The sequence below is a fragment of the Gemmatimonadota bacterium genome (genome assembly GCA_022560615.1).
Taxonomy (GTDB): domain Bacteria; phylum Gemmatimonadota; class Gemmatimonadetes; order Longimicrobiales; family Gaopeijiaceae; genus UBA1138.
This window is the reverse complement of record JADFSR010000024.1, coordinates 1-57,671: the sequence shown is the minus strand read 5'-3', so window position 1 is coordinate 57,671 and position 57,671 is coordinate 1. Positions and strand designations below refer to the sequence as shown.

46 protein-coding genes and 1 pseudogene (1 of these 47 running past the window's edge) are annotated in these 57,671 nt (G+C 65.0%); 34 read left to right on the top strand and 13 right to left on the bottom strand.

Annotated elements, in window-relative coordinates; genetic code table 11:
* Nucleotides 1-48, bottom strand: partial view of an ISAzo13 family transposase gene (locus IIB36_13740; protein MCH7532802.1) — the start only. 720 nt of this gene lie to the left of the window's left edge; only the first 48 of its 768 coding nucleotides appear in the window; its start codon is at nt 46-48; its stop codon lies off the left edge, out of view.
* Nucleotides 49-144: 96 nt separating this feature from the next.
* Between IIB36_13740 and IIB36_13735 the strand changes: the two genes are divergently transcribed.
* Both IIB36_13735 and IIB36_13730 read left to right on the top strand, forming a co-directional pair.
* Complete coding sequence (locus IIB36_13735; protein ID MCH7532801.1) at nt 145-552, top strand: hypothetical protein; 408 nt, start codon at nt 145-147, stop codon at nt 550-552.
* A gap of 100 nt (nt 553-652) precedes the next feature.
* Nucleotides 653-3,235 carry a hypothetical protein gene (locus IIB36_13730; GenBank protein ID MCH7532800.1) on the top strand — a complete coding sequence of 861 codons (2,583 nt, stop codon included), beginning with the start codon at nt 653-655 and terminating at the stop codon, nt 3,233-3,235.
* Here IIB36_13730 and ppk1 read toward each other — a convergent pair.
* Nucleotides 3,232-5,472 (bottom strand): polyphosphate kinase 1, encoded by a 2,241-nt coding sequence (gene ppk1 / locus IIB36_13725; protein ID MCH7532799.1) that lies wholly within the window; start codon nt 5,470-5,472, stop codon nt 3,232-3,234. The genes IIB36_13730 and ppk1 overlap by 4 nt on opposite strands.
* A gap of 109 nt (nt 5,473-5,581) precedes the next feature.
* Between ppk1 and IIB36_13720 the strand changes: the two genes are divergently transcribed.
* The 20 genes from IIB36_13720 to IIB36_13625 all read left to right on the top strand — a co-directional run bounded on the left by IIB36_13720 (nt 5,582) and on the right by IIB36_13625 (nt 30,745).
* Complete coding sequence (locus tag IIB36_13720; GenBank protein ID MCH7532798.1) at nt 5,582-7,330, top strand: tetratricopeptide repeat protein; 1,749 nt, start codon at nt 5,582-5,584, stop codon at nt 7,328-7,330.
* Between the two features lie 201 nt (nt 7,331-7,531).
* Nucleotides 7,532-8,164: a (2Fe-2S)-binding protein gene (locus IIB36_13715; GenBank protein ID MCH7532797.1), complete on the top strand. Its 633-nt coding sequence runs from the start codon at nt 7,532-7,534 to the stop codon at nt 8,162-8,164.
* Between the two features lie 9 nt (nt 8,165-8,173).
* Nucleotides 8,174-10,600 carry a xanthine dehydrogenase family protein gene (locus tag IIB36_13710; GenBank protein MCH7532796.1) on the top strand — a complete coding sequence of 809 codons (2,427 nt, stop codon included), beginning with the start codon at nt 8,174-8,176 and terminating at the stop codon, nt 10,598-10,600.
* Nucleotides 10,601-10,611: 11 nt separating this feature from the next.
* Complete coding sequence (locus tag IIB36_13705; GenBank protein ID MCH7532795.1) at nt 10,612-11,610, top strand: xanthine dehydrogenase family protein subunit M; 999 nt, start codon at nt 10,612-10,614, stop codon at nt 11,608-11,610.
* Nucleotides 11,610-12,497, top strand: coding sequence for a cytochrome b/b6 domain-containing protein (locus IIB36_13700; protein MCH7532794.1), 888 nt, complete (start codon nt 11,610-11,612; stop codon nt 12,495-12,497). Before IIB36_13705 ends, IIB36_13700 begins: the two co-directional genes overlap by 1 nt.
* 59 nt (nt 12,498-12,556) lie before the next feature.
* Entirely contained in the window at nt 12,557-12,955 is a 399-nt protein-coding gene (locus IIB36_13695; protein MCH7532793.1) for a hypothetical protein, read from the top strand.
* A 103-nt stretch (nt 12,956-13,058) separates the two neighbouring features.
* On the top strand, nt 13,059-13,547 hold the full coding sequence (locus IIB36_13690; GenBank protein ID MCH7532792.1) for a hypothetical protein: 489 nt from the start codon (nt 13,059-13,061) through the stop codon (nt 13,545-13,547).
* A gap of 308 nt (nt 13,548-13,855) precedes the next feature.
* On the top strand, nt 13,856-15,067 hold the full coding sequence (locus tag IIB36_13685; protein MCH7532791.1) for a hypothetical protein: 1,212 nt from the start codon (nt 13,856-13,858) through the stop codon (nt 15,065-15,067).
* Between the two features lie 89 nt (nt 15,068-15,156).
* Nucleotides 15,157-16,698: a polysulfide reductase NrfD gene (nrfD, locus tag IIB36_13680; protein MCH7532790.1), complete on the top strand. Its 1,542-nt coding sequence runs from the start codon at nt 15,157-15,159 to the stop codon at nt 16,696-16,698.
* Nucleotides 16,680-19,622 carry a molybdopterin-dependent oxidoreductase gene (locus tag IIB36_13675; GenBank protein MCH7532789.1) on the top strand — a complete coding sequence of 981 codons (2,943 nt, stop codon included), beginning with the start codon at nt 16,680-16,682 and terminating at the stop codon, nt 19,620-19,622. Before nrfD ends, IIB36_13675 begins: the two co-directional genes overlap by 19 nt.
* An 8-nt stretch (nt 19,623-19,630) precedes the next feature.
* Complete coding sequence (locus tag IIB36_13670; GenBank protein ID MCH7532788.1) at nt 19,631-20,554, top strand: molecular chaperone TorD family protein; 924 nt, start codon at nt 19,631-19,633, stop codon at nt 20,552-20,554.
* Nucleotides 20,551-22,086: a SulP family inorganic anion transporter gene (locus IIB36_13665; protein ID MCH7532787.1), complete on the top strand. Its 1,536-nt coding sequence runs from the start codon at nt 20,551-20,553 to the stop codon at nt 22,084-22,086. Before IIB36_13670 ends, IIB36_13665 begins: the two co-directional genes overlap by 4 nt.
* A gap of 33 nt (nt 22,087-22,119) precedes the next feature.
* On the top strand, nt 22,120-22,404 hold the full coding sequence (locus tag IIB36_13660; GenBank protein MCH7532786.1) for a hypothetical protein: 285 nt from the start codon (nt 22,120-22,122) through the stop codon (nt 22,402-22,404).
* A 30-nt stretch (nt 22,405-22,434) separates the two neighbouring features.
* Complete coding sequence (locus IIB36_13655) at nt 22,435-23,529, top strand: TonB-dependent receptor (protein MCH7532785.1); 1,095 nt, start codon at nt 22,435-22,437, stop codon at nt 23,527-23,529.
* Nucleotides 23,526-24,866, top strand: coding sequence for an amino acid permease (locus IIB36_13650; GenBank protein MCH7532784.1), 1,341 nt, complete (start codon nt 23,526-23,528; stop codon nt 24,864-24,866). The genes IIB36_13655 and IIB36_13650 overlap by 4 nt, the downstream gene beginning before the upstream one ends.
* A gap of 14 nt (nt 24,867-24,880) precedes the next feature.
* On the top strand, nt 24,881-25,867 hold the full coding sequence (locus IIB36_13645) for an amidohydrolase (protein MCH7532783.1): 987 nt from the start codon (nt 24,881-24,883) through the stop codon (nt 25,865-25,867).
* Complete coding sequence (locus tag IIB36_13640; GenBank protein ID MCH7532782.1) at nt 25,864-27,258, top strand: Gfo/Idh/MocA family oxidoreductase; 1,395 nt, start codon at nt 25,864-25,866, stop codon at nt 27,256-27,258. The genes IIB36_13645 and IIB36_13640 overlap by 4 nt, the downstream gene beginning before the upstream one ends.
* Nucleotides 27,255-28,475 (top strand): galactokinase, encoded by a 1,221-nt coding sequence (gene galK, locus IIB36_13635; protein ID MCH7532781.1) that lies wholly within the window; start codon nt 27,255-27,257, stop codon nt 28,473-28,475. Before IIB36_13640 ends, galK begins: the two co-directional genes overlap by 4 nt.
* Nucleotides 28,476-28,583: 108 nt before the next feature.
* On the top strand, nt 28,584-29,324 hold the full coding sequence (locus IIB36_13630) for a cytochrome c (GenBank protein MCH7532780.1): 741 nt from the start codon (nt 28,584-28,586) through the stop codon (nt 29,322-29,324).
* Entirely contained in the window at nt 29,321-30,745 is a 1,425-nt protein-coding gene (locus tag IIB36_13625; protein ID MCH7532779.1) for a cbb3-type cytochrome c oxidase subunit I, read from the top strand. Before IIB36_13630 ends, IIB36_13625 begins: the two co-directional genes overlap by 4 nt.
* Nucleotides 30,746-30,751: 6 nt before the next feature.
* Here the strand turns inward: IIB36_13625 and IIB36_13620 are convergent, their stop codons facing one another.
* From IIB36_13620 to IIB36_13605, 4 genes and pseudogenes are all read right to left on the bottom strand, one after another.
* Nucleotides 30,752-32,521, bottom strand: a complete 1,770-nt coding sequence (locus IIB36_13620) for a Na+:solute symporter (GenBank protein ID MCH7532778.1) — start codon at nt 32,519-32,521, stop codon at nt 30,752-30,754.
* 19 nt (nt 32,522-32,540) lie between these two features.
* Nucleotides 32,541-33,464, bottom strand: coding sequence for an NTP transferase domain-containing protein (locus IIB36_13615; protein MCH7532777.1), 924 nt, complete (start codon nt 33,462-33,464; stop codon nt 32,541-32,543).
* Complete coding sequence (locus IIB36_13610; GenBank protein ID MCH7532776.1) at nt 33,461-34,282, bottom strand: dienelactone hydrolase family protein; 822 nt, start codon at nt 34,280-34,282, stop codon at nt 33,461-33,463. Before IIB36_13610 ends, IIB36_13615 begins: the two co-directional genes overlap by 4 nt.
* 26 nt (nt 34,283-34,308) lie before the next feature.
* Nucleotides 34,309-35,941 (bottom strand): annotated as a pseudogene (locus IIB36_13605) (alpha-hydroxy-acid oxidizing protein).
* Between the two features lie 200 nt (nt 35,942-36,141).
* Between IIB36_13605 and IIB36_13600 the strand changes: the two are divergent.
* The 3 genes from IIB36_13600 to IIB36_13590 are packed head-to-tail and all read left to right on the top strand — an operon-like array spanning nt 36,142 to nt 38,498.
* Entirely contained in the window at nt 36,142-36,663 is a 522-nt protein-coding gene (locus IIB36_13600; protein MCH7532775.1) for a hypothetical protein, read from the top strand.
* A 3-nt stretch (nt 36,664-36,666) separates the two neighbouring features.
* A complete protein-coding gene (locus IIB36_13595; protein MCH7532774.1) occupies nt 36,667-37,746 on the top strand; it encodes a phosphatidylserine/phosphatidylglycerophosphate/cardiolipin synthase family protein in 1,080 nt (359 codons plus the stop codon).
* Complete coding sequence (locus IIB36_13590) at nt 37,743-38,498, top strand: hypothetical protein (protein MCH7532773.1); 756 nt, start codon at nt 37,743-37,745, stop codon at nt 38,496-38,498. The genes IIB36_13595 and IIB36_13590 overlap by 4 nt, the downstream gene beginning before the upstream one ends.
* Before the next feature lie 50 nt (nt 38,499-38,548).
* Here IIB36_13590 and IIB36_13585 read toward each other — a convergent pair whose 3' ends face one another.
* Nucleotides 38,549-38,770 carry a hypothetical protein gene (locus IIB36_13585; GenBank protein MCH7532772.1) on the bottom strand — a complete coding sequence of 74 codons (222 nt, stop codon included), beginning with the start codon at nt 38,768-38,770 and terminating at the stop codon, nt 38,549-38,551.
* Between the two features lie 310 nt (nt 38,771-39,080).
* Here IIB36_13585 and IIB36_13580 point away from each other — a divergent pair, with 310 nt between their 5' ends.
* Nucleotides 39,081-39,311, top strand: a complete 231-nt coding sequence (locus IIB36_13580) for a hypothetical protein (protein MCH7532771.1) — start codon at nt 39,081-39,083, stop codon at nt 39,309-39,311.
* Nucleotides 39,312-39,435: 124 nt separating this feature from the next.
* The gene (locus IIB36_13575; GenBank protein MCH7532770.1) at nt 39,436-40,374 is read left to right on the top strand and encodes a DUF3810 family protein; all 939 of its coding nucleotides are present in this window, start codon (nt 39,436-39,438) and stop codon (nt 40,372-40,374) included.
* Here the strand turns inward: IIB36_13575 and IIB36_13570 are convergent.
* Both IIB36_13570 and IIB36_13565 read right to left on the bottom strand, forming a co-directional pair.
* The gene (locus tag IIB36_13570; GenBank protein ID MCH7532769.1) at nt 40,371-41,453 is read right to left on the bottom strand and encodes a PA0069 family radical SAM protein; all 1,083 of its coding nucleotides are present in this window, start codon (nt 41,451-41,453) and stop codon (nt 40,371-40,373) included. The two genes, IIB36_13575 and IIB36_13570, sit on opposite strands and share 4 nt — an antisense overlap.
* A 149-nt stretch (nt 41,454-41,602) precedes the next feature.
* The gene (locus IIB36_13565) at nt 41,603-42,034 is read right to left on the bottom strand and encodes a hypothetical protein (protein ID MCH7532768.1); all 432 of its coding nucleotides are present in this window, start codon (nt 42,032-42,034) and stop codon (nt 41,603-41,605) included.
* 311 nt (nt 42,035-42,345) lie between these two features.
* Here IIB36_13565 and IIB36_13560 point away from each other — a divergent pair, with 311 nt between their 5' ends.
* Entirely contained in the window at nt 42,346-42,789 is a 444-nt protein-coding gene (locus IIB36_13560; GenBank protein MCH7532767.1) for a MarR family transcriptional regulator, read from the top strand.
* Between the two features lie 42 nt (nt 42,790-42,831).
* On the opposite strand, the gene IIB36_13555 is transcribed toward IIB36_13560, so the two are convergent.
* The 4 genes from IIB36_13555 to IIB36_13540 form a co-directional block, all read right to left on the bottom strand.
* Nucleotides 42,832-44,313 carry a hypothetical protein gene (locus tag IIB36_13555; protein ID MCH7532766.1) on the bottom strand — a complete coding sequence of 494 codons (1,482 nt, stop codon included), beginning with the start codon at nt 44,311-44,313 and terminating at the stop codon, nt 42,832-42,834.
* Between the two features lie 75 nt (nt 44,314-44,388).
* Nucleotides 44,389-46,671: a TonB-dependent receptor gene (locus IIB36_13550; GenBank protein ID MCH7532765.1), complete on the bottom strand. Its 2,283-nt coding sequence runs from the start codon at nt 46,669-46,671 to the stop codon at nt 44,389-44,391.
* Between the two features lie 2 nt (nt 46,672-46,673).
* Nucleotides 46,674-47,417, bottom strand: coding sequence for a hypothetical protein (locus tag IIB36_13545; protein MCH7532764.1), 744 nt, complete (start codon nt 47,415-47,417; stop codon nt 46,674-46,676).
* The gene (locus IIB36_13540; GenBank protein ID MCH7532763.1) at nt 47,414-47,983 is read right to left on the bottom strand and encodes a sigma-70 family RNA polymerase sigma factor; all 570 of its coding nucleotides are present in this window, start codon (nt 47,981-47,983) and stop codon (nt 47,414-47,416) included. Before IIB36_13540 ends, IIB36_13545 begins: the two co-directional genes overlap by 4 nt.
* A 192-nt stretch (nt 47,984-48,175) precedes the next feature.
* On the opposite strand from IIB36_13540, the gene IIB36_13535 reads away from it, so the two are divergent.
* The 6 genes from IIB36_13535 (at nt 48,176) to IIB36_13510 (ending at nt 57,501) form a co-directional block, all read left to right on the top strand.
* Nucleotides 48,176-49,486, top strand: a complete 1,311-nt coding sequence (locus IIB36_13535) for an aminopeptidase P family protein (protein MCH7532762.1) — start codon at nt 48,176-48,178, stop codon at nt 49,484-49,486.
* Nucleotides 49,483-50,226, top strand: coding sequence for a haloacid dehalogenase type II (locus IIB36_13530; GenBank protein ID MCH7532761.1), 744 nt, complete (start codon nt 49,483-49,485; stop codon nt 50,224-50,226). Before IIB36_13535 ends, IIB36_13530 begins: the two co-directional genes overlap by 4 nt.
* Before the next feature lie 192 nt (nt 50,227-50,418).
* Nucleotides 50,419-53,229 carry an amidohydrolase family protein gene (locus IIB36_13525; GenBank protein ID MCH7532760.1) on the top strand — a complete coding sequence of 937 codons (2,811 nt, stop codon included), beginning with the start codon at nt 50,419-50,421 and terminating at the stop codon, nt 53,227-53,229.
* Nucleotides 53,226-54,533: an amidohydrolase family protein gene (locus tag IIB36_13520; GenBank protein ID MCH7532759.1), complete on the top strand. Its 1,308-nt coding sequence runs from the start codon at nt 53,226-53,228 to the stop codon at nt 54,531-54,533. Before IIB36_13525 ends, IIB36_13520 begins: the two co-directional genes overlap by 4 nt.
* Nucleotides 54,534-54,565: 32 nt before the next feature.
* Complete coding sequence (locus tag IIB36_13515; GenBank protein ID MCH7532758.1) at nt 54,566-56,035, top strand: hypothetical protein; 1,470 nt, start codon at nt 54,566-54,568, stop codon at nt 56,033-56,035.
* Nucleotides 56,036-56,145: 110 nt separating this feature from the next.
* Complete coding sequence (locus IIB36_13510) at nt 56,146-57,501, top strand: hypothetical protein (GenBank protein ID MCH7532757.1); 1,356 nt, start codon at nt 56,146-56,148, stop codon at nt 57,499-57,501.
* Nucleotides 57,502-57,671: the final 170 nt, after the last annotated feature.

Sequence of the window (57,671 nt, the reverse complement as noted above, 5' to 3'; positions counted from 1 at the left end):
GCGGTCTGGATGATGCGACCCGTCGCGCCCCTTGCGGTTGGACTGCATACCCTCCCTTACCGTAGGGACTGAGACGCGACCCCCACCGCCTCGGCGGTACGAGGCGCTTTGGTAGGTCGGTGGTCCTTGGGAAGGGAGGCAGGGGTGGAAGGCTCGGATTCTATCGTGCCGGCCGGCGGTTGCGGCTTCCGAAGGGCCTTCTGGGCGGGACTCGCGCTTCTCGGGCTCGCTCTGGTCTACGTCGCCAGCCACCAGCCGAGCTGGCCGTGGTTCTCTCTCTGGCTGATCGCGCTACTGGGCGGGCTGGGAATCTTGTCGCTGCCCAAGGTGCGCCAAGCCCTCAATCTCTCGTGGTTCGCGGTCACCCTGTTGGTGCTCACGGGCACGTCACTGTTCGATCTGTACCTGTTCTTTAGGGTAGAGACGCACCGCCAGCGGAGTGAACTTTTTCCAGGTCAAAGGCCTCGCGGCGAAGCTGGTGGTATCGGCCCAGCAGGTAGCGCAGCAGCCTCCATCATCAGACCGCTCTGCTTCGATTCGACGCGTGCCTAGATAGATAGATACGTTGTTGGATTCGGTAGACCGCCCCATAATGGTCGGCACGTTGAAGGCGCGCTGCAGGAATCCTGAGCGTACAGCTTCGGGGGGAGAAATGACGCACCCGACCATGAGCGCGATGGCCCTGCGGGTAGCGCTCGCGCTAGCGACTGGGATCGCGCTCACCGCCCTCAGAGTCACGGAGCCGGTTGGGGCCCAGGTCGTGCCCCCCCCACCGCCCGGCACCGATTCGGTGACCGTCATCCCTGGCGCCTACGGCGCGAGCGCTCTCTACGCCCGGCTCATGGGAAGTGGGTACCGCTCGCTCTGGACCACGCCGATCCGGGTACCGGTCGCCAATCTGGACGACCTTGGCGGTGGCCTCACCCCGATGCGGCTCGGTGGTGGCATGACGACGCGCACACTGCACATGCGGGGAGCCGACGGCAGACGGTATGTCTTCCGGTCGGTCGACAAGACACCTACTGACCTCTTGGAGGAATTCGAGGGCACACCGCTCCATGCGATCCTCCAGGACCAAATCAGTTCCTTCCACCCGTCCGGCGCACCGGTAGTCGCGCGGCTGCTCGATGCGGTGGGGGTGCTGCACCCCGATCCCCAGTACATGGTCGTCCCAGACGACCCACGCCTGGGAGAGTTCCGCGACGAGTTCGCGGGCATGCTCGTGCTCTTCGAGGAGCGTCCGGACGACGGTCCCGGCGGCACGATCGGCTTCGCGGATTCGCGCGAGATCGTACAGCTGGGGGAGCTCTTCGACATTCTCGAGACAGAACCCGAAAGCCGTGTAGACGTCGTAGAGCTCCTTCGAGCGCGCATGGTCGACCTACTCGTTGGCGACCGAGACCGAAGCCACAACAACCACCTCTGGGCCCGTATCGAGGAAGGTGGAGTGTCTCGCTGGCGTGTCATTCCTCGGGACCGCGACCAGGCGTTCGTGCGCTTCGACGGGTTGTTGAAGACGCTGGCACGCACGTACGAGCCGCGCCTCGTCACGTTCTCCGACGTCTACCCGAACATCGACGCGGTCACGCGCAACGCGTGGGACATGGACCGCAACCTGCTCGTCTCCATCGACCGGGCGACCTGGCTCTCCGTGGTCGAAGAGGTGGGGGTGTTGCTGACCGATGACGTGATCGCGGACGCGGCCCGCCAGATGCCCTCTGAGCACTACGCCGTCTTCGGCGAGGAGCTGACTCGCTCGCTCCGACTCAGGCGTGACCACCTACCGGAAGCGGCGCAGCACCTCTATCAGATCGTTTTCGGTTACGCGGACATCCACGCGACTGACCGTGCCGAGCAGTTCCGGATCGAGCGCCAGCCGAGTGGGGCCGTGAGGGTGACCTTCGGGCTGAGCGCCGGCTCGGCGACCAGCTTTGCCAGGACGTTCGATCCTGCGGAGACGAGCGAGATCCGCCTTTATATGCACGGTGGGGACGACCGCGCGGTGTCGAGCGGCCCGGCGAGCCCGATTCTGGTACGCTTGATCGGCGGCGGAGGCGCTGACCGGTTCGATGGTGAGGCTCGGGGCAGCATCATCTACGACGATGTGTCGAACTCTGAGTACGGGGACGGCCTCGGTGCCCGAGTTGAGGACCGTCGGGCGCCCAGGCCTTACTCTTGGTTCGAGGGGGAGCGAACGCTCGATTGGGGTTCGCGTTGGATCCCCGAGCCACGAGTCAGTTACGATGCGGATCGTGGGCTTTTGCTTCTATCTGGGGCGAAGATCGATCGGTACGGATTCCTCAAGGATCCCTACAGCTCTCGGACTCGGTTCCGTGCGGGTCTTTCCTTGGGACTCACCGAACCGTTCTTCGATCTCTCACACCTGCGGCGCTCGGCGATCGGCTCGGCCGATCTGCGGCTGAGCGGCCGCTGGAGCGGGATCGAGATCATCGACTACTACGGTCCCGGAAACGAACGGAGAACTGCGCGGCCAGTGAGCTATCACCGCGTGCCGCACAAGCAGGTCACGCTCACCCCGGCGGTGAGCTTCGGAGACGGTGAGGGAAAGTACATCGAGGTCGGTCCGATCTTCCGTTACACCTCGACGGACACGTCCACCGTCGACGTGAGCTTCATCGCGGACACCGATCCGTACGGATCAGGCAAGTTCGCGCAGGCGGGTCTCCAAGCGTCGTTCCAGATCGATACGCGCGACATGTTGGGCACGCCGGGAGGTGGGTACTTCGTCGAGGGTGGGGGTAGTCTGTATCCGACCCTCTTGGACGTCGATCAGGGCACGTTCGGTGAGCTCCACGGAGAAGCGGCCGCGTACTTCTCCCCAGAAGGAGGCAACCCTACGCTCGCGGTCCGGGCTGGGGGGAAGAAAGTGTGGGGCGTCTTCCCGTTCGCGGAGTCGGCGTTCGTAGGTGGTTCACGCAACGTGCGCGGGCTGAGAGAGCAGAGGTACGCCGGCAACGCCTCGCTCTACGGTAGCGCGGAGTTCCGAGTCTTTCTCGTGCGCACCTTCGTGCTCGCGCCGGCCGACGTGGGCCTGTTCGCCCTGGCCGACATCGGACGCGTGTATGCGGACGGAGAGAGCTCGTCGACGTGGCACAACGGGGTTGGCGGCGGCATCTGGCTCGCGCCCCTCAGGCGCTCGAGCACCGTGCAGATCTCGCTCGCGCGCAGTGAAGGACGGACGGGTTTCTACCTAGGCCTCGGCTTCGCGTTCTAGGGGCCCGGAGCCAGCTCGGCCAGGAAGTCCCGGAACGCCTCCTGCGATCGAACGCGTGGCTTACCATCGGCTTGCACGTACACGTTGGCGCCGCTTGCGTCGATCCAGCGTGCCTTCGTGTTGTCCGCCAGTTCGAGGTCCAGGAGTCGACGTAACTGCCGCTTGATCTCGGGGTCGTACACCGGCAACGCGACCTCCACACGCCGGGAAAGGTTCCGCTTCATCCAATCTGCGGAAGCCAGGTAGATGATCTCGTCGCCTCCGTTGTGGAAGGCATAGATGCGAGCGTGCTCGAGGTGCCGATCGAGGATACTGCGGACTCTGATCGTGTCGCTCTGGCCGGGTACACCCGGCACCAGTCGGCAGATGCCGCGAACGATGATTTCGATCGGAACACCGGCCACGGAGGCATCGTACAGTCGCTTGATGATCTTCTTGTCTTCCAGCGCGTTCATCTTGAGCGTCATGCCGCTCGGTTTGCCCTCCCGGGCTGCCTGGGCCTCCCGTTCGATGAGCTCGTAGAAGCCCTTTCGGAGCGTTAGTGGAGCGGTCAGGAGGTGCTCTGTCGTAGGCTCTTCGATCTCCCCGGCCAGGAATCGGAAGACCTGTTCGACGTCCTTCGTGATGCGCTCGTCGCACGTATACACACCGTGGTCGGCGTAAACGCCTGCGGTTTTTTCGTTGAAATTGCCCGTGCCGACGTAGGCGTAGAGACTGCGTTCGTCTCCGTCCCTCGTCGCGACGAGCGCGATCTTGGCGTGCACTTTCAGCCCCTGCATGGAATACAAAGTGCGCACGCCGGCGGCCTCGAGCTGATCGGCCCAGTGGAGGTTGGACTCCTCGTCGAAGCGGGCCTGTACCTCCATGAAGACCGTCACGTTCTTGCCGGCGTGAGCGGCCCTGATCAGCGCGGTGAGCACGTCCGAGTCGCGGGCCACGCGATAGACAGTGAGCCACAGCTCTTCGACGTCGGGGTCCTCTGCGGCCTCGTCGAGGAAGCGCACGAAGTGGTCGAACGACTGGTACGGTGTGTGGACGACCTGATCCCGGTCGCGGACGGCGGCCATCACTGAGTCGACGCCGTCGAAAACGGGGTGGGGCAGCGTCGGCCAATCGGGGTACGACAGGTCCTTCCGTCCGAAGCGAGGGAAGCCGAGGTAATCCTTCAGGTTGTGGTAGCGCGCCCCGAGCACGAGGTCTTCCTCTTGCAGGCCGAGACCGTGCTGCAGCCGGTGGATTAGCACGTACGGAGTGCGCATGTCGTACAGGAAACGGCTCGGGACTCCCCTGTCGCGATTCTTGAGGCTCTTGCGAATCGCCTCGACCAAATCACCTTCGAACTCGTCCTCGACGTGCAGCTCCGCGTCGCGTGTCAACTTGACCGCGTACGATCGGCCGACCTCATACTTCGGGAAGATCTGGTCGAGGTTGTACCGGATGAGATCGTCGAGGAACATGACCTCGTGTGTGTCGCCTCGTGCCGGCAGAGTTATGAAACGGGGCAGCGAATCACTCGGCACCTTGAGGAGCGCATACTCGGGGGTCCAGGACTCGAGTACTTCCCGGCCCTTTTCGAACAGCTCGATCACGAGGTACACCTGATTGTTGTCGAGGAACGGGGGGCCGTCCTCGCCTTGCAACATGAAGGGTTCGACCAGTGGACGTACCTGCTCCGCGAAGAGCTCGGCAAGAAAGTCGTGATGCGCCGCGGCGACGGAGCCTTCGTCGACGCGTGCGAAGCCCGCCGTTTTCAGCTCGGCGAAGATATCCCCGATGATCGAGCCGTACTGTTCTTGCTGTTGGAGAACGATCTGGTGGATGTCGTGAAGCAGACGGTGCGGGCTGATGCCCAGCCTCGCGACGTCGGTCTTGCCGAGCCGCAACAGGCTGCGCAGCGAGGCCACACGCACACGAAAATACTCGTCGAGGTTGGACGAGAAGATACCGCAGAAGAAGAGCCGCTCGAGCAGTGGAACCGAGGGGTCTGAGGCCTCCTGCAAGACCCGGTGCCCGAACTGGAGCCAACTGGTCTCGCGATCCACGTAGATGTACTTCGACTTTCCGCTTTCGTCGGACATCTCCACGCCCCCCCACGGAATGCCTCGCAAAACGGCTGACTGCTGCGACGCAAGGTAGGGGCGCATGTCGGTGCGAGCACGGGCTTCGATCTCCGGGACCGCCGCCACCGGATCGCTCACGCGTAGGAGTAGCTCTGCGAGCTCGGCCCGGTCGAGCACACGTCGTCTCGAGCGGCGCGGCGAGGGCCAGGCCGGCGTGTAACCTTCGGGGCGGAACGATGTATGACAGTGCACGGGGATGGTGACTCCCGGAGGAGGCTGGTAGGCTATGACCCCGTCGCGTTTTCAGATCGTGTGCATGGCGGCTCTTCTCGTCGTGATGCCCGCGTGGGCTGCCGCCCAGGACGGCACACCACAGCAGTTGGCCAGGTTCAGAGTCCTGATCCCCGACCTCGAACCACTCGAGGATGCGGATCGGGGCTTCGGGAGGGATGTCGCGAAGGCCTTGCGCGAGCTGATCGGCTCGATGGCCACACATCAAGCGATCGAGAGAGACGACATCAGGGACTCCCTCGATGACGTCGACCTGCGAATCGAGGATCTCGACTGCGTCTTCACGCGCCAACTGGCGGTCCGGCTGGACGCCCAAGTCGCGCTGTGCGCTTCCTACTCGGAGCCCTCACGAGATCGGTTCACGGTCGAGGCGGTCTTCTTTGATGTCGGTTCGGGTGAGTCCTTCGCCGTGACCCCCGCGGCGGGCACCAAGCGCGAGGACGAAACGGTTGCCAGGCACATCTTTCAGCAGTTCGATCGGTACACTGCTCATCTGCGGGCCATGGCCAACTGCGAAGCGTTCGCTGCGAGCCAGCAGTGGGATCGCGCCCTGGAGAACTGCGACAATGCGCTGAGCCTGAATGCGGATGCGCTGGGTGCGCGATATCGGCGTGCTCGCATTCTCATCGAGTTGGATCGCAGTGCCGAGGCTCTCGTCGAGCTCGAGCGCGTCCTGCGACTCGACCCGGCCCACGAGGAGGGCTTGCAGCTCGCCGGGTACGTTGCGGGTAGCCTCGGTCGCCGCGCGGACGCGCTGCAATACTATTCGCGCTACCTCGGGTTTAGCCCGGGCAACGCGTCGGTTCGCATGCGGGTCGCGTACGACCTCGCCGACGCCGGGGACCCAGAAGGGGCGTTGTCACTGATTCGGGAGGGGCTCGACCGGGATCCAGATAACCTGAACCTGTGGGAACAGCTCGGTGGGTACTCGTTCACGATCGGCGAAACGATCAACCGCGACTATGCGGCCAATACCGGCGATGGTGGGGGTGTCGCCCCGGACGCCGTGGTGAACTTCCGAGACGCGATCGATGCGTATGAGCGCGTCCGCGCCGGACGTGGCACTGAGACCGCCGTACGCCATCTCATCAGCATCGCCGTAGCGTATGTCCGCCTGGAGGAACTCTCGAACGCGGTACTCGCGGCGAGCGATGCGCTCCAGATTTACCCTGAAGAGGCTCGCCTTTGGTCTATCTACGCCGATGCGCTGCGCGGCAGCGACCGCCTCAGCCTCGCGCTCGACGCGCTGTCGCGGGTCCACGAGATCGACCCGGAGTACCCCAACATCGGACTGCGACGGGGGAGTTGGCTACTCGAGGCACAGCGGCCTCGGGAAGCGGTCGACGTCCTGAAGGACGTGGCGAGCGCGCGGCCCGAGCAGGCGGACGGAGCCGCACGCATCATCGTCGCGGACGCATTCGCCCGTGGCGTGCAACGTGAGAACTTCGACTACGCGATCACCTGGTTCACGGCCGCCAAGGAGCTCGATGGCCTTTCGCAGGACACCGTGCACCAGCTCAACTTCTGGCACGGTTATTCGGTTTTTAGGGCAGCGATCATCGAGCAGGAACCACGCACGCTCGAGGTCGCCCGCGCGACGCTCCCGAAGTTCCGGCAAGCATTGGAGCTGTTGAACGACGTCGGAGAATACCCCAGCACCGTCAACGTGGACATCCGCCAGCAGCGGGAAGCGGTGGAGAAGTACGTCGAGATCCAGGAGGCGGTCATACGCAGAGGTGGCTGAGCAGCGCCTGAAAGCCGCGCGTTGAGCGGGGGCGCGCCACCGCGGCGGCGCGCCCCCTCTTGCGCTTGCGACCCGTCCAGAGAAACAGCTTGCCCGGAAGCGCTCGCGAGACGGCGAAGACCGCCGTATAATGCCGTGATGGTAGGAGGTTGCCGGGTCTCTCCCGCATCCTCCGCATGCCCTCCTGCCAGGAGTAGTTCGATGGGCGACGCTGCATCCGTGGGCCTGCTGGAGAAGAAATACTCCAGGCGGTCCTTCATTAAGGGCGTGATCGCTGTCGGCGCGACCGCCTCTTCCACCGGATATTTGCTGGGTGGTCCGCTCGCTCTGGGCGCACAGTCGATGCCTGGAGCGACCGAGCGACTCATCACGCTCAACATCAACGGTCAGGACCGCCGGGTGGACGTTCTGCACAACGAGACGTTGGCGATGACGCTCCGGTACCGGCTCAACATGACGGGCACGAAATTCGGGTGTGACCGAGCCGAATGCGGCGCCTGTACGGTTCTGATCGACGGGGTGAACCACTACGGCTGCTCGATGCTCACGCATCAGGTGCGCGGGCGGGCGGTCACGACCATCGAGGGCCTCGAGAACCCGGACACGGGCGAGCTGAGCATCGTGCAGCAAGCGGTGCTCGAAGAGGGTGGATTCCAATGTGCCTTCTGCGCTCCGGGCTTCATCATGAGCATGGAAGCGATGATCCGGGTGAATCCGAACCCGACCCGCGAAGAGGCAGCGCACGCACTCTCCGGCAACCTCTGCAGGTGCGCCGACTACGACAAGATCCTCACCTGCGCGATGCGAGCCGCCGAGCTCGCACGCAGCGTTTAGGAGAGCGACATGGCTGAGAAACTGATCGGAACCGATATCGCGCCGCCGGACCTGGTCGCGAAGATCACGGGTCGCGCCCGCTACGCCGAAGACTTCCGCCCGGACGGGATGGTATTCGCCAAGATGCTGCTGAGCCCGATGCCGCACGGTCGCGTGCGCGGGGTCGACGTGAGCCGCGCGGAGGCGATGGACGGAGTCATCGGCATCCTCCGCGCCGACGAGGTGCCGCAACGTGAGGGCCCGCGGGAGGCGTGTCTGACTGACGAGCCGCACTATGAGGGTGAGCCGGTGCTCGCGGTGGCGGCTGTCACCGAAGAGATCGCTGCGGCGGCGATCGAAGCGATCGACGTCGACTTCGAGCCGTTGCCCTTCGTGCTCGATCCACTCGACAGTCTGCGACCCGGGGGTCCCACCGCGTACAACGATGGGAACTACTTTGCGCGCCTGCCGGACGCGGAGGCGGGCGACCTCGCGGTCTTCCAGGACTTCAAGTGGACCGAGGCGGACTTTGTCGAGATCGACGCCGGCCGCATGCCGAACGCCGCGGCGACAAGGGAGTGGGAAAAGGGCGACTGGGAGGCGGCGTTCGCCGGCGCGGACCTGATCGTCGAGGACGCGATCGTCCACCAGTCGGTGACGCACCATCCGATGGAGCCGCGCACCAACATGGCGTACTGGGAGAACGGCAAGCTGTTCGCCCATGTGTCGACACAGTCCGCGCAGCGCACGAAGGCTGCGATCGCTGGTGCCGTCGGCATCGATCCGGAAGACGTGGTCCTGATCGCCGAGTACTGCGGCGGTGGCTTCGGGTCGAAGATCGCCGGCACGACGGTCATGCAGATTCCGGCGATCTTCTCTCGCAAGATCAGCCGGCCGGTCATGTTGCGCATCACGCGCTACGAGGAGAACTACGTAGGCCGTGCCCGCCCTGGCTTCCAGAGCTGGGTCAAGATGGCCTTCCGGAATGACGGGAAGTGCGTCGGCATCGATCTCTTCATCGTCGAGGAGGGCGGCGCGTACGGCTCGGGGGACAATGGCACGGCAGGCGCGATCGCCGACCTGATCTACACGCCTCAGAACATGCGCTTTCGCTCCGTGTCGATGCTGACGAACACTCCGCCCAAGTCCGCGCAGCGGGGTCCGGGTGGGGCGCAGATCGTCTCCATGCTCGAACCGATCCTGGCCAAGGCGGGTCGGGAGCTCGGGATCGATCGGCTCGAGATGCGCATGATCAATGCGCCGGGTCCGGACGTGGCGTTCGGTCCGGGCGGTACGGCTCTCACGAGCGTGCACGCCAAGGAAGCGCTCGAGAGGGGCGCCGAGCTCTTCGACTGGGCCGGCAAGCAGGAGCTCTCGGGCCGGCGCGTAGGCACCAAGGTCACCGGCATCGGAGTCGCGCTATCGCCGTACACGGCGGGCTCGATCGGATTCGATGGCCTCATGGTGATCCGCCCGGACGGCAAGCTGTACGTCCACCAGGGCATCGGTAACCTCGGCACCCATTCGATTTCGGATACCGCATGGCCGGCCGCGGAGATTCTCGGTCTCAACTGGGATCAGGTCGAAATCGTGTGGGGTGACTCGAGCCGTGGCATGCCGCGCAGCTCGGTGCAGGCGGGCAGTCAGACGTTGCACGCCCACACCCGCGCGAACCATGCGGCGGCTACGGACGCGGCACGCAAGATCCGCCAGATCGCGGCGCAAAGCCTCGGCGGTTCGCCGAACGACTACGTGCTCGACAACGGCCGAGTTTTCCGGCGCGGCGGCGGCGCGGGGTTGTCGTTCGCGCAGGTCGCGGAACGCGCCATCCAAATGGGTGGCGAGTACGACGGCCACGAGCTGCCAGAGGACATTCACCGGGAAACGGTGCCCGCGGCCGAGATGCTTGCCGGAGAAGGCCTCATGGGCGTCGCGAAGGACAACTATGGCCGCACTCCCAGGACAAGCACCTACACGTTCGTCGCCGGCTTCGCGCTCGTGGAGCTCGACGTCGAGACCGGCGTCGTGGTCATCAAGGAGTTTGTCGGTGTGACCGACTGCGGAACGGTAATACACCCTCGCAGTCTTGCGGCTCAGCTCTTCGGGGGCTGCATCCAGGGCATGGGAATGGCGATGACCCAGAAGTGGGTCTTCGACCCGCAGTACGGCGTGCCGTTCGCGAACCGACTCTACACCGCGCGACCTCCGGGCTTTCTCGACATCCCGCTGGATATGAAGTGGGACGCGGTCGGTATCGCCGACCCACAGACGCCCGTGGGCGCCAAGGGCATCGGTGAACCACCTGTCGGTGCGGGCGCCGCGGCGCTCACGACGGCCATCTCGGACGCGATGGGCGGGACGTGCCTATGCCGCACGCCACTGACGCCAGACATCATCCTCGCGGAGCTCGAAGGACGCGACCCCGCGTTCGGCCGCCTCGACCAACACGTTGGCTAGGGAGAAGAACCATGGCGATCATCAAGGACATGATTCCGGCCTTCGAGCTCTTCCAGCCGACAACGGTGGACGGTGCGTTGGCTTTGCTGGACGAGCACCGCGGTGAGGCATGGGTCCTCGCGGGCGGGCTCGACTCGTACGACTGGTTCAAGGACCGCATCAAGCGCCCGAAAGTGGTGGTCGACCTCGGTGGAATCGAGGAACTGACGGGCATCAGGGACGCCGAGGGCGGTCTCGAGATCGGTGCGATGACGACGCTCACCGAGATCGTGAACCACCAGCGGATTCGTTCCGAGTACTCGTTGCTCGCGACCGCAGCCGAGCACGTCGCGACGCCGCAGATCCGGAACCAGGGGACGCTGGGTGGCAACATCACTCAGGATACCCGTTGCTGGTACTACCGGAGCGGGTGGCCGTGCTACCGCGCGGGTGGCAACATCTGCTATGCGGCGGCTCCGAAGGCGATGAACCGCGAACACGCCATCATGGGGACGAGCCGCTGTGTAGCGGTGACCCCTTCAGACACTGCGCCTGCACTGATTGCGCTCGACGCGAAGATGACCGTGCGCAGCGGCGGGTCGCCGCGGGTCCACGACGCGGAAGACTTCTTCATTGGCCCGTCGATCGACATCACGCGCATGACGGTCGTGAAGCCCGGTGATTTACTCACCGCCATCCACATCCCGGCCGTATGGGCGAACGCTCAGTTCTACTATGAGAAGGTGCGAGACCGCGGCTCATGGGACTTCCAACTCGTGAGCGTCGCAGCGGCGTTCCAGCTTTCCGGCGGCGTGATCAGCGACGCGCGCATCTCGGTAGGCGGTGTCGCTCCGTACCCTGTGCGGCTCGAGAGCGTCGAGCGGCTCGTCGCCGGCACTTCCGGCGGTGAGAGCGTCGCGAACGAGGCCGGTGAGCTATCCGTCCAGGGTGCGCGCGCACTGCGTCACAACGACTACAAGATCCCGATGATGAGGAACTTGGTCCGTCGGGCCGTCAGGAGCGTCGCGTAATGGACCTCTGGCGCACAGCCGCGAACCCGTGGGGCCAGGACGTGCTCATTGGAGTGTCGTGGAACCTGATGTGGGCGGCGATCATCGTCGCAGCAGCCTTCCTCATTGGTCATGCGGTTTGGATCAAGATCCGCCCGAGCGAAGAGCTCACCGTGACCGAGCACGTCCCGGCGGGCCTACCGGAGCGTATCCAACGCCACTCGTTGGCCGCACGCGTGTTCCACTGGACGATGTCGGCGGCGATGCTCGTGCTGCTCGTCACCGCATTCGTGCCGGTGCTCGGGCTCCAGTTCCCGTGGGTTGAGATTCACTGGATCGCCGGCGTGGTGCTGACCGCGACGATCGTCTACCACATCATCCACTCGATCGGGTGGGCGGACTTCTGGGCGATGTTCCAGATCGGCTTCCGCGAGGGCATCGAGCACTTCAAGCACATCATGTCGCCGAAGTCACCGGAGCCGAAGGCCGGCAAGTATCCGTTCGACCACCGCCTGTACCACCACGCGCTCGTGGTCGTAGGGCTCGGAGTGATCGCGACCGGACTGCTCATGATGGTCCGGATCGATACGCCGTTATGGACTCCCAACCCGTATATGCTGGCCGACAGCACCTGGGGAATGGTATATGTGATCCACGGCCTTTGCGGCGTAACGCTCATCTTCCTCACCGCGACGCACATCTACTTCGCGCTCCGGCCGGAGAAGTTGTGGATCACGTGGTCCATGATCCGGGGCTGGGTCGATCGTGAGCACTACCTGGCGCACCACGACCCGGCGAAGTGGGTCGTGACCAATGGGGCTCCTCCTACCGTCACCGAGGGGACTGCTCCCGCCGACACTGCCGCCGTAGCAGACGCCTCCGTCAGCCCGCCTGGCGAAGCAGAATAACGAGGTGCGGGGTGGGCTGATGGCCCGCCCCGCACGTCCTTCCTTCCTCAGGAGTAGCCGTGTCCTCGCTTCGCGACGACGTGAAGTCCCGTATCGACGCTATCGAAGAGAGCTACGAATTCTTTCTGGCCTTCGCGGCGCAGGGGCTGACCAGCGACCAGGGCTCGAAGACCGGCGGTCAGTTGCGGAGTTTTCTCGGAAAGTGCGAGGGGGCCGTGGATGGACTCGCAGAGGCGCTCCGTGGACTCGTGGCGGAGGAATCCCTCGAGCCCGCCTCAACATGGGGTGAAGTGCTCGACATTGTAGAGCGTGACGCGTCCGACACGCTGTCGGTCGTCCGGCTGGTGGCGGCCCAGGCGTCCATAAGCTCGCAGCTCATCGATAACCTCAATGCCAACATCCACTTCCGCGCGCTGCTCACGGATCTCTTCTTGGTGGATGAGCTGATCGGGGCCTGATGCGACCCAGGGGCCGGAGGGGGTTAGGCTCTTCGAGTATGTGAAGTATCTTTCCCCGCATACGTGCGAGGACGAACCACTTCTACTCCCCTGAACCCCCGTAATGAGCCTTCTTCAATCCCTCGGAAACATCGGAGAGTTCGTGGGCGCCATCGGCGTCGTCGTCTCCTTGGTATACCTGACGCAGCAGATGGCCCAGAACACCAATTCGGTGCGTGCGGCCTCCTTCAACTCGATGGTGCAGAACAGCATTCGGCTGCTGGAACCCACCTTTCGTGACCCCGAGTTCGCGGCGTTTCTTGCGCGGGCGGAGCGAGATGCCGATTCGCTGTCACCGGAGGAGAGAGTTCGCTGGAATGCGTACATGACGGCGGTGTACCGGCACTTCGGCAACCTCGTCTACCAGCACAGGGTCGGCGCCCTCGATCACCTCATGTGGGACGCATACCAGGCGGCACTCAAGGAGCACCTGCGCAACCCTTCGTGGGTTAGCTGGTATCGAGAAAACGCGCACGTGTTCAGCGTGGCGCTGACGCGACAGGTCGAGGGGGCGTGCCGAGAGTTGGAAGCGGAAAGCGGCTCGGTCGCTTAGGCCACACACAGCTTTCGAAGGGTTCTGCAACTTTTTTCGGAACGTGCCACTTGCTCGACCGACTCCCTGCCTCCTAGCTTTCACGTAGGAAGGGCCGGCCGCTCCGGTCCCTCCCGGAGGGTACGCGGCGGCCCGACCGGCTTACGAGCTGGGGCAGCGTAGGGAAGAGGCTCTTCCTGGCCGGCGTCCAACCTGAGCGGACTTCCAACACACAACGAACTGGCGGCTTGCCCTCCTTCGCTTCGGCAGGGTCGTCGCCGTGGCTTTGGGTCGCGCGGGGTAGTGTGTCGGAAGGAGGAGCGCAGACCATGGGTGCGCGTTTCCGGATTCGGAAGCATGACGGTGCAGAGCTGACCCCAGGCAGCCTCGAAGCCTTCACGAGGCTCGTGAGCTCGGGAGAAATCGAGGAGCTCGATCTCATCTACGATGCGCTCACAGGTGAGTGGGCGCCCGCGAGGGCACATCCCGTGTACCGAACGGTCGTGGAGGGCCTGCAGGTCGAGGAGGACCTCGGTCTGTCGGTCGTGCCACCGGAGCCGGAACCGAGCCCCGAGGATGCGGCCCGAGCGTTCATCGCCGAGATGGAGGAGGAACGTCGCGCCGACCCTGATCGTCCTGCGCAGCCGCTTGACTTTCCGTTGGTCGATCCTGGGGCAGGCGACTTGAGCCGAAACGAACGACCAACACCCCCGATGCTCGCTCCCAAGACAGCCGAGCCCAAACGCCCGTATCTCCGGCCGAAGCCGGGGCTTCACGCTGGCCCGATGCTGTTGATGGTCTTTGGATCTTTGCTCTTGGTGGCGACGCTGATCGCGTCCCTTCGGACAGGGCCTTCCTCGCTCGAGGCGCGGGCTCCCGGGGTGGGGATGAGCGTGAACGCGGGCCGGGCGCTGCCGGCGCTCGAACGGGCAACGCGGCGGCGTGCGGTCGAGACGATGCAGGCGGGGGCTCGAGCGTTGATGAGGGAGGTCCAGGCCGGTGTGATTCCCGCAGGCTGGCTCGACGGGAGATACCTCTCGAGTGCCGCCGAGTACGAGGACGTTCGGGACGCCTGGTATGGGTACGATGCATTCGTTCGGGAGCTGCGGACGAGGGAGAGTCGTCTGCATGCGGTCGCGTACCTGGGGGCACTCGACGCCGAGGGAGTAGGCGGCGCTTTACGATCTCTCCGTCTCGCACGCGCGCGTTCCGACTTCGCGGCGGGCAGGGCTCACCGGGAAGAGGTGTACGGTCAGATCGAGGAACTCTCTTTGGCTGCGCTCTCGCTGCACGAGCTGCTGGTGCAGCACACCGGGTCGATCCGATACGAGCCGGCCAGGGGACCTCGCCTATCCGCCGACCCGGTCCTGGAAGCCGCGGGTACCGATCCGGAGAGCCAGCTCCTGCTCGAGCGTGCGCTCGACCGCGTCCTCAGGGCGCTGACCCTGGACGGACGAGGCGCGATCCAGACGGAGAGGATTCCGGACTGGGTGATGGGATCGATCGACCGGGTCCTTGAAGTGACCGCCGGCACGCGGTAGGGAGCGGAATCTCACGTCCCGCAGTGGAACTTCGCTCGCCGGTAAGGTAGCTTGGCGGCGTCTCCCGACCATCCTCCGACCCAGCGCGGATGCCCACGACACAGGCAGTCTCTACGACCACCACGACCACCGAGCCTCTTTGGGCGAAGGTCATAGACCACACCCTATGCATCGGGTGTCACGCGTGCACGACTGCTTGCAAGTCGGAGAACGAGGTCCCGCTGTCCGTAACACGAACGTACGTGAAGTACGTGGATACGGGCCATTATCCGCAGGCACACCGCTCGTTCCAGGTGACCCGCTGCAACCAATGCGAGGACGCGCCGTGCGTGACCGCGTGCCCGACCGCTGCCATGTACCGACGTCCCGACGGCATCGTCGACTTCGACAAGTCGATCTGCATCGGGTGTAAGGCGTGCATCGCGGCGTGCCCCTACGACGCGATCTTCATCAACCCCGAAGACAAATCGGCGGAGAAGTGCAACTTCTGCGCTCATCGGCTCGATGTGGGTCTGGAGCCCGCGTGCGTCGTGGTCTGTCCGACGCAGGCGATTCTCGTCGGGGACATGCATGATCCGCTCTCCGCGGTGAGCCAGATCATTCATCGGGACGCGGTGACGGTGCGTCGTCCCGAAAAGGAGACCCGACCGAAGCTGTACTACAAGGGCGCAGACCAGGTCACGCTGGACCCGCTCGCCGCTCGCCGCCCGGACGGAGGGCTCTTCATGTGGAGCGAGCAAGGCGATGTCGACCATCAAGTGCCGTCAGGACACCCGGGGCCTTGGAACAGCTCCGCCGCGGCCGTGCTCAGCTACGACATCCCGCACAGCGCCCCGTGGGACTACCGCGTCAGCCTCTACACCTTCACGAAGTCGATCGCGGCGGGTGCGTATCTCGTTCCGCTCTTGCTCGGTGCGCTCGGCTTGCTGCCGTTCACGTCGGCGCTGTGGGGCACCCAAGCGGTGATCATAGCGATGATCGGCCTGATGGTCACCGGCGCGCTGCTGGTCTGGGACCTCGAGCACCCAGAGCGCTTCTGGATGGTATTGCTCAAGCCCCAGTGGCGCAGCTGGCTCGTGCGCGGCGGCTTCGTGATCACGGGTTACGGCGGGTTGCTCGCGGCACATCTGGGTGCGAGCTGGCTGGGGCGAGCTGATCTTACCCCCATGCTCGGGTGGGTCGGCGGTCCGCTCGCCGCGATGACCGCCGTCTACACTGCGTATCTCTTCGCGCAGGCTAGGGCTCGTGATCTCTGGCAGAGCCCACTACTGCCTGTGCATCTGCTCGTACAGGCGTTGGTCGCGGGTGCGGGAGTGCTCATGCTCATCGTGAGCGATCCGTCGCTTGCCCATCCGATCACCAACCTGTTCCGACTGTCCTTGGCCGGGCACCTGCTCATGGTCCTCGGCGAGGCGACGGTGCCCCACCCGACCGCGCACGCGACGCTCGCCGCGAAGAACATGACCGTCGGTGCCTACGCCCACTTCTATTGGGTCGGCCTCGCGCTCGTCGTGCTTGCGCTCGTTTTCGCGTTCTCGGCCCCAGTCATCGCCGCTCTGTCCGGGCTGGCAGCCATCCTTCTCTACGAGCACGCCTTTATTCAGGCGGGCCAATCGGTACCGTTGGCTTGACCGATCTCAACGAACTCAACCTCCGTGTCTCGGCGGCCAGGGCCGAAGTAGAGAGCCGCGGGGAGACATTCTATCCGGGTGCGAGCCGCATCCACCTCGCTTCGTATCCACCCAAGGAGCGTTGGAACGATTGGGTCGAGCTGGACTCGAAGTCGTGGCCGAAGCGAGTCGAGAAGCGGTACATGCTCGTTCCGACGACGTGCTTCAACTGCGAGTCCGCTTGTGGACTGCTTGCGTACGTCGATCGGGACACCCTCCAGGTCCGCAAGTTCGAGGGGAATCCGGAGCACCCTGGTTCGAGGGGCCGCAACTGCGCCAAGGGACCGGCGACGATCAACCAGATCACCGACCCGGACCGCATCCTCTATCCGCTCAAGCGGGCGGGCGCGCGCGGGGAGGGGAAGTGGGAGCGGGTCTCGTGGGACGACGCGCTCGACGACATCGCGGCGCGCATCCGTGCCGCGATGGTGGAGGAGCGGCACGAACAGGTGATGTACCACGTCGGGCGCTCCGGTGAGGACGGCTACACCGAGCGCATGCTGTCGGCGTGGGCTGTGGATGGCCATAACTCGCATACGAATGTGTGTTCGAGTGGCGCGCGCGCGGGGTACCACTGGTGGATGGGCATGGACCGGCCGAGTCCGGACCACGCCAACGCCAAAGTCATCGTGCTCGTCAGCAGCCACCTCGAGACGGGCCACTACTTCAACCCGCACGCGCAGCGCATCATGGAGGGCAAGAAGAACGGCGCGAAGCTCATCGTTTTCGATACGCGGCTCTCGAACACGGCGACGCACGCGGATCATTGGCTCAGCCCGTACCCGGGGTCGGAGGCCGCGATCTTCCTCTCCATCGCCAACTGGATGATCCAGGAGGGCAAGTACGACCGCGACTTCGTGCGGCGATGGTGGAACTGGCAAGAGTACATGGAAGCGGTGAAGGGAGAAGAGGGCGTGACCTTCGAGCGCTTCGAGCAGGTCCTGCGCGAGACCTATTCCGAGTACACCTTCGATTTCGCCGCCGGAGAGTCCGGCCTGGACGCGGATGCTCTGCGCGAGGTTGCCGAGCTCGTGTCCACCGCGGGCACGCGGCTCGCGACGCACAGCTGGCGCAGTGCCGCCGCGGGTAACCTGGGGGGCTGGCAGGTCGCGCGGACGCTGATGTTGCTCAACGCGCTGCTCGGTGCGCTCGCGACCGAAGGCGGCACCTTCCCCAATTCGTGGAACAAGTTCACGCCCAAGCCGCCCCGCCTGCCGCACCAACACCCGCGTCGCTGGAACGAGGTGCTCTGGCCACGCGAGTATCCGCTCGCGCTCATGGAGATGTCGTTCCTGATGCCGCACCTCATGCGCGACCAGAACGCCTACGTGGACGTGTACTTCACCCGCGTCTACAACCCGGTTTGGACCAACCCCGACGGCTTCTCGTGGATCGAGATGCTCACCGACGAGAGCAAGATCGGCCTGCACATCGCGCTGACGCCGACCTGGAACGAGACCGCGTACTTTGCCGACTACGTGCTACCGATGGGGCACTCCTCGGAGCGGCACGACCTGACATCGTACGAGCAGTACGACGGGCAGTGGATCGGCTTCCGCCAGCCTGTACTGCGCGCCGCGCGCGAGCGGCTCGGTGAGGAGATCACCGATACCCGGCAGGTCAACCCGGGAGAGGTCTGGGAGGAGAACGAGTTCTGGATCGAGCTGACCTGGCGAATCGATCCCGATGGTTCACTGGGCATCCGGGAGTTCTTCGAGTCCAGGAAGAACCCCGGTGAGAAGATGACGGTCGACGAGTACTACGCTTGGATCTTCGAAAATTCGGTGCCCGGCCTGCCCGAGGCGGCGGCTACCGAGGGCATCACGCCTCTGGAGTACATGCGCCGCTACGGGGCCTTCGAGGTCGCGAGCAAGATAGGGAAAGTGTACGAGCAGCCGATCCCGGACTCGGAGCTCGACGACGTTCGCGTCGACGAGATGGGTCGTGTGTATACGCGTGCACCGACGCCGCCGAGCCCAAAGGCTCCGGGCGGGACCAAGATCGATCCGGACGCAGACGGGCGTCGCCGAGTCGGCGTTCGTGTCGACGGTGAGATCCTGCGTGGGTGGCCCACGCCGAGCGGCAAGCTGGAATTCTGGTCTCGCACGTTGGCCGAGTGGGGATGGCCCGAGCTCGCGATCCCGACGTACATCAAGAGCCACATCCATCGGCAGAATCTGGACACCGACCAGATGCCGCTGATCAGCACGTTCCGCGTGCCCGTGCAGATCCACACCCGCAGCACCAACGCGAAGTGGCTCGCCGAGATCGCGCACACGAACCCGCTCTGGATCCACCCGACGGACGCTTCTCGGCTGCGTGTGGAGAGGACCGGCGACCTGGTGCGTGTCGAGACCGAGATCGGCTATTTCGTGCTCAAGGCATGGATCACCGAGGGAATTCGACCGGGGGTCGTGGCGTGCAGCCACCACATGGGCCGCTGGAAACCCGAAGGCCATGAGGGTCCTCGCCTCGGCACGACGACGGTCGCATTGGATCAGCAGGGTACCGAGTGGGAGCTCAAACCCAAGAAAACGGGGGGCGCCTTCTCGTCCGCCGACCCGGACACGCTGCGCGTCTGGTGGACCGACGTGGGGGTCCATCAGAACCTCACCCACGCGGTGCACCCAGACCCGATCTCCGGCCAGCACTGCTGGCACCAGGCGGTGCGGGTCCTCCCCGCGCAGTCTGGGGATGCCCAGGGTGACGTTTCCGTCGACACGGCCAAGTCGCGTGCCGCGTATGAGAAGTGGCTCGAGCTGACTCGGTCCGCGGACCAGCACTCTCCGGACGGCACGCGTCGACCGTGGTGGATGCTGCGCCCGGTGCGACCGGAGCGCGCTGCGTACGAGCTGCCCAAGGAAACCGAACCCACGGCGGTCTGAAGCCCGGCGTGAACGAGATTCCGTCTTCGACGCCCGTCGAGCTCTTGAGGGCGCTCACCGTGCTCGCGGAGTCTCCGGGCCCCACGCACGCCACGGTGGCGAACGCGCTGGGCATTGCGGAGGCGCCCACGGTCTCGGAGTACGGCGACGTGTTCCTGTTTCAGCTCTACCCCTACGCCTCGGTGCATGTCGGGGCCGAGGGAATGATGGGGGGTGACGCGCGCCAGCGGGTGGCTGGATTCTGGAGCGCGCTGGGTCGCACGCCGCCCGCGGAGCCCGATCACCTGTGCGCGTTGTTGGCTCTCTACGCTTCTCTCTCCGAGGAGGAGGGACTTGAAGGCGCGCAAGATGCTCTGCTGGAGCAGAGCAGGGCAGCGCTGCTGCACGAGCACATCGGTCCCTGGCTTCCCCATTACCTCGCGCGGGTTCAGGAGCTGGCGTCCGGCTTCTACTCGTCGTGGGCCGAGCTGCTGTCGCAGCTCTTCGCGGCCGAAGCCGGACGCGCGGGACACCCCGAGTACCTCCCGCTCCATCTGCGCGAGGCTCCGGGGCTGCCCGACCCCCGAGAGGAGGGGGGTGACGCGTTCTTGGGCGGGCTACTCGCGACGGTGCGAACCGGGACGATACTCACGCGCGCCGACCTGGCGTCGATCGCGGGGGTGCTCGATCTCGGGCTTCGCGCGGGGGAACGACGGTACGCTCTGGCGAGCCTTCTCAGCCAGGAGCCGGCGGGTGTTCTGCTGGCGCTCGCGGCTGAGGCACGACGTCAGGGCCAAATGCATGCGGGCCGCACCGATCTTTGGGGCGCTACGAGTGACTTCCTGGCGAAGCGCGCTCGGCGAACTTCGGAGCTCCTGCAGCAATTGGCGGCCGAGGGCTTCGATCCGCTCGACTGCGAACGGGTCGAAACGACCGCCGACGTCGGATCATGAAGACGCAACTCCGTTCGGAACCCGGGCATCGCTTTTCCTCGAGGGACGTGTTCGCCGGGCTGGGGGTTGCCCTGGTGCTCATCCCGCAGTCGATAGCATACGCTGAACTCGCAGGAATGCCGAGCCATCGCGGCTTGTACGCAGCCGCGTTGGCGCCGATCGCGGCAGCGTTCTTCGCGTCGTCTCCGTACCTGCAGACGGGTCCCGTCGCTCTCACCGCGCTGCTCACGCTCGGGGCTCTTCTCCCACTCGCTGAAGCGGGCAGCGCCGAGTTCGTGGGACTCGCCGCGCTGCTCGCCTTGGTGGTGGGGGTCGTCCGCATTCTGGTCGGCCTCTTGAAGGCGGGTTGGCTCAGCTACCTGATGTCCCGACCGATGCTGAGCGGCTTCACGTCGGCCGCGGCGATTCTGATCGTTTCGGCGCAGCTACCGGGAGCGCTCGGGTCGGCCGCTCCGGAAGGAAGCGTCCTGGGTCGGGCGGTTTGGGCGCTCGGGCATCCTGGGTCCTGGGAGGCGGCGTCGATCGGTCTCACCGCGGTCACGGTAGTACTGGTGCTCGGGGCTCGAGTGGTTCAACCCCGCGTTCCCGGTGGTCTGCTCGCGGTCACAGGCGGGTTCGTCTTCTCGATCGTTGCCGGATACGCAGGCTCGACGGTCGGCGACATCTCCGCCGGCATGCCCATGTTCACGCTGGAGCTACCGTGGAGTCGGCTCCCCGTGCTGCTGGTACCCGGGGCTGTCATCGCGCTGGTGGGCTTCGCCGAGGCGGCCTCCATCTCACGGCTCTTTGCGAGCGAGGATCGGGAGCGTTGGGACGCGAACCGGGAGTTCCTCAGTCAGGGCGCCGCGAACCTGGCCGCCGGACTCGCCGGCGGCTTTCCGGTCGGTGGTTCCTTCTCGCGTAGCAGCCTGAACCGACTGTCTGGCGCGCGTAGCCGCTGGAGTGGTCTTGTCACCGGCATCGGTGTGCTCGTCTTTCTGCCCTTCGCCGGTGTACTCGCTCCCCTCCCAACTGCGGTGCTCGCCGGCATCGTCATCGCAGCGGTCTCGACTCTCTTCCGCCCACGCGAGCTACTCCGTGTCTGGATATTTTCGCGGCCTCAGGCGTTCGTCGCGTGGGGCACGTTCGCTTTCACGCTGCTTCTGGCGCCGCACATCGAACAGGCAGTCCTGCTCGGAGTGGTCATGGCCACCGCCGTACACATGTTGCGGGAGCTGCGGCCCGGATTGGCTGCGAGGCGCGACGGAGACACGTTGCACCTCGAGCCGAAGGGCGTGCTCTGGTTCGGGTCCGCCCCCGCCCTGGAGGACGCTCTATTCGCGCGACTGGCCGACGAACCCGATGTTACGCGCGTCGTTCTCAACTGCTCGGGACTCGGCCGCATCGATCTGACCGGGGCGTACAGTCTCGCGGAGATGCTCGAGCAAGTGCGCCGGGCGGGCCTGGAAATGGAGATCGAAGGCGTGCCCGAGCAGAGCCGTCGCATTCTCGCAGCCGTGGGGGTGGGAACACCGACGCCCCCTGCTTCGTAGTGGAAGAGACAACTCATCCCTCGGGGGGACACTATGTTCTTTGCACTCTTAGCTGCCGGAATCGCTGGTGCCACCGGCGTATACGGGCATATCAAGTCGCGGAAATTCGTCGGCCAGCGGCTCCGCTACACTAGCCTGGTCGAGAAGCCGGCGATTGGGCTGTTCGCGGGCGTGGGCGCGATGATCGTGGCGGCACCGATCGTAGCGATTCTCCCAATCGTGGGTGCCGGGACCGCGATCGCGATCGGCGCCGGTATCGGCACCGGAGTAGCGCTTGGCGTGAAGGACTCCAAGAACCCCCCTCTGCTCGAGGATTGATGGGATGGGTGGTCGACGCGCTGCACCTCCATGACGCGCTTCCACCTTCGATGCTGTGCGAGGACTCTGTGCGCGGCGCTTCTCGTGGGCGTCAGCGCCTTTCCCGCCGCCGCGCAGTCGGAGGGAGAGGTAGGCCTGGCCATCGCGCAGGTGTGCGGGGAGGTCGACGAGCGCAGCGAAGGAGTGCTCGCCGGTACGGTGCGAGACGCGTCGACCGGTGTGGTGCTCGACAAGGCGACGGTAGTGATCATGTGGCAGGTCCCAGGCAGCGAGTATCCGGGGACCGCCGCTGAGCTCACCAACGCAGAGGGGTTCTTCCTTTTCTGTCACGCTCCCGGGGGGGTGGCCGTCGACCTTTACGCCGAGGTCCTCGACCGCGGGTCCGAGCCGCGCACGGTCGGCATCGAGTCCGGGACCTTGCTCATCGAACACCTCCTCATCGAAGTGTCCGACCCATCACAGCCGGGGTTCATCACCGGACGCGTCGTCGACCGCACAACCGGTCGAGGGATCGCAAACGCCGAGCTGACGATCCGTGACGAGGGCATCAGCACGCTGACCAACGACCGTGGGATGTTCACGCTCGACGAGGTTCCCTACGGCGTGTATGTGATCGACGTTCGGCACCTCGCTTATTCCGATCGGGAACTGCCGCTGCATGTCGCCGGTGGCCTTACCCAGAACGTCGCGATCGAGCTGTCCGAGCAGGCAATGGAGTTGGAGGGCCTCACCGTCACCGTCGAGCCTCGGAAGTTCTACAACGATATGGAAGGGCTCGTCCGGCGCATGAACATGGGTTTCGGGACGTTCCTGCTGCGCACGGACATCGAGCGGAGCGGGGCGACTCGGCTACCGCAGTTGCTCGAGGGGCTTGCGGGCGTGCGGCTGACGGACGCCGGCCGCAGCCTGGTCATCAGGGGTCGTCCCTGCACGCCAATGGTCTTCATGGACGGCAGACTCTATAGACTCGACCCCGATCTCGGCCTGAACGATATCATTACGTTCGACATCGAAGCGGTCGAATTCTACAAGGGGACGGCATCCATCCCGGCGGAGTTCAACTACAGCAACAACCTCCAGACTGGATGTGGAGCGATCGTGGTCTGGACTCGCAGGGGGCGTTGAGCCGGACCTCGGAGGACGGCGTCGGAGGTCTCCGCCGCGCGATAGGACTCAGCCAAGCGACCGCGATGGTGGTCGGCACCATCATCGGCGCGTCGATCTTCGTTCAGCCATCTGAAGTAACCGGGCAGGTCCCCACGACGCTCGGCATCTTCGCGGTGTGGCTCGTCGCAGGCGTGCTCACAATGTTCGGAGCCCTGGTATGTGCGGAGCTCGCGAGCAGCTACCCCGAGGCGGGTGGCGTATACGTGTACTTGCGGGAGGCTTTCTCCCCGGCGCTCGGATTCCTGTGGGGCTGGGCGATGTTCTGGACGATGCACTCCGGCATCATCGCGGCGATCGCGGTGGTGTGCGCTCGTTACCTCGGCTTCCTCGTCGAGTTGAACGACCTCGGTCAGAAGTCCGTCGCCATCGCCGCCATCGTGATCCTGAGCATAGTCAACTATGTGGGCGTGAAGCACGGCAGCGTACTGCAGACGGTGATCACTGCCGGGAAGCTCGTCGCGATCGGTGCGATCGTCGTTCTCGGCTTCGCGTTCGGGGGGGACGCGCACACGGTGGCAGTGAGCAGCCCCGCGCCGACAGAGCCGGGGTCCTTCGGCGTCGGAGAGTTCGGGCGCGCGCTCGTGGCGGGCCTATTCGCGTTCGGTGGGTGGCATATGGTCACCTACAACGCCGAAGAGACCAAGGATCCGCGAACCACGATTCCACGAGCTCTGATGATCGGAACGCTCGTCGTCACAGCATGTTATGTCCTCCTCAACGCGGTGTACCTCTACGTATTGCCGATGGCGACGGTCGCCTCGTCCGATCGGGTCGCTGCGGATGCCGCCGACGCGGTCTTCGGCCGCGGGGGCGGTGTGGCGATGTCAATGTTGGTGGTTTTCTCCAGCTTCGGCGCTCTTTCCGGCATCGTGCTGGCGGGACCGAGGGTCTACTTCGCGATGGCGCGAGACGGCCTACTCTTCCGCTGGCTAGGGGAGGTCCACAAGACGCACCGAACTCCTCACCGCGCGATCGCGCTCCAGGCCTTGTGGTCGAGCGTGCTGGTGCTCACCGGTTCCTACCGGGCGCTCTTCACACGGGTGATCTACACCGAGTGGATCTTCTTCGCGCTCATGGCGATCGGGCTCATCCTGCTGCGCCGCCGTGGGGACGTTCCACGTGCCTACGAGGTCTGGGGCTACCCGTGGGTGCCGGGGATCTTCGCGATGTCGGCGTTCGCGATCGTCGCGAATCAGGTGGCGTCGCAGCCGGTCGAAAGCCTTACCGGCCTTGGGCTGGTGCTCGTGGGGCTGCCCGTCTACTTCATGTGGGCTCGTAAGCCGGCGGCCGCGTAGAAGGGAACCAACACATGATTGTCGATTTTCACAACCACTACTTCCCGCCCGAGTACCTGGAGGCGATTCGGTCCGGGGGCAGTCATTTCCGGGTCACCACCGACGATGACGGGAACCCGGTGCTCCATTCGCCTGGTGACTACAACGTGCTGGTACCCGGGCACCGCGACCTCGACTTCCGTGAAAAGGTGCTCGACGAGGCCGGCGTGCGGATGCAGGTCATCACGTTCACGGCGCCAGGGACGAGCATCGAAACACCCGAGCGAGCGGTGCAATTGTGCCGGATCATCAACGACGCCCTGGCTTCAGAGGCGCGGGCGCGCTCCGAGCGGTTTACCGCGCTCGCGACACTACCCATGAACGCTCCCGAAGCGGCGGCGCGAGAAGCGGAGCGAGTCCTCGGCGAGCTCGACCTTCCAGGCGTGATGCTCCTCTCGAACGCGAGCGGCGTACCGCTCTTCGAGCAGCGCTTCTGGCCCGTTTACGAGCGGCTCAACGAGGCGCGTGCCGTGATCTACATCCACCCGACGTACCCCGTCGGCGTCGAGGTCATGGAGAAGTTCATGCTGATGCCGATGGTCGGCTTCCTGACCGACACCACGCTCGCCGCGGCCGGGCTCGTCTATTCCGGGGTGGTCGAGCGCTTCCCGGGTATCACGTGGGTGCTCGCGCACCTCGGCGGCGCGGTGCCGTATTTGGCGGAGCGCTTCGATCGCGGCTTCGAGGCCTATCCCGAGTGCCGCGAGCACTGCTCGACGCCGCCGAGTGAGCTGCTCAAGAACTTCTACTATGACACGGTGAACTTCGACACGCGGTGCCTCGACCTGGCCATCGACTTCGCCGGCGTGGATCACATCGTCGCAGGCTCGGACTACCCGCACATGATCGGGAGCCTCGACAAGATGGTCGACGGCATCTCTGGTCTCGACCTTTCGGAGGAAGACAAGAACAAGATCCGGGGGGGGAACGCGGCTCGCATCTTGGGGCTAGCACGATCATGAGCAACCGCCGTCCCGCCGATTCCAGCTCCCTTCCGCGGCGCGACCTTCTCAAGCTCGGCGTAGCGGGCCTCGGCCTGAGCGCCACGGGAACGATGCCGGGCCTCGCGGCCGGCGGTCCCTCACCGATTCAGGAACGGCCGGACCTCGGTCCTGCGCCCGCCGCCCCCTTCGCCGCACCGCCGATGGACGTCGTGCGGGTCGGCTTCGTGGGGGTCGGCGGCATGGGGGGTACGCACGTGCGCATCTTCCTCGGCCTCGAGGGCGTGGAGATCGTCGCGCTGTGCGACATCGACGAAGACCGCAACGTTGAGGTCGCGTCGTGGGTTACCGAGGCTGGTCGCCCGCGGCCGACCCTGTATGGCCGGAACGAGACCGACTTCGTCCGCATGTGCGAGACAGAGGATCTCGACCTCGTGTTCACCGCCACACCATGGGAGTGGCATGTTCCGGTGTGCGTGGCCGCCATGGAGAACGGCAAACACGCGGCGACCGAGGTGCCGGCCGCGTACCGTACCGACGACTGCTGGAAGATGGTCGAGTACGCCGAGAAGTATCAGAAGCACTGCCTGATGATGGAGAACTGCAACTACGACCGCCCCGAGATGATGGTCTTCCACATGGCCCGACTCGGACTTTTCGGCGAGATCCTCCACGCGGAGTGTGGCTACTTGCACGACCTCCGCTCGATCAAGTTCTCCGAGACGGGCGAGGGGCTCTGGCGCCGCGCGCACGCGATGGTCCGCGATGGAAACCTGTACCCGACCCACGGACTGGGCCCGGTGGCGAACGTCATGGATATCAACCGTGGTGACCGCTTCGACTATTTGGTGTCGATGAGCTCACCATCACGTGGGCTACAGGAGTGGGCGGAGGCACACTATCCGGAGGGCCACGCGAAGCGGCAGGAACGCTACATGCTCGGGGACGTGAACACGACGATGATCAAGACTGTCCGGGGCCGGACGATCTACCTGGGCCACGATACGAATCTGCCGCGTCCCTACTCGCGCATCCACATGGTCCAGGGCACGAAGGGGCTTTTTCAGGGCTATCCGCATCGCGTGTACGTCGAGGGCATGAGCCCGGAGCACCGCTGGCAGGACTGGATGGAGCTGAGAGAAGAGTTCGACCATCCACTCTGGAAGGACCTCGAGGCGCTGTCGGAGGGTGCCGGCCACGGAGGCATGGACTTCATCGAGGACTACCGATTGGTGAAGTGCTTGCGGGAGGGCAAGCCGACCGACATGAACGTGTACGACGCCGCGGCCATATCGGTGATCACACCTCTCACTGAATGGTCGGTTGCCAACCGCAGCCGGCCCATCGACGTGCCCGACTTCACTCGCGGACGGTGGGCGCAGTGGCCGAAGCTCGAGATCCTGAGGGCGTGACGAAGGACCGACCGACGCCCTCAGAGCTGTTCTCGTCGCTCTTCGGCGGCCCCCCGACCCATGTCGCGCGTGCGCCCGGCCGCGTGAATCTCATCGGGGAGCACATCGACTATTGCGGACTCGCTGTGTTACCGATGGCGATGCGACACGAGGCCCGGCTCGTATTCCGGCCGCGGCAAGACGGCACGGTCCGAATCACGAACGCGAACCCGGAGTTCGAGCCGGTCGAGTTCGAGATCAGTCCCGCGATCGCTCCCGGCTCGTCGGGTGACTGGCGCAATTACGTGCAGGCACCGGCGAACGAGATGGCTCGACGCTTCGCAATCTGGCGAGGCGTCGAGGGAGTCCTTTCCTCGGACGTTCCGGTCGCCGCGGGGCTATCATCCTCGACAGCGCTGGTGAACGCGGTTGGCCTCGCGCTCGCGCATGCGAACGAAGTCTCCCTCGCCCCCGCGGAATTTGCTGAGCTCATGGCCGAGGCCGAGCAGTACACGGGCACGCGCGGCGGAGGCATGGATCATGCCATCGGATTCGGGGCTCGGGCCGGCCACGCGGCTCGCATCACATTCAACCCTCTCGGAATGCGTCACCTCGCGGTGCCCGAAGACTGGTGCTTCGTAGTCGCAGACACGGGAGTCCGAGTTGAGAAATCGGGTCGAGCGCAGGCTGCGTACAACCAGCGACGCTCCGAGTGCGAAAAGGCCCTCGATGCCGTGGTACAATTCGCCTTGGAGCGTGATCGGCTTCCCACTACGCCTCGCGGCTATCCGGACCTGCTCCGGCTTATCGGAGCTGCTGAAGCGATCAGCATGGCGAAAGACGCGCTTCAAGGGCGCCTACTGAGACGCTTCCGCCATGTCGTGTCCGAGGCCGGTCGGGTCGACCAGGCAGCCGACTGCCTGTTGAACGCGGACCTTGCCGGGTTCGGCACGCTGATGGACGCTTCCCATGGCAGCCTGCGCACCGACTACCAGGTGAGCTCTCGGGAGCTCGACGAACTGGTGGCCATCGCGCGGGAGGGAGGTTGCGCGGGGGCTCGGCTCACGGGTGCCGGCTTCGGTGGCTGCATCGTCGCGCTAGCTGATCGGGGTACGGTGGATGCCGTTCTCGAGGCGCTCGTCGAGCAGTACTTCGAGCCCCGTGGGATGGGCGATCGCATCGACGATCGTCTCTTCGTCGCGGTGCCGTCGGCAGGAGCTTCGGTAGGCATTCTGTAGTGTCCGCGGGAGCTTGACGACGGTAGGCCCCGTCCCCTTTCTTCAGCCCTCTGGCCCATTCCCGCTCGCAACTCCGGTTCTGTGCTCGGTCCCTCGTCCAAGAAAATCATGCTCGGCGTGCTGGTGGCGTGTTTCGCCGTCCAGACGGGCTTGGTGTATTCGGACGACGTGGACCTCCAGCTGTCCGAGAAAGCGATCGAAGGGCGTCGACTCTTTCATGAGAAGGCGTGTCAAGTCTGCCACCAACTCTGGGGCCAGGGGGGATTCCTCGGCCCAGACCTCACGAATTCCGCGAGCCGCGTCGATGAGACGCGGCTCGCTTCGCTTCTGACTGTGGGTAGTGGTCAGATGCCGGCGTTGCACTTCGACCAGGCACAGATCGCTGCGATGCGAGCATTCCTGCAAGAGCTCGATCGTGCCGAGATCGGGCGTGGTGAGCTCCGACTCGGGAACCCCAACGAGGGGACGAGTCCGCAGGCCGCATTCGAGGCGGCAGTCGTCGACGCCTCATCGCCGCCCGGCGTGGCGGCCGGGTTCGAGGCGTTCCGCTCCGGTGCATGTAGCGCGTGTCACTTCCCCTTCCAAGTATCGATCGTTGGCGCGCCGGACCTTTCCACGGTCGTCGACGGCCTCGATGAGGCAGCGCTACACGAGGTGCTGACGAGCGGGCGCCCTGAGAAGGGCATGCCCCCGCCGGTTCCGGCCTTCTCGGAGACCCAGCGGCAGCAAGTGATCGAGTATTTTCGTTGGCTCAACAGCGATCGCGACGCGCTCCGGTCGGAGACCGAACGTCGGCAGTCGCTTGCAACGGTCGACTGGTCGCGACTTCCGTGGTGGGAGTACCGGTGAGGGCAGCCGGGGGCTTCTGGCTACCGTTCAACGAGGCCGATCCTGTTCGGCAGTTCGCGACGGTCATGTTCATCCGCGGCGGCCTGATCGCGATGAGTATCACCCTGTTGGGTGGCATTCTGGGCGCCTTGTATTCGGTGCCCGCGCTCGCTCCTTCGTTCCAATCGATCGGGCTCGATCTCCGTCAGCTTCGGCCCATTCACACGGCGTTCGCGTCTGCGTGGATCTTTCTCGGGGGCGTGGCCGTGGTGCATCGCTGGCTTCAGGATCACGGGGGAGTGGCGACGGCTGGTGATCGCTGGAGACTACGCATCCAGGTCGGGTCGTGGGCGATCGCGGGTACGGGGATCCTGGTTACGCTGGCGATGGGGATCGGGTCGGGTCGCGAGTACGTGGGCTTCCACCCGGTCTTCAGCGTGTTCATCCTGCTCGGGTGGATCTGCTACGTATGGAACTTCTTCCGGGTGGCGGGCCCTGACTTCTTCGAAAGGCCGCTCTACCTGACGATGTGGGGCGTCGGCATGCTCCTCTTCATCGTCACGTTCGTGGAGCAGCACCTCTATCTACTACCGAGCTTCTTCAGGAACCCGGTGCAGGATCTCCAGGTGCAGTGGAAGGCGACCGGCACCCTGGTCGGGAGCTTCAACCTCTTCGTCTACGGCGCGGTCATCTACATCGGCGAGCGCATCAGCCGAGACCCCCGGTACGGTCATTCCAGGCTCGCGTATGCACTCTTCGCCGTAGGGCTGCTGAATGCGTTCACGAACTTCGCACACCACTCGTACCATCTGCCGCAGGATCACATCGTCAAGTGGATCTCCTTCGTGGTGAGCATGTTGGAGATCACGATCCTGTGCCGCGCCGTATACGAGTTGTGGAAGCTCGTGAACGTGACTGACGAGCAGGCTTTCTGCGCCGCGCGAGGCAGCTTCGCCGCATCGAAGTACTGGACGGTCTTCATCCTGTTGTCGGCGGTATTGATCTCGATTCCGCCGCTCAATGCGATCATCCACGGCACCTACGTCGTGACTGGGCACGCGATGGGCGCCACGATCGGGATCGACACCATGATCCTGCTCGGGGCGATCATCTGGATCCTCGGTGAACACCTGCAGGCGCGAGAGGGTGAGCTTGCCGCCAGCGTGCTGCACACGCGGGGCGTGAAGCGGATCGTTGTGGGACTCAACCTGGGTGTCGCTGCGCTCGTAGTGTGGCTCCACGTTTCCGGCGTGATCACCGGAGTGAGTCGCGCCGGCTTTTCACCAGGTGAGACATACGTGCCGCCCACATGGCTGGCGGCGTGGAACGGCGTGCTGTTCGCGGCGACCGGAGCTGTCGCGCTGGTATTCTTCGTGCTCTTGTTAGCCCGACTTATCCCGATCGCGTTTCGTTACTGGTGGGTCGCCCCCGAGCGGGTGTAGCCGCGATCAGCGCACACCCACACGCGGGAGTGTCTTGAAAAGCCCCACGGCCGCGGCGGCAGCGGCACCGAAGCAGACGGTCGATAGACCTACCTGGCCGTACAGCGCGTACCCCGTCCCACACAGTGCGCCGTACACCACGACGCACGCCAGGAACCAGGCGAGGAAGGCCGCACTCGGGCCCTGGGCGTCGCGGTCCGGCTCCAGTCCGAGGCCAGCTCCTCGCCAACCCGGGCCCATCGGCTTGATCAGCTCGTGGAAAGTCCGCAGAGTGTCCGGCTGTGCCGGAGGGGTGAGAAACGTCACGGTCACCCAGCCCACCGAAGTGACGAGCACGCCGAGCACGAGTTGAAGCGATGGGTCCACAGGCTCGAATCCGAGCGCTTCGTGTCCGAACTGGAAGTAGATCGCGACGAGGAACGAGAGCACCATCGCCGACAGCTCGCTCCACACGTTGATGCGCCACCAGAACCAGCGCAGCAGGAAAACCAGCCCAGTTCCCGCTCCGATCTGTAGCAGGATCTGGAACGCCTGGAGCGCGTTCTCGAGCCACAGCGATACGATGCCCGCGAGCACGATCAGCCCCACCGTCGCGGCACGCCCGACTTGCACGTAGTGCCGCTCGTCCTTGGCGGGGGCGACGAATCTCCGGTAGCAGTCGTCGACGATGTACGACGCCCCCCAGTTGAGGTGCGTGCTGATCGTCGACATGTACGCCGCCGCCAACGAGGCCACGACCAAACCGAGCAGCCCGGATGGCAAGAAGACGAGCATCGCAGGGTACGCGAGGTCGTGGCGGACGATCGACGGATCGACCAGCGGAAACGCCGCTTGGATCGACTCGAGCGTCGGATACATGATGAGCGATGCGAGCGCGACCACGATCCACGGCCACGGTCGCAGCGCGTAGTGCGCGATGTTGAACCAAAGGGCCGCTTTGAGCGCGTGGGACTCGTCCTTCGCTGCGAGCATGCGCTGGGCGACGTAGCCACCGCCTCCGGGCTCTGCGCCGGGATACCAGGTGCTCCACCACTGGACGGCGATCGGCACGATGAAAACGGCGGTAGCGGTCCTCATGTCGGTGAAATCGGGGAGCAGTCCGAGTTTGCCCTCGAGCGCCGGGTTCGCGAACAGACCGGAGAGTCCTCCCACGTCTGGTTGGATGACCGCGTAGTACGCCGCGGCGAACGAGCCGATCATCGCTATGGCGAAGAGCAGAAGATCGGTCACGACGACGCCCCAGAAGCCAGACGTCGCCGAGTACAAGGCGGTCACAGTGCACGCGACCAGCACGACCTCGTACTTCGACGCCCCGAGCACCACGCCGCCGATCTTGATCGCGGCGAGCGTCACGGTCGCCATGATCATCACGTTGAAGAAGACGCCGAGGTAGATGGCCCGGAATCCTCTCAAGAACGCGGCCGGTCGGCCCGAGTAACGGAGCTCGTAGAAGCCGATATCGGTCAGGACTCCGGAGCGGCGCCAGAGCTGAGCGTAGAAAAAGACGGTGCACATCCCTGTGATCAGGAATGCCCACCAGAGCCAGTTCTGGCTGACGCCTCCGGTACGAACCAGGTCGGTGACGAGGTTGGGCGTGTCCGTGGAGAAGGTCGTCGCCACCATCGACGTACCCAGCAGCCACCACGGCATTGAGCGGCCACCCAGAAAGAACTGGTCGGTCTGGCTCCCGGCTCGGCGCGCGAAGTAGAGGCCTACGGTCAGCGCGATGACGCCGTAGGCCGCGATGACGGACCAATCCAGTGAGGTGAGCTGCATCTAGAAGGGTGATCGGCGGCTAATCGCCCATCGCGGAAAAGCCCTGGGCTAGGCTAGCCGGATACGCGCCCTCGTCGACGCGTTGGCGCAAAGTCTCCAGCGCACGGCTACGATCCTCAGCATGCGTCACGCCGAACCATGAATCCGGGGCGTGCAAAACGTAGACCTGTGACGCGCCGATCTGGATCTGGTTGTTCACCGCGGTCGAAAGGAAGAACTCGCGGTCCGTGTCCGCGCCCCAGCGACCGAGGAAGCGAGTGAACTGTCTCCGCATGTGATCGATCACGGGCGCGGTGAAGCCCCACAAATTCATGGACACGATCTCGTCGCCGGAAAGCTCGAGCGTGCTGCCATCGGTGTACATGCCAGTGATCCAGCCATCGATGCGGCGGATCTCACGTACCTCGGAGATGCGCGATAGCAGCCCGTCCCGACTCAGGACGCAGACCCCCCGAGCGACGCCAGCATGTCCCGACAGGGTGTGATCGAGCGTGTACCCTACCAACGCCGCCTCTGTGGGCACCGGATCCTGGGACAGATGCTGGTACATCATCGAGAACGCGCCGGGGCCATAGAGGTCGTCGGAGTTGCACACCGCGAAGGGTCTGTCGATGAGCTTCGACGCGCACAACACGGCGTGGCCCGTACCCCACGGCCGTATGCGATCGGGAGGTGCCCGGAACCCCTCGGGCAGCTCGTCGAGGTCCTGGTGGACGAAGTCCAAGGGGACATTGCCGCCCACGACCTTGGACACATGGTCGCGGACTGCTTCCTCGATCTCCGGCCGCACGACGAAGATCATTCGGGCGAATCCGGCACGGACGGCGTCGAAGACGTTGTAGTCCATGATCGTTTCACCGTTGGGGCCCAAAGGGTCAAGCTGCTTCAAACGCCCGTAGCGCGTGGACAGGCCGCCGGCGAGCACGACCAGCGGTAGGGTCACGAGCCGAGGTGCTCCCGGAAGAACTCGATCGTCAGCGGCCAGGCGCGTTCGGTCGCGCGTTGGTTGGCCCCCTCTTGCCCGGGCTGGTTGCGCAGGAAACCGTGCCCCGCTCCGTCGAAAATGCGTGACTCGAACGACTTTCCGAGCGCGCGCATCGCTTCTTCCGCCCTGGGGATCGTGGAATTCACCCGGTTGTCGTTCCCGCCGTACAATCCGAGCACCGGCGCCCCAATCGTTTCATATCCGTCGTCTGGGGAGCTGCCGTAGTATACGACGGCGGCGTCGAGATCGGCGAAGTCGATCGCGAAGCCGAAGCTTCGGCCGCCTCCCCAGCAGTACCCGACCACCCCGACAGCGTCGCTCGCCGCTGGGAGGCTCGTCGCGTAAGACGCGGCACCGTGCAGGCGGCGGTTCACGTCCGTGACGTCGAGCGAGCGCACGGCGGCCACGCTCTCTTGGCGGTCCATCGACTCCGAGCCGCCACCACCAGGTCCGGTACCTGTGAGAAGGTCCGGCGCGATCGCGATGAAGCCATCCGCCGAGAGCTGGTCCGCGACCGAGCGGATCCAGTCCGTGAGGCCGTATATCTCGTGGATCACGACGACGACCGGCGCGGCGTCGCTGCGCTCGGGGTACGTGACCCACGCCCGTACCATATCGCCTCCGCCAGCGTCATAGTCGATCCACTCGCCGTGCCGCGGCGAAGCGTCCAGGCGCGCGCGCGCGCCCTCCTCGTCCGGCGGCAGGGACTGCCCCGCCACGGGAGCTGCGGCGATCATGAGCGCGAGCAGAGCTGCCGAGTGACGTATCGTCATCATCCTACCCTCCGTGCCTTTCGGGTTCATCACGTACCCATGCCCGCGTACCTCACGCCGGTCAGGTCCGCGATGTCTCGCTTCCACGTCGTGAGATCGGTTGGGCTGAAGTCCCGAAGATGGGAGTGACCGCAGGCGCGCGCGAGCACCTGCATGAGTTCGATCGAGGCTTCGAGGAAGTTGGCGAGTCGCCGGGCGGACTTGTCCACGATGAGCCGGGCCCTAAGCCCTTTTTGCTGCGTCGCGATTCCGACCGGACAGTTGTTGGTGTGGCACGCGCGCATTCCGAGACACCCGATGGCTTGCAGGGCCGAGTTCGCGATCGCGACGCCGTCTGCCCCGAGCGCAAGCGCTTTCACGAAGTCCGACTCCGTGCGCAGCCCTCCGGTGATGATGAGGGTCACACCGTCGACGCCGCACGCGTCGAGGTGACGCCGAGCGCGGGGCAGCGCCGCGAGTGTCGGGACCGAAATGTTGTTCTTGAAGATCTCGGGGGCAGCGTCTGTTGCGCCGCCTCGCCCGTCGAGAATGATGTAGTCGCACCCGACCTCGAGCGCGAAGTCGATGTCGTCCTCGATATGCTGCGCGCTCAACTTGAAGCCGATGGGGATGCCACCGCTGACCTCGCGCACTTCTTCGGCGACCGCTCGGAAGTCGTGGACCGTCACTAGGTCGGGGAAGGCGGGCGGGCTGATCGCGGCCCGACCGACCTCGAGCCCACGTACTTCCGCGATCTTGCCCACCACTTTCGCACCGGGCAGGTGACCACCGGTACCGGTCTTCGCGCCTTGCCCGCCTTTGAAGTGGAACGCCTGGCACTTCGCGACCTTGTCGAGGCTCCAACCGAACTTTGCTGACGCTAGCTCGTACAGGTAGCGGCTATTCGCTTCGCGCTCTTCCTCCAGCATGCCTCCCTCGCCTGAGCAGATCCCGGTTCCGGCTAGCTCCGCTCCTGTTGCCAACGCGACCTTTGCTTCCTCGGAGAGAGCTCCGAAGCTCATGTCGCTCACGAAGATCGGGACATCGAGGCGAAGAGGCTTCAAGGCGTTTGGGCCGATCACGAGCTCGGTGCCTACTGGCTGGTCGTCCATCGCGGGGCGTCGGGCCAACTGTGCGGTGAGGAGCTGCAGGTCGTCCCAGCGCGGCAGCTCGGTGAGCGGGACCCCCATCGCCGAGACCACGCCGTGGTGACCGACCTTTGACAGCCCGTCTCGCGCGAGGCCCTGGATATAGTTGTTGTGCGGTTCCTCCGGGCCCCCGTGCACGTCCTGATACAAGCCGAGATATTCGTCGCGGCGGTAGGGCTGCGGGTGTGCCTCCGCGAACTCAGCGACCTCGGCCACCCACACCGCGTCCGCCTCTTGGTCGATCACGGCGGCAAAGCGGTGCAATGCCTCGTCGTTGTTGTATTCGCTGGCACCCGTGTCGTACCGATAGTCCCAGCCGTGGACACCGCAGATGAGGTTCTGCCCATCGATATAGCCGTCCGCGAGCAGAGCGCCCCGGTGATGACAACGCCCATACAACACCGCGACCCGGTGGTCAAAGCGGATCACGACGAGATCTACGTTCGAGACCAGCGCCGTATGCGGGCTGCCGGTCTTCGAGCTGGCTCCAAACGGCGACGCGCGCACGCGTTCCGTCCACAGTTGGGAGGTTCATTCACGACTTCCTGGTTGGATGGTGGCTGAGTGTTCGACACTCTCTTCGGGTGGATGCCGCCGCAAGTACGTCGGTAGGTGGATGTAGTCCTTGCCAGCGATTGTTACAATCCGTCTACGTCTCCAATACGCCAAGTGCCGTAGGGACCCGGACCCCCCAGAGGTCTCATCCTTCGGGCACCTGGGAGCGAGAGCGGCTCCGTGAAGTGCACCAAGGGGGGAGAGGCCATGTGGGAGATACTTACAGGACTGCTGGTGGGAACGGCGGTCAGCGGGGTTCTGCCGCTCGTAAACGCAGAGCTGCTGGTCGTGGCAGCAGCCGTGGTGGTGCCAGGGCCCGCGCTGCCACTCGTGGTGGCGGTGTCAGCGATCGGCCAGATGAGCGCCAAGACGCTGCTGTTCTCCTTGGCGCGCTGGGCTCCGGCCAAGCTACCGGTGAAGGCGCGAGCCAGGGTCGAAAAGGCCTCCGGGGCTGTTTCCGAGCGAGGCGGGGCGGTGAGCTCGCTCGTCTTCACGAGCGCCACGCTCGGTTTCCCGCCGTTCTACGGCGTCAGCCTCGCGTGCGGCACGTTGCAGATGCCCTCGCTGCCCTTCATCCTGTCCGGCACCGCCGGCCGCGCGGTTCGATTCGGTGTGCTCGCGTGGGCAGGACATAAGTTCGGTGCATCGGCCATCGAGCTGCTGGCCAAACAGGGCTTCGCTTCGTTCTTGATCGGAGGCTGACTCATGCAAACCCAAGTGCTTGTCGACGCCGCCGAATTCTGGGGTCGTCTCAAGGACGACCTGCGAGATGCACGCGAGCGCGTCTATGTTCAGACCTTCTCGTTCGAAGGGGACAGAGTCGGTACCGCGCTCGGACGAGCGCTCGAGCGGTGTAGGGCGATCGATCGGCGGCTGCTGGTGGACGGCTTCAGCCTGCTCTACCATAACGATAGGTTGATCCCTGGCCCTGCGTGGCTCGAACGCCCGTTCCGCCGGGAGGTCAAACTCACCCACCGGTGGGTGAGCCGGCTCCGTGACGGAGGCGCGCGGGTCAAGTTCGGCAACCCGATCGGCCCCTGGCCCCTCAAGCTGGTTCGCAGAAATCACAAGAAGCTCGTGGTCATCGACGATCGGATCTCGTATTTCGGCGGCATCAACTTCAGTGAGCACAACTTCGAGTGGCACGACGTGATGTTTCGGGTCGAGTGCTCGGAGTTCGCGCGCGTCCTCGCGGGCGACTTTCGAGCTAGCTGGGACGGTAGGCCTCAGACGATGGATGAGCAGGTTGGCCCGTTCCGCGTCTTGTCGCTCAATGGACGTGGTAATTCTCGAATGTTGCGGCCGGTGCTCGAGGCGATAGCAGCTGCACAGCGGTCGATCGACGTGATGAGCGCGTACCTGTCCCACCCGTTCACGCACCACCTCGCGGCTGCGCAGCGGAGAGGCACGCGGGTGCGGGTCCTTACGCCGGCCGCGAACAACAAGTCGAACCTCGCCCGCCACATTCTGCAACGCGCGCATCGGGACGACTTCGATGTGTTCCGGTTCCCGGGCGTGATGAGCCACATGAAGGCGATGCTCATCGACGACGAGCTACTTGTCGCCGGTTCGAGCAACTTCGACTTCATGAGCTACCACATCCTGGAGGAGATCATCGTCATGACCCGCGATCCGGCTACGGTCGAGTCCTTCGTCGAGCGCGTGTGGATCCCCGACCTCGCGGGGGCGAGTCAGGCGCGCGTCCATCCGAGCATCGGCACGTGGTATGGTGACGCTGTCGTGCGCGTGGGAGCCGCCGTCGCCGGCGCCCTGGCAAGGCCATGAGGACCGTGGCGTGGGGCCCGTTGGCCACGGCTTGTGCGACGTTGCTGCTCGGTATCGGAATCCCCAGCGGATCGATGGGCGCGCAGCAGCTCCCAAGGATCACCGTGCCCGCGGTGGTTCCGCTCGTGAGTGACGCCGCGAAGCCAACTTGGGCCGTGGAAGGCGTACCTGACACGGTCTGGTTGCTGGTCAAGGCGTCTTCTGAGGTGCTCGACGATGAGGACCGGATGAAGGCGCTGCTCGAAGACGCAGAGGCCCAGGCCCGCGCGGCGGTCGAGGAGGAGGACAACGTCGCCCGACGCTTCGCGCTCGCCGTGGTGCTCGGGATGCGAGCGAATGAGGAGGGGGGCCGCACCCGCGTCCTCAAGGCGTCGGATCTGCACAAGGAGTTGGACGTGATCCTCGAGCGCGCTCCCGATCACGCGGGGGCACGTCACTTGATCGGGCGCCTGCACGCTGGGATCCGGCGCATGAACCGGATCACGAGGTGGATTGCGACGAATCTTCTGGGGGGGGCCGAACTCAAGAAGGCCACGTGGGAGCTCGCGGAGCAGAACTTGCTTTTCGCAGAGCAGTACGCCCCTGACGTGTCGGATCATCACTTGCAGCTAGCCAATCTGTATCGGGACACCGACCGTTCCGAGCTTGCGCTGCGCGAGGTGGGGCACGTGATGGAGATGCGGCTGACTTCGCTGATGGAGGAAGCCGTGCTTGACGAGGCGCTCGCGCTGAGAGAAAAACTCGGCCGGTAGTCGACCCCTTGCGGGAACTCGGAGCTAGTCGAGCATCCCGGCGTGGAAAGCTAGGCTTCGGCTTCCGCTTTGGCCTTCCGGGCCCGGCGGAAGAGGAACACGCCAACGCCGAGTGCGGCGCCGACACCGAGTGCCATCAGCGCGATCTTCAACGCCACGGCGAGCAAGCCCATGACCCAAGCGGTCACTGGAATCATGAGAATCTTGAGGGCCTCCAACAGGAGCCAGCCGATGATCCCAGTAGCCGTCAGTCCCGCTGCAAACCTCATCACGTCGCCCTCACTTCTGAGTTCCCGCCGCGGCCGTCACCGAGCCATCGTTCGCTGAGGGAGTCTACGCGAGTCGGTAGGCCAGGGTTTCAGCCGTTGGATACAAAATAGTCGCATGTGGTTGCGCAGGCGAGACAACGCCTCGGGGGTCTGGAGCGTCGAAGGAGGTTGAGGGTCGGAGGTCGGAGCTGGATCATCCGGAGCGCGCGGTAGCTCTGGCGGACCGAGCCGAAACCGTCCGGCTGATTCGAACGTATTGGGACGTGAGCGAGGCGGCAGGGGTCGCCTTCCGGAAAGCGGTGGGAGAGGGACGATGATCAACGCACATATCGATGAGAAGAAGGGAGCCCCGTGGTGGGCTGCCATCGCCGCGCCCCTGGTGGGCGTCCCGCTCATGGTCGCGCTGCTGACACTCGCATCTCCGGAGGAGAACGCACCAGTGGGCGAGCCGGAAATCGGCGTTGGCACGGAGCAGGTGGAACCTCAGGTCGTACATCCGACCGAGCTCGAATCCGACTACATCGAACAGCACCGACAGAGCTGACCGGCTCTGCTCGCGGACCATTCGTTCGCGGATTCTTCAGCTTCAGTGCAGATTGCGCCGCCCGCATCAGGCGGCGTTTTTTGTTGATGGAACTTCTGTCCCCCCGAAGGCCGTATAGGCTTCCATGGAAGAGATCCGCATTCCCAACGACGCTACGTACGCTCCGGTCTCGCTGACCGACGTCATCGCCGCTGCACCCCTCGCCTCGAGGCTCCTGCTCGGCGCGACCCTCCCCGGAAGAGTTCTCAGCGCTGCTGCGTTCGGCATGTACGCTGGCAGCGCAGTGAAGGACTGGTTGAGTCGTCGCGAAATGAAGTGGATCGACTTCGACCGCGAGTTCGGCGCGGACATCAAGAGCCTTCAGGAGATGCCCGACGACGCTCGTCGGGACGAGATATCGAGGCTCGCGACCCGACTCAACGACATGTACACCGACGAACGAGTGCCGAGGGCCGAGCTCGCCAAAGCGGTGAACGAGCACCTCACGGAGTACATGGCCAGCATCACCGGCCAGCGCGTGCACACTAGCTCCGAGATTCGGGACTTCACGCTCGCCAAGCTGATCTTCCCCTTCGCGATCGGAGTCTGCGACATCATCTCGGGGGACGTCGCTCTGTTCAAGGACACCGGCGTTTTCGAGGCGCACGTAATCTGTCACGAATTCGTGCACCGGAAGGGCTACTGGAAAGAGCTTCACGCCCAGGCGCTAGCCTACCTCGCGCTCATGTCTTCAGGCGATCCACTGATGGTCCAGTCTGCGCTCGCGGAGCGTCTTCACCGGCAGCTCAAGTCGATCGCGGGCGAGGATCATCAGGAGTACCACGACCTCGTGGACGGTCTACGGTTGCGCTCGGAACTGGCAAATGAGCTGCACGCGCTACGTCCGGACGCCGGCGTCTACGAGAGCTCGGTCTCGCTCGTCATGAAGAAGCTGTACGACGAGCGCATGAAGCTGACCGGTCAAAACGGGCTGTCGGACTACGATGTAGGCTTCACGAACTTCCTGTGGACCTTCCAGCGCAGTCCCAACGCTCGTCAGGAGCGGTGGCAGGGGGAGTTCTAACTCGGCGCGCTCCCGAACAGATTCATCTGGGGCTTCCCCGGGTCCGGAGGCCGGACGAACGAGGCGGCGGAGAGCGCGGGAGGCCGGTTGAGCCCCAGACGGGCGCTCGTCACCTGGAAAAGAGATCGGAGGTGGTCTGACCAGGGCCCTTCACCCCTCCCACGCACGCCGTACCGGCTGTCGTACAGCTTGCCGCCTCTCATGTCACGCACGCGGTTGAGCACCTTGTCCTTGCGACCCGGGAAGTGCTGCTCGAGCCATGTAGAGAAGATGTCCTTCACCCCGTGGGGAAGTCGGAGCAGGATGTATTCGGCGAACGAGGCCCCCGCTTCGGCAGAAGCCTCCAGAATCGCGGGCAACTCGTGGTCGGTGAGGCCGGGCACGACCGGGGCGACGTTCACGCCAACGGGGATCCCTGCTCCCGCCAGCACTCGGATCGCTGCCAATCGGCGCTCCGGGATCGAGGCCCGCGGTTCCATGACACGCTGGATGTCCCGGTTCAGCGACGTGACGGAGAGCACAACCGCGACGGCGTTGTGCTCAGCGAGCTCTGCCAGCAAGTCCACGTCACGTGAGACGAGGTAGCTCTTCGTGATGATTGCGACCGGGTTCCGGAACTCGGCGAGCACCTCCAGGCATCGGCGCGTGATCCCCAGCCTCCGCTCCGCCGGCTGATACGCATCGGTATTGCCGCTCAACCCGATCACCTGCGGTTTCCACTTCCTGGCCGACAACGCCTTTCGCAGCAACTCTGGCGCTTCCCGCTTGACCAAGATCTTCGTCTCGAAGTCGAGTCCGGCGGAGAAACCCAGGTACTCGTGCGTGGGCCTCGCGTAGCAGTACGCGCAGGCGTGCTCACACCCCCGGTAGGGGTTGATGCCCACGTTGAATCCCACATCCGGCGAATCGTTGTAGGCGAGGATCGAGCGTGTCGCGTCGTTCAGGAGAACCGTCTGAGGCGTCGGGTCGTCGGGGTCGGTCCAGCCGTCCCGGTCGAAGTGCAGTCGCTCGAACCGATTGGGCGGATTCCAGGTCGTTGCCCGGCCGCGGAGGACGGGCAGGGCTTGTGTGCTCGGCATGTTGAACAAGGTAGCCGAATAAAAACCGAAAGTCGAGGCGGCTCTAGACGGACCTGGTGGCGCAGGAATGCCGGAGGCCCCTTCCGCTATGCAGAAGGGGCCTCTGGGTCATGATCGGGCGAGCCCGCCCGCGTCGTTCAACTCAGACGTCAGGCCTGCTCGATGTCATAGCAGACACGCCAGTCGACCATGTTCTCAGGGTCGCCTGAGCCTTCGTCGGTCGGCTGGTGACGACCGATCCAGGAGGACGAGGGGCCGATGAACTCGCGCCGATAGTTCTCGAGGTGATCGTTGGCCGTCAACTGGTCCAACTCGACGCCGAAAAGCTCTACGACCAGGCTCTCCCCCACCTTACCTTCGTACAAAGTCTTATCGATCTTGTCGACTTTGTTGCGCCGGGGGTGATCGGAGATGGACCAGTAGCCCTGTTCCGGGAACTCCACCTCATGGCTGTCGCCACCGGTGGTGATCTTCGAGCGGAATCGGAACTCGCCCTCGTCGTCCCACACGGCTTCTTTGTTGTCCTTGATCTGAATCCACCGCAGGATCACGCGGATTCGGTCGACACCATTCTCCGACATCAGTGCTCCCGGTTTCGTCGAACCTGAAGAATGTGGGTGAAATAGAGCTTCTAGCGGTCGCTGGTCAAGGGTCGGGGCTGAAGCCGGCGGGCAGCAGTTCTACGACTTCGCGACCTCGGACATCAGTGCCAATTGGTTCTCTTCACTGTCTTTGAAGAAGGCCAACCACAACTCGTAATCTCCCATATCGTGGACGAAGTGCGGGTCGACATCAAATGTTACGCCGCGTGCGACCAGCGTCTGGTGTGCGCCGTCGATGTCGGGGACCTTGTAGTACAGGATCGAGCCTCCAGGGCTCTCAAGGGGCCTCCATGTCGGACCAGGAAGGCGCGAACGACCCGGCCACCGACCTTGCGGACCGGTTGCACTCGGCCGCGATCCACCTGCTGCGCCATCTTCGCCAGGAGGACGACGCGTCCGGGCTGACCGCACCCCGCCTCTCGGCACTGTCGGTGATCGTCTTCCGGGGACCGCTCACCGTGGGGGAGCTTGCGCATGCCGAGCAGGTGCGTCCACCCACGATCTCTCGCCTCGTGAGTGACCTCGAGGAACAGGGTCTAGTTGGGCGCAGGGAGGACCCGGAGGACCGGCGGGTCCGTTGGGTCGAGGCGACCAAGAAGGGACAGCGCTTGTTGCACCAGGGGCGCCGGCGTCGTGTCGATCGACTCGCGCAAAGACTGCGCTCGCTTTCAGGCAACGACAAGAAGACGCTCACGAGTGCGGCTGCTCTGCTCGAACAGCTCGTGAGACCGTAGCAGCCCGTGGCAGGAGTGCCACGGGCTGCTCGCCAAGCTCACCTACCGGATCGGGATCCTGAGTGTCAGCTGATGAGTGAGTACTGAGGCGTCCTGAAGCGTGAGCGGGGCTTCGGGGGCCACGATGAAGTCGGCACCGGCACTCAGTGGAGCCTCAGCCACGCCGCGCCACGCCTGCACCGTTCCTGGCTGGCCGGTTCCGGTCGTGAGGCGGCCAGCGTACGTGAGCTCGAGGTCCGAGAACCGGAAGGTGGCGCCGAACGTCGGCGTCCACTCCATCCACGACTCGTCTTGCTCGCGAAAGGAGTTCTCGACGTGATTGGTCTGCTCGAGTGTGTAGTCGTAGGAGCGAACTTCGAGTCCGCCCTGTAGCCCGACATCCTCCAGCTGATGGGAGAGACCGGCGCGCAGGATCACATTGGTGAAGAAGAAGTCGTTTTCGATCGTCCGTCCGCCCGCCTTGATCAGCATACCGTCGTCGGTCACGACGTCCTCATCGGCTTCCTGCCACGTCTCGCTCCAGATCGGCTGCAACACGACGTCGATCCCGAAGGTGGTCGGGCCGCGTGTACGGCCGAATCCGAATCCGGCCTCGTACGCCCACGTCGTGCCGGGGTCACGAGGGATGTTTTGGATGCTGTAGTTGGGGATCTTCGGATGCGACTTCCGATTGACGGTCGCCGCCGCTCCCACTCGCCAACCTGGAGCGTCGAGGTCTCGGTCCCAGGAAAGCTGTCCTCCCCACGTTCGCGTCTTGTCTTCGTTGATCTCGATACGCGCCCGGGCGACGGGGGGCTGCATCGGATCGTCCCAAGTGAAGTCGACGTACATGACGTCGTGGGTCATCGATATGCGATTGTTGACGAGGATGATCGCCAGACGCTCGCGTTCCCCGTCGCGATACAATCCCAATCGCAGATCGGAGATGCTGCCCGACTGCTCAATACGGTCCGCGCCGGCGTACAAGAGGTCGACGCCATCCAGCGCATCGAGATGCGCCGTCGAGGCTGCCAGACCTACCGACCACGGACCGGCTCCGAGCCGGCGCCCAACGAAGCCGCTTGCGTAGAGGTTGCGGGACGAAACGTCGCTCAGGCGACGCGGCGGCCCGATCCAGTCCACCCAACGATCGATGAAGAAACCGGTGCGCCTCGAGTTGTCGATCTGTTGTAGCGCGAGCGATGCACCCCCGAACCATTCGGCGCCGCGGAAGAGGCCTGCGAGGGGGAACGTCTTCCCGGAGCCACCGTTGTCGGAGATCCTGTAGAAGGTGGGCGACCCCAGGAACGAGGACTCGTTGATGAAGACGCCCTTGGCAGGGTTGACCCATGGATCGCCGAGGGAGTCGTTCACGGCGAAACGGACTCCGGCCATGCCGAGGTTGGCGCTCGGCAGAATGAGGAACTGGTCGCCCGACGCGACCGGTATCGTGCGGATCGGCACGAGCTGGGCGGCGAGCGGCACCGCGTGGATCGAGAGAAGCGCGGCGAGGGCCGCAAGAGCACGAACGAATGAAAGGCGCATCGTCACCTCCGGTAGTCGGCGGCACCTCGGCCGCCGTCACTCAGAGAACGACTGCGGGCGGGCAGCCGTGACGCCTCAGAACGAGAAGGCCACTCCGAAGACCGGAAGTAGCGGCCGTTCGGCGAGGGGCGTAAGCTTGTCGCTCCGCCACGACTGGAACGTGTAAAAGAGCGCATCGCGACGGTCGAGCGCGTTCAGGACACGCAGGTATGGCCGCACGCTCCAGCGTCGGCCGCCCCATTCGGGAGTCAGGAGCGCGTGCACCTCGACGTCGATGCGAAGGAACTCCTCGTCAGGCCCTGAAACGAGCGGAGAGTCCTGGCTCCTGTAGGGCGAGGTCCCCTCGCCGTCCGGGGCGAAAGTCGGATCGGCCGATTCTCCCGCCAAGCCGCGAAATGGGATGCTCGTATACGGCAGGCCTGCACCGTACGCGACTCGAATCTCTCCTCGTACCGGTCCGCCGAGACCTCCTGAGAGTCCCGCGCTCAGCAGATGGCGACCCGCGAAGTCGGAGCTGTACCCGGAGAGGTCTTCCGTCGACCAGAACCAGGAGAGGCCGTACCCCAGCCACACCGCCGCCCGCGTCCCGGCACTCCTCAGTTGGAGGTCGATGCCGGACGAGCGGATGGTCTTCTCGGGTGCGGCCTCCAGCCCCTCGTACCGCTTCCAGAACCCTTGCAGGCCGAGTCGTACGTTGGTGCCGAGCGTCTGGTCGAGCGATACGACCACGTGGTCTGCCGTAGCCACCGGCAAGAGGGCGGACGCGGGCAAGCCCTGCTCGACGACTTCTGCGAGCGTTCTCTCGACTTCGACGTCGGGCGTGCGGGTCGGTTGGTGGTAGCGTCCTACCGCGATCGTGATCAGCGCGTTCGGATCGAAGTCCCACATCAAGGCGACGCGCGGGGCGAGACGGAAGCCGCCGGACGAGAAAGCGTCTCCGCGAAGGCCGGCCCGCAGCGTCAGCCCCGGCCCGAGCGGTCGAGTCGCGTCCACGTAAGCCCCCGTCGTGGTCGTCTGAGTCCGCGTGCTCGTCTCTGGTCCGCCACCCAGCGCTCGAGCGGCGAATGCCGCGTCAATGCGTTCGTGAGACACACCGAGCCGGAGGCGTTCCCCGGGGGCGCCCCAAGCGAATTCACCGATCATCCTGAGGCGGTCGGTCGCGGCGGTTGCGAGCAAGGCGTTTGGGATGGGTTCATCGGCCGGCGCCGTCGGCTGCAGGGGAAGCGACGCGCGATATCCACTCCGCGCCGCCATCAGCTCCAGCGTGCCCGTACCCACCGCTCCTATGTACTTCACGGAAGCGGCGCGGTTCGACCAGCTCGCGTCGTCCGGTGCGTTGGCGAAGTCCAACAGGACCGCCTCTGAGTTCCAGAAGCCGGTGGCGCGGACCAACTGTCCGTTGGTGGGCTCGAATTCCATCCCGAGCAGCACATCCCGGTAGCCGTACGGAGGCCGGCCCCGAAGTGCCGTCGCGCCCAGGTCGTGCAGCGATCGCGCCGATGCGACGTAGCCTCCACGTGAGCCGAGCGGCCCCTCCAAGGCGGACGTGGCGGCGAGCAGATCCAGCGAGCCCGATGCGCGAACGCGATCCCTTCGGGGTCGGCGCGTCTCGAGGTCGAGGATGTGCGTGAGGCCACCGTCATACCGCGCCGGCGCTCCACCGACGTGAAGCACTGCGGTGCCGAGCACTGCTGGTTCGAAGCTCCGCATGAGTCCGCCAACGTGGAACGGTGTGTAGACCGGTGCCCCGTCGAGCAGAACGAGCTTCAGGTCCGTAGTCGAACCCCTCATGTAGAGCACGTCGGTGGCGTCGGCGGGATCGTTTCCGGGCAGCGACTGCAACGCGTCGAGCAAGCCCGGATGTCCTACCCCAGGCGTGAGATCGAGCGCCTGGACCTCGAGCACCGGCATCGGAACCCGTTCGCCGGTCGCCGCATCAACGTCCTGAGAGCGCGGCTCGCCAACCACGTCCACCGGATCCAGCTCGACGGGCTCGGCCTGCAGCTCCAGGTCGACCCGCACGTCGGCTCTTGGGGGAACGAGCACTTCCACCGAAAGCGAAGCGTGCCCGGCGTGCATGACGGTGAGACGGATCTCCCCGGCCGGGAGGTTCTCGAATCGATACCGCCCGACGCTGTCGGCGAGGACCGTTCTCCGAGTCGTCGCTACAAGCGCCTCAACCAACGCGTTCGCCAGAGGGGTCCGTCGCCCGTCGAAGATCCCGGTGACCACGCCGCCTATCGACGCCATCGCGGGGTCCGTCGCCCGCACCTGGGCATGCGCCATGGACGGTACATTGGCGAAGACGGCGAGGAGTGCCGCCGCGCGGAGCGCTCTGGAGGACGGTGACGTTCGCATCGTCAGGGCACGATGAACCGGATTCGATCGGCGTCTCGCCCGACGACGGGCCCAGACACGGTTTCACCGCCGGCCGAGCGCTGCAGATACATACGTCCGTTCACCGCCAATGATACCGCAGAGATCGACTCCGGAAGCTCGACTGTGACCGGCCCACCGGTGATCGTCGCCCGCACCCGGCCCTCCGCTGACGTGAAGGAGCTTCCCCGTGCGCCAAGCACTGTCACCGCCGGCCCCGCGACCCAGAGTACCTCGATCGTCGTTCCGGAGGGCACCTGGTCGAGCTCAACCACCAGCGGACCGTCCTCGATGATCATGCGCATTCCGACCGGCTCGACCGACACCGCTGGCGCCAACGCACTCGGTGCGGGTGCCTGGGGCTCTCGGCCGCTGATGAATTCGCGTAGCGGCGAACCTGGAAGAGCCGACAGTGCGCCGGTGGTCAGGAGTAGGAACGTCGCGGCCCTCCCAAGCGTCCAGAAGGACGTACGCACCCGCGGCTCGCGCCTCTGCCCAGCCGCTGCCTCACGCTTCGCAAGCCGAGCCCGCACGGCTGCGCGGGCCGATGCCACGTCGAACCGCTCATCGAGGTCGGTGAGTGCCGACGCGATGTCGGCCGCGCGTGCCTCGGCTTCTTCCAGCGCCGTGCGGCACATCTCGCACGTGCCGAGGTGGGCGCGCGCGTCGGCATCGACTGGAACGCCGTCGCGCAGCTCGAGGATCGCTCTTTCCGTGAGGTGGCTCATGCCGGCTCTCCTGCGGCAGCGAGGACGTCGATGAACCGGCGTTCCGCACGAGCGAGCAGGGTACCGACCGAGGTGGCGGCCACGTCGACCGCCTCGCCGATCTCGCGGTAGCTGAAGCCGGAGTAGCGCATGAGCAGCATCTCGCGGTCCCGGGCGGGCACGGCATCCAGCGCGCGGCGAGCCCTCGCTCGATTTTCTGTTCGCTCGAAGGCCTTGTCCGGGGATTCGGGCTCAGTTGTCATAACCGGGTTCTCACTCAAGAGTCGCTTGCGGTTTCCCTCGACCCGGTAGCGGTCCCGAATCAGGTGCGTCGCGGTCTTGAAGAGCCACGCTCGGATTCCGGCGGAGCTCCCCTCGACGTCGCGCTCGAAGAGCCGGACCATCGCCTCCTGGGCGACGTCCTCGGCCGCGTCCCGGTCACCGCTCAAGCGGTGACAGAAGCGCACGAGTGGCAGGTACTCCTCGTCGAACGTGGTGTCGAAGTCCACGGCGTTCCCGGTAGGGTCTCGCAACACCGACAGCCATCGGATGTCGGTTCCGTCCGGTTCTACACGGTCGGCGGTCATGGGGTCTCAGTCTAAGGAACGAGTGAGGGCCCACGACCGTGACATCGAGGGACCCGCGTTGCCACAAGTGTGGCGCCCCGTGTTGGTTTCCAGCCCGAACCCGGACACGCAGATTGCCCCACTCACCTCGTCCAACGCTTCCGGAGGAAACTGATGAGCCGGTATCCCATCCGCGTTCCTGCTGCTCGTCCGATGAGACCCGCGGTCCTCGCCCTCCTGACGCTCGCGCTCGCGCTCGCTCTTGCTCCGGCTGCGACGAATGCTCAGGAGGCGCGGGCGCGCTGGGAGCGCATGTGCCTGATCCGCGCCGAGAAGTTCGATCTCGTGCTGCCGACGGCGATGCGTGACAACGACCTCGACATGTGGATCGTCGTCATGAGGGAAGGGCTCCTCGACCCGATGTGGGAGGCGCTCGGCCGTGGCTACGTGGGAGGCTGGGCATACTACGTCTTCACGGATCGAGGCGACCGCGTCGAGCGGGCCGCGCTCGGCGTAGGAGGTTACATGCTCGAGCAGTGCGGCGTGTATGACCACTTCGGCGGTGCCGGAGAGCTGGCAGACTACGTTGCCGAACGGGACCCCCAGCGCATCGGCGTGAACATCGCCGAGTCGATCGGCGGGGCCGATGGGCTCTCCCACACCTCTTATCTGCACCTGAAGCGCGAGCTCGGGAGCTACGGCGAGCGCTTGGTGTCGGCCGAGCGCTTCGTCTCCGACTTCCGATCCACGCGGACCGCGGCCGAGATCGCCGCTTTCGCGGAGGCTGGGGAGATGTCTCGCGAGATCGCTGAGCGCGCCCTTTCAAACGAGGTCATCACTCCAGGAATAACCACGCTCGAGGATGTCGCCTGGTGGATGTCGGATCAGCTTCTCGCGCGCGGCCTCGACTCCTCGTTCGACATGCCGTCCGTCTACGTCACCGGTCCCGAGGGCATCGCCGCCACGTCGAGCGACCGCATCATCCAGCGCGGTGACCTGCTGATGGTCGACTGGGGCGTCGGGTTCCTCGACTTCTACACCGACATGAAGCGTATCGCCTACGTTCTACGCGACGGTGAAAGGGAGGTGCCGGCGGGAATCCAGAACGCCTTCGATCGCGCCAAGCAGGTGCGGGACGTGATGAAGGCGAGCATCAAACCGGCGGCTACGGCCCAGTTGGCCCTCGATGCCACGTGGAGCGCGCTCGAGCGCGCGGGCTTCAACCGAATCGAGTTCAACCAACCGAGCGTCGATCCCACGATCACGGACGTGGTCATAGGACCCCACTCGGTCGGGAACTGGGGCCACGGGTTCGGCCCATCCCTCGCGTTCTTCAACCCGACGCGGCTGACCTACGAGCTGCGGCCGGGCACGCTGATTTCCGTGGAGCTGTTCGCGTATACGGCCAATCCGGACTGGGGTAACGCCAAAGTGCGAATTCCGTTGGAGGACGACGCGTTGGTCACGGAGCGCGGTATCGAGTGGCTCTATCCGGTGAATGCCCGCATCCTGTTGATCAAGTGAAGGTTGGGCCGGAGACGGGGCCGCCATTTGACTTCGCGCGGTTCGACGCGCTCACCTTCGACTGCTACGGAACACTGATCGACTGGGAGGCCGGCATCCTCTCGTTTCTCCGGCCGCTTCTCGATGCCCATGGCGTCGTCGACCAGAACGACGAGGAGCTCCTGGAGCGGTACGCTCGCCTCGAGTCCGAAGCCCAGCAGGGACCGTTCCGGCGATATCGCTCCATTCTCGCCGACGTGGCGCGCGGCTTTGGTGAGGACTTCGGCTTCGTGCCGACCAGCGCCCAGGTGGAGGGCTTGGCGGCGTCGGTCGGCGCTTGGCCGCCGTTCGCGGACGCGGCCCGGGCGCTGAGGGCGCTCGAGACCCGCTATCGGCTGGCGATCGTGTCCAACGTGGATGACGACTTGTTCGCGGGGTCCGCGGGCCGACTAGGGGTCGACTTCTCTGAGGTCGTGACGGCCCAGCAGGTCGGTAGCTACAAGCCGGACCAGGGACACTTTCACGAGGTTCTGGACAGACTCGACCTCCCGCGTGGTCGGGTCCTGCACGTCGCCCAAAGCCTGTATCACGACATTGCTCCGGCACGCGCTCTCGGGATCACGTGCGTCTGGGTCAATCGGCGCGCGGGAAGCCGAGGAGGTGGCGCGACGAAGCCTGCCAGCGCCCGGCCCGACCACGAGGTCGCCGACCTGCGCACGCTCGTCGAGGAGATGGGGCTCGCCGAGGCAATGGGACGCTAGACGCCCCCCGAGCGCCAACGGCATTGGCCGCTTCATCGCGCGCTGGAAGTAGGCGCGAACGGACCGCTGGTGTGGCCGACGGCGAAAGCGGTAAGCAACACTCGGCGCGGGTCGCATGTCCCTGGAGTACCACTTCTGGCAGCTCCCGAGGTGCGAGACTATTCTGTCGATCCCATCAACGGAGGTCCCAGCATGACAGCACGGCTCCAGCTACCTGACGTCGGGAGGGCTCGGAGCCCGCGGGCGCTCCTGGTCATCTTGGCGGCTCTCATCGTCGCCCCTCAAGCCGTCGACGCACAGCCAAGACCGACCCGTCCTGCCGCGATCAAGCTGTATGCGATCCAGAACGCGACGATCGTCACGGTTTCGGGCCAGACGATCGACAACGGCACCGTCGTCCTCGAGAACGGCATTATCTCCGCAGTCGGCCAGAACGTGGACATTCCCGCGGGTGCTTGGGTGATCGACGGATCCGGAAAGACAGTTTATCCGGGCTTGATCGATGCGTTCACGACGCTCGGCCACGGCTCAGTCGCCCCTCCGCAACAGGGCGGACGGGGTTTCGGCCCCGGCGCTGAAACCGATGACACCAACCGGTCCTGGGGTCCCGAGGACCGCCCGGGCACGACGACGTGGCTCACCGCCGCGGACGATCTGGACAAGGACGACGCCCGCTTCGAGGACTGGCGGAGCGCCGGCTTCACGACCGTCGTGAGCACGATCGGCGACGGCCTCGTGACGGGGCAAGCAGCCATCTTGAACCTCGGTCATTTCGAACGGCCGCGTGAGATGGTCGTGGAGAGCTCGGTAGCGATGCGGGTGAACCTGTCCGATCGCTCGTACTCGGGATTTCCGGGCAGCCCGATGGGCGTGTTCGCGTACCTGAAGCAGCTCTATTACGACGCTGCGCACTACGACGCGGTATGGAACGCGTACGACGAAGATCCGCGTGGGAAACAGCGTCCGGAATGGGACGTCTCCCTCGAGCCGATCCGGCAGCAGCTCCGCGAAGGGTGGCCACTCCTCTTCCCGGCGACCAGCCGGTCGGACGTCCGGCGCGCCATCGCGACCACGGCCGAGATGGGCGTAACCCCGATCATATACGGCGCCCAGGGGGCCTATGCGGCTGCCGATCTCCTCGCCTCCGAGGGCATTTCGACGCTCGTGAACCTCGACTGGCCGTCGGCCCCGACGGGTGGCGACCCGGACGCGGTTCCCTCGTTGGAGCAGTTGCGCCTCTGGGACCGCGCGCCGACCACCCCGTCGGTGCTCGCGGAGGCCGGGGTCAAGTTCGCGTTCTATTCAGGTGGTTTGGATGACCCCTCCGACATTCTGGACGCAGTGCGCAGAGCTGTTGCTCAGGGCCTTTCGGAGGAGGACGCGATCCGCGCTCTCACACTGTCCCCGGCCGAGATATTCGGTATCGACGACCGGATGGGCTCGATCGAAGAGGGCAAGATCGGCAACCTGGTCATCGCGGACGGCAGCATCTTCGCCGATAGCACGAACATCGAGACGGTGTTCGTTGATGGTGAGAAGTACGACAAGCCCGAGACGATGGCCTCAGTTGGCGATGGCGGACGTGGCAGACGTGGTGGTCGGGGCGGCAGAGGGGGCCGGGGAGGGGAGGATGAGGATGAGGATGAGGATGAGGCCTCCGGGCCCGATTACGCGGCGCCGCCGATCCCGATGTCTCAGGACAAGGGCCCCTACCGAGACGACGCAGTCACGTTCATTACCGGCGCCACCATCCTGACGGCGTCGCACGGCACGATCGAGAACGGCGACATCGTAATCCGCGACGGCAAGATCGCCGAAGTCGGCACCGGCCTGAGCGCGCCGAGCGGCGCAACCGTCGTCGACGCGACCGGAAAATATGTCATTCCCGGCATCATCGACGCACACTCCCACATGGCGGCGATGAGCATCAACGAAGGGACGGTGAACGTCTCGGCGATGGTGACGATCGAGGACGTGATTCGGCCCGAGGATATCGGCATGTACTGGGCGCTCGGGGGAGGGGTGACCACGATCAACATCCTGCACGGCTCGGCGAACCCCATCGGGGGTGGAAACGCGGTGATCAAGCTGCGCTGGGGGGCCGATGCACCGGACCTCCGGGTCGGGGCGCACCCCGGCATCAAGTTTGCCCTGGGTGAAAACACGAAGCGGGATCGGAATCCGGATCGTTACCCCGCCACGCGCATGGGCGTACAGGACGTGATCCGTCAGGCATTTCTGGACGCGACCGAGTACATGGAGGAGTGGGACGCGTACGATGCGGGAGGCATGCAGGGAGTAGCCCCGCGTCGAGATCTCAAGCTCGAGTCGCTCATGCAGATCTTGAAAGGCGAGCGTTGGGTTCATTCTCACTCGTATCGTGCCGACGAGATCTTGCAGCTTATCCGGCTCGCGGAGGAGTTCAACTTCACGATCCGCACCTTCCAGCACGTGCTGGAGGGGTACAAGGTGGCCGACGAGATCGCCGCTCACGGTGCCGGCGCCTCCACGTTCTCCGATTGGTGGGCGTACAAAGTCGAGGCGTACGACGCGATCCCGTACAACGCCGCGCTGATGACCGAGCGCGGTGTGCTCGTCTCGATCAACTCCGACTCGGGCGAGGAGGTGCGCCACCTCAACCAGGAGGCCGCGAAGGCCATGAAGTGGGGCGGGCTCGATGAGGAGCAGGCTCTACGGCTCGTCACGCTGAACCCGGCGACCCAGCTCGGCATCGAAGACCGAACCGGATCGATCGACGAGGGCAAAGACGCCGACCTGGTCATCTATGAAGGTCATCCGCTGAGCATGTTCGGTAAGCCGATCCAGACCTATGTGGACGGCAAGCTGTACTTCGACATCGACATGGATCGTGAGCGTCAGAAGGCGATCGAGGCCGAAAAGGCCGCGCTCATGGAGAAGCACGGGATCGGCGAAGCCGGAACCCGCGCAACCACCGATCGCGTTGCGTCTCCTGGGCGACCCCGTGAGGAGGTGAACCGATGAAACGCACAATCTTCGGCGCCGCAGGCGCCCTCGTGCTGACCCTCGCGTTGGCGGCTGCCGCTTCGGCGCAGACGTACGCCATCCAGGGAGGTACCGTGCACACGCTCGCCGGCGATCCGTTCGTCGGCACCGTGGTCATCCGGGACGGTCGCGTCTTGGCGGTCGGCCCGAACGTGGACGTGCCGGCGGACGCACAGGTCGTGGATGCCACCGGCAAGCACGTCTACCCCGGCCTGTTCGACGCCATCTCGGGCCTGGGTCTGACCGAGGTCGGCCAGGTCGACGTGACCAACGACTCGCGTGAGCAGGGGAACTTCAACCCGCACCTACAGGCGGCGACCGCCATTCATCCGGCCACGGAGCACGTGCCGGTCGCGCGTGCAAACGGGATTACGCTCACCATGGTCGCGCCTCAGGGCGGAGACGGTGCGATTCCCGGACAGGCTTCCCTCATCGGGCTCGACGGCTGGACGGTCGAAGAGATGTGGGTCGAGCCCGGCGCGGCCATGGTCATCAACTACCCGTCACTAAGCGGTGGCGGTCGCGGACGGGGCGGTGGACGCGGAGGCCGCGGGGGAGGTGACTTCTCGGACCGACAGGAGCGCTATCAACAAGCCGTCACTCAGCTGGACGAGTGGATGGAAGCGGGCCGGCGGTACCATCAGGCCGTGCGCGCCGGCGCCGACGTCCGCCGCGACCTCAAGCTCGAAGCGATGGCCAGGGTCGTTGAGCGGGAGATGCCGGTCCTGCTTTCGGCGAACGGCGAGCGCGATATCCGTAATGCCGTCGAGTGGGCGCTGCGGCAGGAGATCCACTACGTCATTACGGGCGGCCGAGAGGGATGGAAGATCGCCGACTGGCTCGCCGAGAACGAGGTGTCGATGATCCTGTCCGGCACGCAGACGATGCCGAGCGGCGCGGACGCCGCGTACGACGAGGCGTACGCGAACCCCGGCAAGTTGCATAGCGCCGGCGTGAAAATCGCGTTCGCGACGTTCAATTCCGCCAACTCGAGGACGCTCCCGTACGAGGCAGCTCAGGCAGTGCCCTATGGTCTGCCCCACGACGCGGCGCTGAACGCGGTGATCAAGAACGCGGCCGAGATGCTTGGACTCGACGATCGCATCGGGACGATCGAGGAAGGCAAGCTCGCGAACATCATCGTCACGGACGGTGATCCGCTCGAGATCCAGACGCAGGTCACTGACCTGTTCATCATGGGACGTGCGGTGAGCACGGACAACAGGCACAAGTCTCTCTACGAGAAGTACCGCAGCCGCCCGCGCGGACGGATCATCTCCTAGGGCACTGTATCGGTACATCTGACGGAGTCGCGATGCGCTTCGCCTACATGGACTCCCAAGGCAACGAAGTCACCATTCCGAGCGTCGACGCCCTAGCCCTGCGCATCCAGCTCGGGGCGATCAGCGCCGACACAGAGCTGTACGACGCTCAGGCTGACCGTTGGGGACCGGCGCACACGCACGACATCTTCCACACGCTGTCGCGAGATGCGGAAGAGGAGGGTCTTGTAGCTCCTCCCCCCGCCATGGCGCCCGAGCTCCCAGTGTCCGAGTCAGCTTCGGCTGATGATGCCGAATCGGAGCCGGAGCGCGAGAAGGCACTCGAATCCGTCGCGGAGGCGCCGGAGGCGGACGCTGATCTCGATGACCTCGACCTTTCTTTCGTCGTCACATCTGAAGTGGAACCGGGTGGCGGTGAGAGCGCCGACGCTGGGGACATGGACTTGGGTGGGATGGGCCTCGACCTGGTTCCCGCGGCGGAATCGGAATCGGAATCTGTGTCGGCGGAGCTGGGTGGTGGACTGGACGCGCCGATGGAGCTGTCGGACGACGAAATGGAGTTGGAGTCGCCGATGGACTTCGTCGGCGGAGGCGACACCGGGAGCTCGGACGGAGGACTCGAGCTCGAGCAGCCCCTGTCGGACTATGCGCCTGAAACTCCCCGTGAGCGGCAGCAGCAGGACCAGGATGATGGCGAGCGGAAGCCACGTTCACGGCCCTCGGCTCCTCGTCGACCGAAGAAGGTCCCCGTCGGCATGATCGTCGGGGTGGTCGTTCTCTTAGGGGGCGGGGCTGCCGCTTTCCTCGCCTGGCGGTCGTTTGCGGGCACTGAGGTCGAGACCCCCGCGCTTCCGCCGGTCGTGATTCCAGACATCCCGGCCGAACTCCTGCCCCGCATGGGGGACATGGCGGAGGCTGCGCTCACCGAGATGGTAGAAGACCTGCGCGGCCGATTGGCGGCGCTGGACATCCCGACCCAGCCCCGAGACGCGTGGTTGGGTGGCAACTACCTTGCGAACGCCAGCCAGTTCGAGGACATCGAGACGTTCTGGATCGGGATTGAGCGCTTCGTCGACGAAGTGAGAGACACCGATACGCAGCTCTTCCACGACAAATACGTGCAGCAGGTCGAAGCCGCCGGTTTCACGGCGGACACAGCCGCCATGCTCATCGAAAGGGCCGACTCGGGCTTCGTTGCCGCGCGCGATGCGCGCTTCGAGGCGTACAGCTTGATGGATGACCTCCTGAACGCGTCGCTCGATCTCCACACGTTTCTGCTCGACAACGAGCAGAACATCGCGTACGAGCCGGCGAGCGCCGGCGTCTCCGATGATCCGGTGCTCGAGGCAGTGCCGAGCACCGAGATGCTCGGTGACCAGATGTGGGACCGGATCGAAGGGATCACCGACGCCCTCTCCGAGCTGGGAACCCTCGACCGCGTGACTCGGGAGCGGCTGTTCGCCGTGCTCTTCGACCGAATTCGGCGGGCTGGAATCCAGTAGACGCAACGCTAGGACCCCCTTCCTGCGTCTTACTCGTGACGCCGCGCTGCAATCCCTTCCCCTCTCAGCGCGGCGATTCCTGAAAGCGTAACTACTGAGCCGAGGTGCAGATGAAGCGGTTTGGGTGGGTGGCGAGCCTCGTTGTCCTCATGTGCCTGTGCGCGCTTCCGTCTGCGGCGCAGGACGCGCCCGCGACGGGCGACGCGCTCAACCTGTTCTTCGATTGCCAGGGCTTCGGGTGCCGCGACATGGACTTCTTTCGTCGGGAGGTCCCGATCGTCAACTGGGTCCGGGACAGGGAGGTGTCCGACGTCCACGTATTGGTCACATCCCAAAGGACCGGCGGTGGTGGCTTCCTGTACACATTGGCCTTCATCGGCCGGGGCGATTTCGAGGGTGAAGATCAGGAGCTAACGGTCGCCACGGCCGGCGACGCGACGTCCGACGAGCAGCGGCGTGCGATCGTGGGCCGGCTCAAGCTGGGCCTCGTGCGCTACGTCCAGGACAGTGCGCTGGCAGATCAACTCACGGTGACGTTCGGCGGCGGAGCTCAGACGGGCGCACCCGGCAGGCCCGGTGGGGGCCCACTTGGCGGTCCCGGTGCTCAGACTGCTTCTCCCGAGGACGACCCGTGGAACTTCTGGGTTTTCAGTATCAGCGCACGGGGGTTCGTGAACGGGCAGTCTACGTCGAAGTTCACGAACTACTTCGGCAATGCGAGCGCCAACCGTACCACCGAACAGTGGAAGATCTCACTGGGTGGGAACTACAGCCGGAACGTGCAGCGGTTTGAAGTGCCGCTCTCTGACGGCTCCACCTTCTCGGTGAATGAGACCCGGGAAGACTGGGGCGTGAATTCGTCCTTGGTGAAGAGCGTTGGCGGGCAGTTCTCGCTCGGGATGCGCGTGAACGCCGGCTCCTCGACGTTTCTCAACCAGGACTTTCGGTGGAGCGTGAAGCCCGGCGTCGAGTACAACTTCTTTCCCTACGAGGAGTCGAGCCGGCGTTCCATGACGCTGCAGTACCTCGTTGGCCCGAACCACTTCGACTACACGGAGCGGACGATCTTCGGCGAAACCGAAGAGACTCGCTTCCAGGAGTCGCTCACTGGCCGGCTCTCGCTCGTCGAGCAGTGGGGACGGTGGTCGACCTCGCTTACGGGTGCGCACTACATGCACGACTTGGATCGCTACAACTTGGCGCTCTCGGGGAACTTCAACATCCGCCTCTTTCGTGGGTTTTCCATCCAACTCTCCGGCAACTACTCGTGGATCGGCGACCAACTGTACATTTCCGCCGGGGACTTGACGGAAGAGCAGATCCTATTGCGGCAGCGGCAGCTCGAAACGAACTATCGCTACTTCACTTCGTTCGGGATCACGTACCGCTTCGGCTCGATCTTCAACAACGTCGTGAACCCGCGCTTCGGCAGGTCGGGGGGTGGTGAGTTCATCGTCTTCGGGTAGCTGATCGGGTCGTCGGTGGTTACGTCGGGGGCCCTCAGCGGGCACTACCGGCCCCCGTCCCGACCCTGATCCTCCAGGAACATGCGCCGCGCGCCCAGATCGTACACGTCGCCAGGGTCGAGCCAACGGAGCGGAATCAGCGACAGCGGATCGGTCGCGTCGTACACCGC

Excerpts from the sequence above, each read along its gene's own strand:
- IIB36_13555 (MCH7532766.1), bottom strand. The coding sequence starts at position 44,313 with ATGCGCCTTTCATTCGTTCGTGCTCTTGCGGCCCTCGCCGCGCTTCTC.
- IIB36_13705 (MCH7532795.1), top strand. The coding sequence starts at position 10,612 with ATGGCGATCATCAAGGACATGATTCCGGCCTTCGAGCTCTTCCAGCCG.
- IIB36_13510 (MCH7532757.1), top strand. The coding sequence starts at position 56,146 with ATGAAGCGGTTTGGGTGGGTGGCGAGCCTCGTTGTCCTCATGTGCCTG.
- IIB36_13660 (MCH7532786.1), top strand. The coding sequence starts at position 22,120 with ATGTTCTTTGCACTCTTAGCTGCCGGAATCGCTGGTGCCACCGGCGTA.
- IIB36_13540 (MCH7532763.1), bottom strand. The coding sequence starts at position 47,983 with ATGACCGCCGACCGTGTAGAACCGGACGGAACCGACATCCGATGGCTG.
- IIB36_13700 (MCH7532794.1), top strand. The coding sequence starts at position 11,610 with ATGGACCTCTGGCGCACAGCCGCGAACCCGTGGGGCCAGGACGTGCTC.
- IIB36_13640 (MCH7532782.1), top strand. The coding sequence starts at position 25,864 with ATGAGCAACCGCCGTCCCGCCGATTCCAGCTCCCTTCCGCGGCGCGAC.
- IIB36_13575 (MCH7532770.1), top strand. The coding sequence starts at position 39,436 with ATGGAAGAGATCCGCATTCCCAACGACGCTACGTACGCTCCGGTCTCG.
- IIB36_13560 (MCH7532767.1), top strand. The coding sequence starts at position 42,346 with ATGTCGGACCAGGAAGGCGCGAACGACCCGGCCACCGACCTTGCGGAC.
- IIB36_13535 (MCH7532762.1), top strand. The coding sequence starts at position 48,176 with ATGAGACCCGCGGTCCTCGCCCTCCTGACGCTCGCGCTCGCGCTCGCT.
- IIB36_13655 (MCH7532785.1), top strand. The coding sequence starts at position 22,435 with ATGACGCGCTTCCACCTTCGATGCTGTGCGAGGACTCTGTGCGCGGCG.
- IIB36_13520 (MCH7532759.1), top strand. The coding sequence starts at position 53,226 with ATGAAACGCACAATCTTCGGCGCCGCAGGCGCCCTCGTGCTGACCCTC.
- IIB36_13665 (MCH7532787.1), top strand. The coding sequence starts at position 20,551 with ATGAAGACGCAACTCCGTTCGGAACCCGGGCATCGCTTTTCCTCGAGG.
- IIB36_13720 (MCH7532798.1), top strand. The coding sequence starts at position 5,582 with ATGACCCCGTCGCGTTTTCAGATCGTGTGCATGGCGGCTCTTCTCGTC.
- IIB36_13515 (MCH7532758.1), top strand. The coding sequence starts at position 54,566 with ATGCGCTTCGCCTACATGGACTCCCAAGGCAACGAAGTCACCATTCCG.
- IIB36_13730 (MCH7532800.1), top strand. The coding sequence starts at position 653 with ATGACGCACCCGACCATGAGCGCGATGGCCCTGCGGGTAGCGCTCGCG.
- IIB36_13565 (MCH7532768.1), bottom strand. The coding sequence starts at position 42,034 with ATGTCGGAGAATGGTGTCGACCGAATCCGCGTGATCCTGCGGTGGATT.
- IIB36_13690 (MCH7532792.1), top strand. The coding sequence starts at position 13,059 with ATGAGCCTTCTTCAATCCCTCGGAAACATCGGAGAGTTCGTGGGCGCC.
- IIB36_13590 (MCH7532773.1), top strand. The coding sequence starts at position 37,743 with ATGAGGACCGTGGCGTGGGGCCCGTTGGCCACGGCTTGTGCGACGTTG.
- IIB36_13580 (MCH7532771.1), top strand. The coding sequence starts at position 39,081 with ATGATCAACGCACATATCGATGAGAAGAAGGGAGCCCCGTGGTGGGCT.
- IIB36_13620 (MCH7532778.1), bottom strand. The coding sequence starts at position 32,521 with ATGCAGCTCACCTCACTGGATTGGTCCGTCATCGCGGCCTACGGCGTC.
- IIB36_13715 (MCH7532797.1), top strand. The coding sequence starts at position 7,532 with ATGGGCGACGCTGCATCCGTGGGCCTGCTGGAGAAGAAATACTCCAGG.
- IIB36_13550 (MCH7532765.1), bottom strand. The coding sequence starts at position 46,671 with ATGCGAACGTCACCGTCCTCCAGAGCGCTCCGCGCGGCGGCACTCCTC.
- IIB36_13525 (MCH7532760.1), top strand. The coding sequence starts at position 50,419 with ATGACAGCACGGCTCCAGCTACCTGACGTCGGGAGGGCTCGGAGCCCG.
- IIB36_13610 (MCH7532776.1), bottom strand. The coding sequence starts at position 34,282 with ATGATGACGATACGTCACTCGGCAGCTCTGCTCGCGCTCATGATCGCC.
- IIB36_13595 (MCH7532774.1), top strand. The coding sequence starts at position 36,667 with ATGCAAACCCAAGTGCTTGTCGACGCCGCCGAATTCTGGGGTCGTCTC.
- IIB36_13545 (MCH7532764.1), bottom strand. The coding sequence starts at position 47,417 with ATGAGCCACCTCACGGAAAGAGCGATCCTCGAGCTGCGCGACGGCGTT.
- IIB36_13710 (MCH7532796.1), top strand. The coding sequence starts at position 8,174 with ATGGCTGAGAAACTGATCGGAACCGATATCGCGCCGCCGGACCTGGTC.
- nrfD (MCH7532790.1), top strand. The coding sequence starts at position 15,157 with ATGCCCACGACACAGGCAGTCTCTACGACCACCACGACCACCGAGCCT.
- IIB36_13630 (MCH7532780.1), top strand. The coding sequence starts at position 28,584 with ATGCTCGGCGTGCTGGTGGCGTGTTTCGCCGTCCAGACGGGCTTGGTG.
- IIB36_13685 (MCH7532791.1), top strand. The coding sequence starts at position 13,856 with ATGGGTGCGCGTTTCCGGATTCGGAAGCATGACGGTGCAGAGCTGACC.
- IIB36_13645 (MCH7532783.1), top strand. The coding sequence starts at position 24,881 with ATGATTGTCGATTTTCACAACCACTACTTCCCGCCCGAGTACCTGGAG.
- IIB36_13570 (MCH7532769.1), bottom strand. The coding sequence starts at position 41,453 with ATGCCGAGCACACAAGCCCTGCCCGTCCTCCGCGGCCGGGCAACGACC.